Raw genomic sequence first — 55117 nt, 5'->3', positions numbered from 1 at the left:
TCGTCGATTACCCCGGCGAATGGCTGCTCGATCTCGGCCTGATGGGGCGCACCTACGCGCAGTTCTCCGCCGAAACCATCGCCATGAGCCGCAAGGCCGCGCGCGCCGCGCTGGCAGCGGATTGGCACGCCCATCTTAAGACATTGAATCCAGATCAGCCGGAAAACGAAGCCTGGGCAAAGACATCGGCCGAATTGTTCACGGCCTATCTGCGGGCCTCGCGCACGGCACGCCATGCGCTGTCGGCGCTGCCACCGGGGCGTTTCCTGCTGCCGGGCGATCTCGAAGGCTCGCCGGTTCTCACCTTCGCTCCGCTCGATGTCGCGGCTGATGCCGTGCCTACGTCCGGCACGCTGCACGCCATGATGGCGCGCCGTTATGATTCCTATGTCGCGCAGGTCGTGCGGCCATTCTTCCGCGAGCATTTTGCCCGGCTCGATCGCCAGATCGTATTGGTCGATGTGCTGGCCGCGCTCGACGCCGGCCCGGATGCGGTGGCCGATCTGGAATCCGCGCTGTCCGGCGTGCTCGACGCCTTCCGGCACGGCCGAAATTCCTGGCTCACCACCTGGTTCCGCCCGCGCGTCGACAAGATCCTGTTTGCCGCCACCAAGGCGGATCATCTTCATCACACCAGCCATGACCGGCTTGAGGCCATTCTCTCCCGCTTGGTCGATCGTGCCCGTCAGCGCGCCAGCTTCGGTGGCGCCGAGGTCGATGTGCTGGCCATTTCCGCCGTCCGCGCCACGCGGGAAGGAACGGCGCGGCAAAACGGACAGGAACTTCCGGTCATCGTCGGCACGCCGGAACCGAACGAACGTTCGGGCGACCGGATCTTCAGCGGCGAGGAGGAGATCGGTGTCTTCCCGGGAGATCTGCCGTCCGACCCGGAAGTGGCGCTGCGACCCGGCGGCTATCGCGGCCGCGCCGAAACCGGAGAGGGCGATGTCGGCATCATCCGCTTCCGCCCCCCCAGGGTGGAAGGCCCGCGTGAAGCTCCACGTCTGCCGCACATTCGCATGGACCGCGTGCTCAACTTCCTTCTGGGCGACAAGCTGGCGTGAAAGGGAGCCGGCGGGAACACTGCCGGCGATCCCCTCATTTCACGGCGACAGCCGCGACCACATCGGCCTCGAACATCATACCTGGCCGCGCGAGTTGCACCACGTTCAGCAGGGTGTGCGGCGGCAGGGGAATGCCCTCGAACGTCTGCGTTCGACATTTGAACATTTCGTCCCGGAAGCGAATATCGGTGACATAGGTCGTCACCTTGACGATGTCGCTCAGTGTTGCGCCATTTGCGGCCAGCGCGCTCTTGATCTTCTCCCATGCGAATGTGCATTGCGCCAGCAGGTCGCCGGGGTGCCGCGCCACGCCCGTCTCCGGATCTTCCGAGCCGATCCCCGCGAGATAGATCGTCTTCGCCGGGCCAGTGATCGTCACCGCCTCGGAGAACAAGCTATCGGCGAACTTCGAATAATTGAAGTTTTCCTTTTTGAATTCCTGCGCCTGTGCGCCGGCGAAACAGGAAGCGCTCATCATCGCTGCCGCCAGAATAGTCTTAAGCCCCCGCATCATGATCGTGCCCTTCCATGCCTTTGATAAGGCACACGTCCTACGCAATACCTGTGCCAGCGCAGCCATTGACACCCCACACTGCTGATGTACCGTTCGGTAAAGTATGGTTCGTTCGGTACACGAGAGGTATCCATGTCTGAAGCCCGTCCGCCATTTCCGCCCTTCACGCGTGAAACCGCCATTCAGAAAGTCCGCGCGGCGGAGGATGGCTGGAACTCCCGAGACCCGGAGAAGGTTGCGCTCGCCTACACGCCAGATAGCCGCTGGCGTAACCGCAACGAATTCCTCAACGGTCGCGCGGAGATCGTGGATTTTCTGACCCGCAAATGGCAGCGCGAGCAGGAATACCGCCTCATCAAGGAGCTGTGGGGCTTCACGCAGGACCGGATCGCGGTGCGCTTCGCCTACGAATGGCGTGACGCGGACGGAAACTGGTTCCGCTCCTACGGCAATGAGAACTGGGAATTCGCCGAGAACGGTCTGATGCGCGCGCGCTTTGCCAGCATCAACGACTTGGCCATCACGGAAGCTGAGCGGGCCTATCACTGGCCTCTCGGCACCCGCCGGCCCGACGATCATCCCGGCCTCAGCGAACTCGGCTTCTGACCTATGGCTCGTGTTATCGCGGAGCGTTCGGACGTCATTCCCAAGCTGGGGGAGGTGTTCCGCGAGCACGGGTTCGAGGGCGCGAGCCTGTCGGTCATCAGCGCGGCCACCGGCCTCGGCAAGGGCAGCCTCTACCATTTCTTTCCTGGCGGAAAACGGGAGATGGCGGAGGCTGTGCTCGATGATATCGACACATGGTTCGAGAACGAGGTTTTCCGGCCGCTGCGGGAAGATGCGGATCCCGCCGCCGCGGTCCGGCACATGATGGCGGCGGTCGAGGCCTATTTTCGCTCCGGCAATCGCGTGTGCCTCGTCGGCGCCTTCGCCCTGAACGATGTTCGCGACAGCTTTGCGCGCCGCATCCTCGATTATTTCGCCGCCTGGCAGCATGCGCTGGCAGACGCGCTGCGCCGGGTGGGCCATGCATCCGGTCCGGCCGGGGATCTCGCGGAAGACGTGATCGCCGCCATCCAGGGTGGCCTCGTCACCGCCCGTGCGCTGGGCGATCCGGCCGTCTTCGTGCGCACTCTGCGCCGCTGCGAAACCCGGATGGGCCTTTGAGGGGCTGGCATCGACGGGCCGGAGATGCGATTTTCGGGGCATGATCCAGCCACCGCGCAGACCCGCCACCTTTCAGCTCGACGATCCGGAACTCGTCATCGCCGATCCGCAGGCGGATGCGGCCGATCTCTTGCTCGAACCCCTGCCGGAGAGCGGCGAGATCGCGGCGACGTCCGCCGTCGCCACGGCCACCGCGCCCAAGCGTTCACCGCTGGCGGCCCTGTTCTGGGGCTCACTCGGCGGCCTCGTTTCGCTCGGCTTCGGCCTCGCGGTCACGGCTTTGGTCGAGGATCTGTTCGCCCGCAGCGATTGGCTGGGCTGGTTCGGCCTTGGCCTTGCCGCTCTGTTCGTGCTGGCCATCGTCCTCATCATCGGCCGCGAACTCCTGGCCCTCCGTCGCCTTGGCCGCATCGACGATCTGCGCGCCCGCGCCGAGCAGGCCGTCCTGCGCGACGACCGGCAGTCGGCGCTTTCCGTTGTGGACGAACTCGGGGCGCTTTACGCCAATTACCCGGCCACGGCGCGCGCCCGCGCCAATCTCGATCGCGAGCGCCGCGAGATCATCGATGGCGCCGACCTCGTCCATCTGGCCGAGCGCGAATTGATGACGTCGCTCGATCTCGAAGCGCGCCGTCTCATCGCCAATGCCGCCAAGCGCGTCTCGGTCATCACCGCTGTCGCGCCACGCGCAATCATCGACATCGCGGTTGTCGCGGCCACGGCGGCTTCCCTCATTCGGGGCATCGCACAGGTCTATGGTGGACGGCCCGGCACGCTCGGTTTCTTCCGTCTCATGCGGCATGTGCTGGCGCATCTCGCGGTCACGGGCGGCATGGCGGCGGGAGAGAGCGTCATCGATCAGCTGGTGGGCCATGGTCTCGCGGCCAAGCTGTCGGCGCGGCTGGGCGAGGGCGTCATCAACGGCATTCTCACGGCCCGCATCGGGCTCGCGGCCATCGCGGTCTGCCGCCCGCTGCCCTTCGCCGCCCGTGAGGCACCCACCTTGCGCGAGGTGGCCGGAGGCCTGTTCGAAACCCGCAAGACGGATGTGCGCAGCTGACCCCTAATCAGCGCGTCTGAACATCGCCGGGTTCACGCTCCACCTGGATCTGTTTCGCACCGGACGAGATCTGCTCCAGCAGGCTGCGCAATCCGGTTTCGGCCTCCCTGTGTGCCTCGGAATGGCTGAGCCGTGGCGTGAACGGATCGTCGTGTGTCTCGATCCAGTCCAGCGCGCAGCGGATCGAGGCCGCCCATTGCGCCGGGTCGCCGCCGGCCCAATCGCGGATCGGTTTCCCGATCGTCTCGCTCAAGGCGCCGAACGCGGCCGGTTCGCCGGCCGGGTCCAGTTCCGGTCGCGCCTTCAGGCGAACGCGGAAGCGGTATTGGCCCCGATAGAAGAGGCATGTCGCCATTTCCTTGTCGCCGCTTGCGAACAGATCACGCGCCCGCTGGTAATCTTCCACCGGGTGCCCCTTGGCGGGGATGAGCGCCAGCGACGACGCCATAGCGGGCGATGCCGCGAGCAGGACGGTGGTGAGAACAAGACATTGTCTCATCGTTTCCTCCCGTTTTCCGGGTGGCAGGTGAATCCTGCTTCTTCCCCGATCATCGGTCAGCGACAGGGCCGGGACCATTGGCCTTTAGGTGAGGCCATGCTCGGGAATCCGCGAAAGGGTCCGCATTCCGCGCTGTCCGTGCTTACATCACCCGGTCCGCACCTCGAGTTCCCGAAAGGATGCCCGGCATGGTCAATTCTGAAAAACCCGTCTGGTTCATCACCGGCTGTTCCACCGGCTTCGGCCGGGAGCTCGCCCGCCACACGCTCGCGCTCGGTTATCCCACGATCGTCACGGCCCGGCGGCCCGATCAGGTGGCCGATATCGTCTCCGGACATGACGACATCGCGTTGTCGCTGCCGCTCGATGTCACCAACCCGGACGATGTGAAAGCCGCGACGGAGGCTGCGCTCGAGCGGTTCGGCCGCATCGACGTGCTCGTGAACAATGCCGGCATCGGATATTTTGGTTCGTTCGAGGAAAGCGAGATCGACAAGGTCCGCCGCATGTTCGAGATCAATGTCTGGGGTCTCGTCGATATGACGCGCGCGGTGTTGCCCGCCATGCGGGCGCGCCGCTCCGGCACCATCGTCAACGTTTCCTCGATCGGCGGCATCCGGTCCTTTCCCGCCTTCAGTTTCTACCACGGCACCAAATACACGGTGGAAGGGCTGTCGGAATCCCTGGCGCAGGAGCTCGCGCCGCTCGGCATCAAGGTCCTGATCGTGGAGCCGGGTCCGTTCCGCACGGATTGGGCAGGGCGGTCGGCGGACGAGGCGCCCCAGACGATTGACGATTATCGGGAGACGGCGGGCGCCCGCACAGCCCTCGTGCGCGGCTATAGCGGCCGGCAGCCGGGAGATCCGGTGCGCGCCGCCCGTGCCATCGTCGCCGCGGTGGAGGCGGAGAACCCGCCTCTGCGTCTTCTCCTCGGCAAGGCGGCCCTCGCCAATGCGCGCGAGAAGATCGGCATGCTGGAGCGGGACTTCGACGCCTGGGCGGATGTTAGTGCGGGCGCGGATTTCCCGGACGCTCAATCCTGAAACAGGGGCGCTTGCCGGAACGTCAGTCCGGCGGCGCGTCGGGCGTCTCGCCGCTGCGCCGCTTTCCGAGGCCCGCGAAGAAGCGCGCCAGATAAGGCCCCGCGATCAGCACCACCGCAAAGCGCAATGTCTGCATCGCCATGACGAAGCCAATGTCCACATGGGTGGAGGCGGCGATGATGGCGATCGCGTCCGCTCCGCCGGGGCTGGTGGCGAGATAGGCCGTCAGCGGATCGATGCCGGCATAGCGCGTTAGCAGGAAGGCGAAGCCGGCGCAGATGACGATGAGGCCGAGGATCGAGCCGAACACTTGCGGCAAGGCGCGCGCGGCGTGCAGCAGAACGGGCCGGGTGAAACTCAGGCCCACCCGCCAGCCCACTAGGGCATAGGAAATGGCGAGCAGCCATGGCGGCAGTTCGATTTCGATCCAGCCCATGACGTGGAGGGCGATGCCCACACCCAGCGTCACCACGAAGCTGCCGCCGGGTATCTTCAGCCACAGGGCCGCTACCACGCCGGCCAGCGCCAGCCCCATTGTCTCGGCGAAGGCCAGCCAGTTGATCGGTGGGAACCAGATGATCGCCGCAGCCTCCGCCGCGCCCTGGCCGGTCCAGAACAAGGCCACGATGGACGCCACGACAGCCACCATCACCACGCGCAGATATTGCATGAACGCCACAAGGCGGGCGTCCGCCCCGTAATCCTCTGCCATCAGCACCATGGCGGAAGCAGCGCCCGGCCAGCATGCCCAGATCGCGGTGGTGCCCGGAAACACCTGCCACCGCATCAGCATCCAGCCGAAGAAGCCGCTCGCCGCCAGAATGGCCGCGATCAGGCCGATGAACAGCAGGCCGTCATGGATCAGGACGTCGAGGATGGAGGAGGGGATGCCGCGCACGATCAGGCAGCTGATGAGCGCTTGCGCCAGGAGATAAGGCACGCGCGGCGCGGCGATCGTGCCCGCATGGGTGCCGATGATCACGGCCCCGATCATGGGGCCGAGAAGAAGGGCGGCCGGCAACCCCAGCACTTCGAAGATGGCCGCGAACAGCGCGGACAGCCCGAACAGGAGCAGCCATTGCCGCCCCGGATTCCATTGGGCGAACGTCAGGTTCATCCCTCGATCAGATCCGTGCCCTCGATATCGATGCCGAAACCGGCAAGGCCGACATAGTGGCGTTCGCGCGAGGCGAGCAGCCGGATCGACGACACACCGAGATCCTTCAGGATCTGTGCGCCGACGCCGACCTCACGCCACAATTGATCGCGCACGGCCTCGCTCGACCCGCGCTCCGCCGGCGTGTGGATCGGTACGCCCACCGCGCCGTCGCGCAGATAGATCAGTACGCCGTGGCCGGTCTTCTGGAAATGATGCAGCGAGGCGCGCAGCGTCTTGCCACCGCCGAACACGTCGGTCAGCGCATCGGCACGGTGCAGCCGCGCAGGGATGTGCCGGCCTGCGCCGATATCGCCGTGGACCAGCGCGAGGTGATGCACCGCGTCGAACGGCGTCACATAGGCATAGCCCTTCAGCGGTCCGATCTCGCTAGGTACGGTGAATTCGGAGATCCGCGTCACCAGCTTCTCGCGCGCCTGGCGATAGGCGATCAGATCGGCCACCGAGATGCGCTTCAGCCCGTGCTGCTCCGCAAAGGCCGAGACCTGCGGCCCCCGCATCACGGTGCCGTCGTCGTTGACCAGTTCGGCAATGACGCCGACCGGCGGTAGCTCGGCCAGCTTGCAGAGGTCTACGGCAGCCTCCGTATGGCCCGAGCGGATCAGCACGCCGCCTTCGCGTGCGATCAGCGGGAAGACGTGACCCGGTCGCACGAAATCGGCGGGACCCATATTGCCGTTGGCCAGCGCGCGCACGGTCGCGGTGCGCTCCTCGGCCGAAATGCCCGTCGTCGTGCCGTGCCGCACATCGACCGACACGGTGAAGGCCGTCTGCATCGGCGCGTCATTGTCCGTCACCATCGGCGACAGGCGCAGCCGTCGTGCTTCCTCGGAAGTCAAAGGCGCACAGACGATGCCAGACGTGTTGCGAATGGTGAAGGCCAGCTTCTCCGGCGTCGCGTGGACGGCGGCGAAGATCAGATCGCCTTCGTTCTCGCGGTCGTCGTCATCGGTGACGACGACGATCTCGCCTCGTCCGAAAGCGTCGATCGCGGTGCGGACGTGGGCGAAAGGATCCTGAGACATGGAGATCATCCTGGAAAACGTTCGGCCGTGAAAGCGTCAGCCGTTCTGGCCGCGATGCCGGAGAAAATGGTCGGCCAGCACGCAGGCCATCATGGCTTCGCCGATCGGCACGGCGCGGATGCCCACGCACGGGTCGTGTCGGCCCTTGGTCATCACGTCGACGTCGTGGCCCTCGCGGTCGATCGAGCGGCGCGGCGTGAGGATGGAGGAGGTGGGTTTCACCGCGAACCGGGCAATCACCGGCTGGCCTGTCGAAATGCCGCCCAGCACGCCGCCGGCATGATTGGCCAGGAACACGGGCTTACCGTCATTGCCGATGCGCATCTCGTCGGCGTTCTGTTCGCCGGTCAGCCGCGCCACGGCCATGCCGTCGCCGATCTCGACACCCTTCACCGCGTTGATGCTCATGAAGGCCGCCGCGATATCGCCGTCGAGCTTGCCGTAGATCGGCGCGCCCCAGCCAACGGGAACGCCGTCCGCCACCACTTCGATCACCGCACCGATGGAGGAGCCGGATTTGCGGATCTCGTCGAGATAGGTCTCCATCTCCTTAGCCGCATCACGATCGGGGCAGAAGAACGGGTTCTCGTCCACCGCGTTCCAGTCCCAGCGGGCGCGGTCGATCGCGATCTCGCCCATCTGCACCAGCGCCGCGCGAATCGACACGCCGGGGATCACCTTGCGCGCCACGGCGCCGGCCGCCACCCGCGCCGCCGTCTCACGCGCCGAGGAGCGGCCGCCGCCGCGATAATCCCGCACGCCGTATTTGGCGTCGTAGGTGTAATCCGCATGCCCCGGCCGGTACTTGGCCGCGATGTCGGAATAATCCTTGGAGCGCTGGTCGGTGTTGCGGATCAGCATGGCGATAGGCGTACCCGTCGTCACCAATTCCTCGCCGTCGGGCAGAACGCCGGAGAGGATCTCCACCTCGTCGGCCTCGCGGCGCTGGGTGGTGAAGCGCGATTGTCCGGGCTTCCTCTTGTCGAGGAAGGACTGCACCTCGTCCAGGCGCAGGCGCAGGCCGGGCGGGCAGCCATCGACCACGCAGCCGAGTGCGGGCCCGTGGCTTTCGCCGAAGGTGGTGACGCGGAAGAGGTGGCCGAAGGAATTGTGCGACATGGGAAACCGCGCCTCTTCTAGGACTGCCGTGCGGAGCGGGCAAGCGCGTCGGTGCAAGGAACCTTCCCCAATCCCGCACGATTAAGCCTCACCGGCCCGTTGGGGCTCCTCACAAAGGGCATTCTCCCGCGATGACGTCCAGCCATGTCGAAGCCTCCAGCATGCCCGTGCCGCCCAAAGCGGAAGCGTTTTATGCCGAGAGCCTCGTCCATCTGAAGGAATCGGGCGTGCCGTTCATGGTGGCCGGCACCTATGCCGTGTCGAGCTACACCGGCATCCGCCGCCCCACCAAGGACCTCGACGTCTTCTGCCGCGCCGGAGATTACCCGCGCATCCTCAAGCATTTCCAGGAGCTCGGGCACAAGACGGTGGTGGAGGATGAGCGCTGGATCGCCAAGGTCAAGAAGGGCCGCTGGACGTTCGACGTCATCTTCAATTCCCGCACCGCCGCCACGCCCATCACCGACAGCTGGTTCTCGGAAAACCATTCCGCCAGGATCTACGGCACCGAGGTGCAGCTCGTCGCGCCCACCGAGCTCGTCTATTCCAAGGTCTTCGTCCAGAACCGCGAGCGCTATGACGGGGCCGACATCGCCCACGTCATCCTCAAGCAGCACGAGGCCATCGATTGGCGGCGGCTGCTCGGCTACATGGAGCAATATTGGGAGGTGCTGCTCATCCACCTCCTGAATTTCCGTTTCGTCTACCCCACCGAGCGCCATTGCGTGCCGGACTGGCTGTTCGACGAGCTGATGGAACGCCTCCAGAATCAGCGCGACATGCCGGAGGGCCGCACCCGCGTCTGCCGTGGCCGCCTGTTCTCGCCGCCGGATTACCTCATCGACATCGCCGAATGGGGCTTTGCCGATCTCGTCGGCTGATCACCCGCCGGCCGAGGCGCCCGCCACAGCCTCGCGCAGCCGTGCCGCATCCGCCGGTGTCAGGCCGGGTGGGGCATAGGTCACGGCCGCCGGTTTCGCGCCCGGCAAGGCGGCATAGATCGTCAGCGCGAACAGATAGCTTCCCGCGATGGAGGGGTGGTTCTTGTCGGCATAGAGCGTGATGCTCGAGGCCGTGCGCCGCGCTGCCTCCCACGCCCCGCCGATGTCGATCACGCGCGCGCCCGTTTCCCGCGCCAGTTCGTGCGTGGCCGAGGCGATGCGCTCCACATGCGCCGTCCGCGCATTTGCCGGGCGCTCGGTGTAATGGTCCGGCGCATAGGCCCAGTTCAGCACCAGCGCGAAGGGCGAGCCGCCGGCCTTGGCCTCGGCGATCAGCGTGCGCCCATCCGCCAGGAAATCGGCCACGTTCTTGTCGTTGCTGTGGGCCGCGCTGTGCGCCTGCAGCACCACGAGGCTCCAGCGCTGCGCCAGCAGATCGTGCACCTCCGGATTGTCGAGATGCGTGCGGAACCGGGCGCCGGACGTGGCCCGCACGGTCACGTCCAGCGCCGCGTTGTCGCCTGCCGAGCGGGCCATCTCGGCCAGCATTTTCGGCATGTCGTTGTAGAAGGTGCGGCTGTTGCCGATCAGCAGAACCCGCCGCCCGGCATCGTCGGCGAGGGCGGGCAGGGGCGTGGCCAGCCCGGCCATCATGGCCAGCCCCAGCAGCAGGAAGTGCTTCGTCATCGTCGCCATGATCTCCCGGCCCGCACGTCGGTTGGGCACAGGCTGCGCCGCCGCGCGGCCGGGCGCAATGGCCGGGCTCTCATCACATCGGCGGGAACCCCATTCCGCCTCCGCACATTCCCCCAGCGGGAAAGCACAGGAGAGGGATCGCTCGTCCATGCAGGAAGACGCCACCGTCATCGAACTGAACCCCACGGACCACAGCGAGCCGGCGCCCGTTCGCGAATCCGGTACAGTGCGCGTCGCCGCCATCGGCGATATCCACGTTCACGAGACGTCGCAGAACCCTTATCGCGATCTCTTCACCGAGGTGTCCGACAACGCCGACATCCTCGTTCTGGCCGGCGATCTCACCGATTTCGGCAAAACGAAGGAGGCCGAGATCCTGGCCGAGGATTTGCGCCATTGCAAAATCCCCATCGTCGCCGTGCTCGGCAATCACGATCATGAATGCGGCCAGCCGGAAGAGGTGGTGCGCATCCTGCGGCAGGCGAACGTCTGCTTCCTGGGCGAGAACGCCCACATCCACAAGGGCGTCGGCTTTGCGGGCGTGAAGGGGTTCGGCGGCGGCTTCGGGCGCTACATGCTGGGCGCGTTCGGCGAGGCGGCGACGAAAGCCTTCGTGCAGGAAACGCAGGAGGAATGCATGCGCCTCGAAATCGCGCTGCGCTCGCTCCGCACCGAGCGCAAGCTCGTGGTGCTGCATTACGCGCCCATCGAGGCCACCGTCATTGGCGAGCCGGAGCCCATCTTCCCCTATCTCGGCTCCTCACGCCTGGCCGAGGTCATCGACCGCTTCGACGTCACCGCCGTCGTCCACGGCCACGCCCACCGCGGCGCCCACAAGGGCGAAACCCCCAAGGGCATCCCAGTCTTCAACGTGGCGGCGGGCATCACGAAGGAGAGCGGGAAGCCTTATGCGGTGCTGGAGGTGTGAATATCATCTGTCGCGTCAATTTTCGCGTTGATTTTTGTATTGCGCTGGCTCATCCTCAAGAGTGCTTGAGCTGAGGGTGCGACAATGATCCCGTCGGAACGATTTGTACGGAGCATATTAGGGCGACATGAGCCGCAGCTTTGTGCGCTCTTCGGCAATGCATGGCAGAGCGTTAACAGCATGCCTGCGCGTGCTCGCATGGATTACAAGCGCACCGTTGCGACGTTGATGCATCAGTTCTTAATGAACGAAGTTCGGATCGCCTTCGGCGATAGTCGTGATGTCAGACTACTTCAGGACCATGAGACAATCCGGCTGCTCTTCGACCGTACGTTGAGAGTACGTTTGAAGAAAATGGATCGGCAAGGATACGCTCGCGCGATTCAGACGGGCCTAACGTTAGAACTTACGAATGCAGAGCCGTCATTACTCCCAATATCTGAGTTGCCGTCGATCCATAATGTAGATGTAGGTTACGTTCTAAACAGCATTGAAACTAGGATTGATCATATCCTTGTGGCAGCCCGCCTTGGAGAATCAGTAATTTGGACGTACGAGGCCGATCGAGGAGCCGCGTCTTCCGTGGAAAGAATACCGTCCACTCCCGCGGCACCAAGGCTTCCAACTGGCATCATTAAATTGCCTGAGGAGCGTAATCGTATCTCAGATGACGGGCAGGCTTAGAGGTGCCGGAATTCAACGGTTCCATGTTGCGATTGGCGCGCCAATTCAGAGGGCTCCAGCAGAAGGAGCTTGCAGCCGGTGCCCTCGTTGACGCAGCTATAGTCTCACGAGCGGAGAACGGCGTAATCGTTCCGAGTGAGACCGTTATTTTGCGGCTGTGCGAGGTCCTGCGGGTACCTCGGCCACTGCTGGGGTTCTCTTTTCAGCCAGTTGGTTTGCCTATCAGCTTCCATCCGATGTGGCGGAAGCGCCAGTCAGTCCTGCAGCGTGAAGTTGATAGGGTGTTGGCTGATGCAAACTTGCGAGCCTTACATCTTCGTCGTCTTTTGCCATCAGTGGGATTTGAACCTGAATTGCCCCTGCCCAGCTATGAGCCGGGGGAGTATGGAAATGATGCTCGACATATTGCAAGTTTGGTTCGTCGAGCCTGGGGATTGCCTGCTGGTCCTCTGGTCAATTTAACCGAATACATAGAGCGTGCCGGAGTTTTTGTTTTTCACGTCGACTTTGAGAAGGGGGTCGATGTTGATGGACTTAGCCTGCGTTTTGTAGGTCTCCCACCTATAATCGTGCTCAATTCAGCCATGCCTGCAGATCGAATGCGCTTTACGCTCGCACATGAGTTCGCGCATTTGGTTATGCACGTTGTGCCGTGTCCAGACATGGAAAAGCAAGCAAACGAATTCGCTAGTGCGCTGTTAATGCCAGCTGAGGATGTGCGTAAAGATTTAGTCGGGCGTCGAGTTGATCTCAGATTACTCGCCCAACTTAAGCCGGAGTGGCGGGTTTCTATGGCGGCTCTCCTTTATGCTGCTGGTGAATTAGGAGTTATTGGGCCAGGGCAAAGTCAGTTGCTCTGGCGTCAGTATAGCTCTTTGCGTTATAAGTCTGTTGGTGAGCCGCCTGAACTCAATTTTCCTGTTGAGAAGCCTTTTTTGGGTAAGTACTTAATCGAGGCACATCTGCGTGATCTTGGGTATTCTCCTCAACAGATCGGAGATATATTAGGGCTCCCGGAGGCGGATATTTGGGAAATGTATGGGTTAGAGAAGCCTCGACCGGCTTTGCGCGTGGTCAAATAGTGCGTTCGAGCTAAAGAGTTGTCAGGAATAAAAACCTTGACAGCCAAATCTCTACATGCCATTCTCCACCCACTCTTTCCTGAGGAGGGGCGGTCCGGACCGGCCTGATCGTGGGGAAGGGTGCGGTGGCCGGTCTGGCAGGGTGTAACGAACCCGGCCGGGGCGGAGGTCCAAGGTTCCGGGTCCCAAGTGTGCTTAGCGCAACGCTAGGGGTCCTTCTTGGAGGTCGGGATGCCTCGAGGTTCCAAACTCTGGGCTCTGCGATCGAGAGGACACCCGCAACGGATGGGACAAGCGGAGCCATCCGGGGGGTCGGAACAGCAAGCCTAAAACACCGCGCGCGGGATGCCGGAGCCTCGGCGTTTCTGCGGTTGAGTACCTTCGTGCTGGACATCCATCTCTGCCAGCACGGCCGTGGGAGCGGCTGATCTCCCGGCGTCCCGCGCGCCCTCCGATTTTTCGGAGGGGAGGCCGGAACGGAGCCGATGGGCCAGGGGCCCGGCTCGAGACCCCTGCCGAAAGGCGGGCTTTCGGTGCAGGCGCGGGCTGTGCCCATTGTGCACGCAAGTGTGACACGTTCGCCATTGCTGGACCTTTTCGGGCGTGGAACAGATGCCCCGAGAACGAATCGGGTCCGGCCAATCCATGCAGACACCTCCTTTGCCGCCTTCCGGCACCGTTGCTTGAGCGACGATATCAATCTGACGGCCTGCGACCGCGAGCCCATCCACATTCCCGGCGCCATCCAGCCCCACGGCGTGCTGCTGGTGGTGGACGCCGAGAGCCTCATCATCTCCCATGCCGCCGGCGACAGCGAAGGCCGGCTCGGCGTCGCGCCCGCAACGGACACGTCGCTCGAAGGCCTGCTCGATGCCGATGCGCTCGCGGGCCTGCGCCGCGTCGTCGCCGGCGAGATTTCCGGCTTCGTCGGCCAGTGCCGCAGCCGGGACGGCCAGCGGCTCGATATCCTCGCCCATCGCAGCGCCGCGCACCTCGTCGTCGAGTTCGAGCCCGCCGCCGAGATCCTGGTCGCGCCCGCCGCCGTGCTGGGCGATCTGGAGGCCTCGATCTCCGCCTTCGCCCGCACCCAGTCGCTGGAGCAGCTCTGCGCCGAAGCCGCGCGCGAGTTCCGCCGCCTCACGGGGTATGACCGCGTCATGGTCTACCGTTTCCTGGAAGACGGGGCGGGCGTCGTCGTGGCCGAGGACCTGCGGGCGGGGATGCACGCGTTCCTGCACCATCATTTCCCCGCATCCGACATCCCCAAACAGGCCCGCGCGCTCTACATCCGCAATCTCGTGCGCGTCATCCCCGATGTGGGCTACACGCCCGCGCCCCTGCGCCCCGCCTGGACGGAGGATGCGCCGCTGGATCTCAGCGACAGCGGCCTGCGCAGCGTCTCGCCCGTGCACCTGCTCTACATGAAGAATATGGGCGTGGGCGCCTCCGCTTCGGTCTCCATCGTCAAGGACGGGGAGCTCTGGGGCCTCATCGCCTGCCACAACGAGGCGCCGCGCGGCATCGGCTACGAGACCCGCGCCGCCTGCCGCACGCTGGCGGGCAACCTCGCGCGCCAGATCAAGGCCCGCGAGGAGACAGAGGTCTACCGCGCCCGCATTCGCCTGCGCAGCTACGAAGACGACATCGTGGCGCTGCTCTCGCGCGAGGGAACGCTGCAGCATTCCCTGTCGAACCACATCGACGAGGTGCGCCGCATGCTCGATGCCGACGGCGTGGCCATCCTGCGCGGGCACGATGTGATCACGTCCGGCCGCTGCCCGGACCGGTCCGATCTCGGCCCGCTGGCGGAATTCGTGCGCGGGCAGGGGGAGGGCGTGTTCTCCACCCATTACCTGCCGAAGGTGCACCCGCCCGCCGACAAGGTGCGCGCCGTCGCCAGCGGTCTCCTCGGCATGGTGCTGCCGGTGGACGAGCCCTGGATGGTGCTGTGGTTCCGCGCCGAGCGGGTGGAGGTCATCAACTGGGCCGGCAATCCCCACAAGGATGCCGATCTTGCGCCGGGTGACATGCTGAGCCCGCGCGCCTCTTTCGCCGCCTGGAGCGAAACGGTCCACGGACGCTCGCGCCCCTGGACGCTCGCCGAAACCGAGGCCGCAGGACGTCTGCGCGCGGCGGTCTCGTCCATCTGGCAGAGCCGTCAGATGCGCGCGCTGAACGAGCGCCTGCTCGGTACTATCCGCGAAAAGGATCTGCTGCTCCAGCAGAAGCAATTCCTCATCGGCGAGGTGAACCACCGGGTTCAGAACAGCCTGCAATTGGTCTCGAGCTTCCTCTCCATGCAGGCGCGGCAGTCCGAGGATCCGAAATTGCAGGCGGCCATCGAGGAAGCCCGCCGCCGTCTCAGCGCGGTCTCTCTCGTCCACCGCCGTCTCTACCGGGCCGATCAGTTCGAAACAGTGGACGCGGCCCGCTACGTGGAGGATCTGCTGGGAGAGCAGGTGGATTCGATGGGCGAGGATTGGCGAGGCTTCGTCACCTCCAATCTCGCCCCGGTGATCATGTCTCCCGATCGCGCGGTCAGCCTTGGTTTGATCCTGTCGGAACTCGTCACCAACGCGAACAAATATGCCTATGGAGGCGCGGCAGGCCCGCTCCATGTGGCCTTGTCCGAGGATCGCTCATCATTCCGCCTGACGGTCAGCGATCGTGGTGGTGGCCGTTCTTCGAGCCGGGTTGGTTTCGGCTCGCGGATGATCAGCGCGCTGGTGAATCAGCTCGCCGGTGAGCTTGCTTATGAAAACACCACGCCGGGTCTGGAAGTCACGCTGACTGTGCCGGCTAATCCCTATCCGTCAGGAACAGCCGGCACAGCCTAGCTTCAACCCAGTTCCGTGGCCTTCTTCAACTCCTCGCCTTTGGGCTGTTTGGGAGGAGCTTCTGACAGGGAAGACGGGATTTCCGCTCCCGTCGGGCCGTTCGCGTCGGGCTCGGGCGGGCTTTCCGATTCGATCTCGCGTCTCGCCTGCGCCCAGTGTTCGCTTTCCTGGCCTTCGGGCTGACCCTGGGCCACCCAGATTTCGTAAGCGCGCTGGCGGATCAGTTCGTCCTTATCCATATCGTTCCTCTCCCTAATCCTTGGTTTTATGCTCGGGCTTGCCCTTGCGCTTTGTCGAGGCCATGTCGTGGAGCTCCTTTTCTGTCATGGATTCCTCCATGCTCTTGGATGCTCCCTTCAATTTTGATTTGGGCGTATCGCCTCGCTTCGCTGCCAGCGCGGCTCCGGCCGCTTTCTGCTGGGCTCCTGATTTCGCGGGCATGGGTCGAACCTCTCAAAAAGGATGACGCTGGCGGGACAACCTTGCATTGATGCCTTTGTTCCAGACCGCTCCGGGCATTAGATTGAGACCCCCGCTGAACGGATCGCATCTCCTCATGATCGAAGATAATGACATCGTCACCGCAGGCATTCTCGTCATCGGCGACGAGATCCTGTCCGGTAGGACAAAGGACCAAAACATCGGATGGATCGCCGAGCGACTCACTTCGGTCGGTATCGACCTCAAGGAGGTGCGCGTGGTGGCCGATGATGAGGCGGACATCGTTGATGCGGTGAACGCGCTTCGAACGCGCTTTGATTACGTGTTTACCACCGGCGGGATCGGACCGACGCACGATGACATCACGGCCGACGCGATCGCGGCAGCGTTCAATGTGGGAATCGACCACGACCCTCGCGCCGTCGCAATTTTGGAAGAGATATTCCCGGCCGGGCGGATCAATGAGGCGCGGCTGCGGATGGCACGCATTCCTGATGGGGCCGATCTGATCGCAAATCCCTTATCGAAGGCGCCCGGTTTCCGGCTCGGGAACGTCCACGTGATGGCCGGCGTGCCAAAGATCATGCAGAGCATGCTGGAGGAGGTCCTTCCGACGCTGCGCACGGGGCAAAAGGTTCTCTCTGAGACGATCCTTGCCAATGCCAAAGAGGGGGACGTCGGAACGCCCCTTGCAGAAATTCAGCGGGCTCACCCCGAAGTCTCGATCGGCTCCTATCCGTTTCAGGACGAGCATGGCTACAATACCAACCTCGTCGTACGCGGGCGCGATGCGGAAGCGGTAGTCCGTGCAAAATCGGCGATCGAGGCGATGCTCATCTCGCTTAGCAAAATGGATTGAGCTAGTTGCCCGAAGCGAGCGGATCGGCTTTATCTTGCCGCGGCGCCCGCATGACGGAATGGTAGACGTAGCGGACTTAAAATCCGCAGCCAATGGCGTGCCGGTTCGAGTCCGGCTGCGGGCACCAGGCAAAATGGCCTGATCAAGACATCTCTCGGAACCAACCCCAAATGTGAACGTTCCAGCTTTGGGTACATCAAGAGGGTTGGTTTATGAACAGCATCATCTACATCATCGGTCTCGTCGTCGTGGTCATCGCCATCCTGAGCTTCCTCGGATTGCGCTGAGCGCGACTGTTGGATCGCAAAAGGGGCGCCCTAGGCGCCCCTTTTTCGTTGTATGTGCCGTTTCTCAGTCCGAGCGGCCCGGCCGTCGGTCCTGATGAGCCCGCCCACGGGATGGCTGCATCAGAGGCATGTTGGCCAACCCACTGTCGCCCGATCGGCTGGGTTGCGTCTGCTCCCGCCGGGGCGCGGCGGACCTCTGGTCCTTCGCGCCGCCGCCGCCAGAGGCAGGACGATGGTCCCGTCCCTGATTGCGGCCATTCCCCGGACCTTGCCGACCGCGCCGGTTCTGCTGCGAAGGATTTTGCGGCTGCCGAGGCCGAGCGGTGGCGTTGGCCATTTCGGCATGGGCCTGTTCGTGCCCTTCCAAAGGCGGCACTCGCTGCTGGATCAGCTTTTCGATATCGCGCAACAAAGAGCGTTCATCAGGTGCGCAGAACGAGATCGCGATGCCGGTGGCGCCAGCCCGCGCGGTGCGGCCAATGCGGTGCACGTAGCTTTCCGGGACATTCGGCAGATCGAAGTTTACCACGTGGGTGACGCCATCGACGTCGATGCCACGTGCCGCGATATCCGTCGCCACAAGGGCGCGCGTCTTGCCCGCCTTGAAGCTTGCAAGCGCCCGTTCGCGGGCACCCTGCGATTTGTTGCCGTGAATGGCAGCGGCATCGACACCGGCGTCGGTAAGGTGTCGCGCAATCTTGTCCGCGCCATGCTTCGTGCGCGAGAAGACGAGGACGCGGTCCATATCGCGGTTCTTGAGCAGATCCACGAGAAGTGGGCGCTTGGCCGCCGCGTCGACAAAAGCGATCCGCTGCTCCACCCGGTCCGCCGTCTTGGCGACGGGGGTAACAGCCACCTCTTGAGGATCGCGAAGAAGTTCGGATGCCAGTACGCCGATTTCCTTCGGCATGGTGGCCGAGAAGAAAAGGCTGTGGCGGGTCTTCGGCAGAGCGGCGACAACACGACGGATGTCCCGAATGAAGCCCATGTCGAGCATCTGATCGGCTTCATCGAGCACGAACACCTCAACGGGGTCGAGCTTCAGCATGCCACCGCGAAGATGGTCGAGCAGACGGCCAGGTGTGGCCACAAGCACGTCGATGCCGCCGGCGAGAGCGCGGGCCTGGGGCCCTGCGGAGACGCCACCGAAGATAACCTCAACGGAAAAACCGAGATGGCGGCCATAGGCCCGGAAGCTGGCGGCGATCTGGCTCGCGAGCTCACGCGTCGGGCTGAGGATCAGGGCGCGGCAGGAGCGGCGCTGGGGAGGGCGCTTGTCAGCGGCAAGCCGGTGCAGGATCGGCAAGGCGAAAGCTGCAGTCTTGCCCGTCCCGGTCTGTGCGATGCCAAGCAGATCGCGGCCCTTCAGCAGGGGCGGAATGGCATTAGCCTGAATTGGGGTCGGGGTTTCATATCCCTCGGAAGCAAGAGCTTTAAGGATAAGGGGATTCAAGCCGAGTTCGGCAAAAGTCGTCAATGTAGATCTTTCAAGATGCACGCCGTCGCAGCACGGTTGAGAACCGGCGCACGATGCGGGGGTCGTTGAGACGCCCCGCGTGATCTGGGCTGTCGGGAGAAACCGGTCGGCACGTCTGGCAGGGCGGATAAATTCCGTTCACGCGGCCAGAGGCTCGAAGATCGCCGGAGCGATGAGGCGTTATGTGGCCTCTGTAGCTGCAAATGTCAAACCGTGGTCCAGCCGTGCAAATCTGCAATCGAGGTTATGCGTTCGGCTGGATTGCGACAAACGCACGCTGATCTAGATTCGCCGCGACATTACGAATGGACAGGAGCGGCGTCATGACCAAGGTTCTCGTTCTCTATTATTCCGCCTATGGGCACATCGAGAAGATGGCGGACGCGGTCGCACAAGGTGTGCGATCGGCTGGCGCTGAGGCGGTGATCAAACGCGTTCCCGAACTCGTTCCGGAGGACGTTGCCCGTCAGGCTCATTACAAGCTGGATCAGGTCGCCCCGATTGCAACCGTCGATGAACTGCCGGACTATGACGCGATCATCTTCGGCGCCGGAACGCGCTTTGGTGTCGTGGCATCGCAGATGCGGAACTTCATTGATCAAACCGGGGGCCTCTGGGCAACAGGAGCTCTCGTCGGAAAGGTCGGATCGGTGTTCACCTCGTCCGCATCCCAACACGGCGGTCAGGAATCCACGCTGCTGACTTTCATTCCGACCTTGCTGCATCACGGCATGCTGGTGGCAGGTTTGCCCTATGCTTTTCAAGGCCAGCTGGGCGTGGATGAAATCAAGGGGGGCTCACCTTACGGGGCGTCTACGATCACCGACGGGGACGGCAGCAGGATGCCGTCCGACATCGAGATCGAGGCCGCCCGGTTCCAGGGGCGCTACGTCGCGGGAATTGCCGCAAAGCTCTCGGCTGATTGAGGATCAGGCGTCGCGGTGGCCGTAGAGCCAATCGAGACGCTTGATCAATCTCTCGGTCCCTAGGAAGCGCAAGGTGCTGTCGCGTGCGAAAGAGGCCGGTGCCGGCAGCCTGTAGATGCGGCCATTTCGCCGTGCCATGAGGGCAACGGCAGCCGTCCTCGGCTGTCGTACAGCCTCGTAGGAGCGAAAGGCTCGATCCGGATGATCGGGATTTTGGGCCAGGCGGGCTGCGAGCAATGAGGCATCCTCGATAGCCATGGCAGCGCCCTGTGCCAAATGCGGAAGCATCGGATGAGCGGCGTCGCCCAACAGGGTGGCTCGGCCCTTGCCCCAGACAAGTGAAGGGTCGCGATCGAACAAAGGCCATTTCATCCATTTTGCGGGAGCCGAAATCAGTTCCTGCACCACAGGCGACCATCGACGAAAGGCTTCCCTGATCTCACCGCTGGAGCCGGGATTGCTCCATCCGCGTCCCTCGGCTGCACCTCCCGTGACAGCAACGAGGTTCAGGTCACCTTCGCCATTGAGGCGATAAGTCACGAGATGGGCTCCGGGACCCAGCCAGAGGCCGGTCTCGTTGCGCGATTCGAGGCGGATCGTCGCGCGCCAAGCCACCTGCCCGGAGAAACGCGCATCATCCGCGACAAGGCGTGCCCTCAGCGTCGAATGCAGCCCATCCGCGCCGATCATGGCCGGCGCGGAGAATGTCTCATCTCCTTCCACGCCACGAATATGCGCCAAGATTCCCGACGCGGTATCCGCGTAATCGACCAGTTCAGTTCCGGTTTGGATCTGGATGCCTTCGGCAAGCGCAGCGCTGTAGAGGATGTGCTGCAATTGCGCACGATGAATGACCCGATAGGGAGCGCCCCAACGCTGTTCCGCGGCGAGGCCCAGCGGTATCGTCGCAACAGTCCGCCCGCTGCGTCCGTCAAGCATTTGCACCGCGTCCGGCCGTGTGCCGCGCGTATCGAGTTCGTCGCCCAGGCCCAGCCGGTCGAGAATCCAACTGGCATTTGGGGAGAGCTGAAGACCCGCTCCCACCTCTTCGAGCGCTGGGGCACGTTCGATGATGCACGCGCGGACGCCTTTGCGCGCCAATTCGAGCGCGAGCGTCAACCCTCCGATGCCGGCCCCGACAATCAGGATCGGCCTTCGGTCCATCATGGCATCATGTCCGTTTGATCGATCAGATCGCTAAAGCGGCGTCCGCCTGCCAGACGCAGTCTGCGGGCTCGGCTTTGCCGGACGGCAGTTCCGCCTTGTAGCGGTAGAGCGTCGAGCAATAAGGGCAGATAATTTCGCTGTCGTCGCCCATATCCAGGAATACATGAGGATGGTCGTAGGGCGGGGCCGCACCGATGCACATGAACTCACGCGCGCCGACGAGAATCAGCGGATGACCACCGCTGTTGTGAAAATGGGGCGTGCGAATCTCGGCCACTGGATTGTTCCCGATGAAATGAGACGCACCAAATTATCGACTTCACCTGGAAAATGCGAGGGGCTATTCGTCCCGCATTTCACGGCGGACTCTTCATGACTTCTTTCTTATCCGACGGGCTGACGCTGAATTATCGCGACGAGGGGGAGGGCGATCCCGTTCTCCTCATTCATGGCTTTGCGTCCAATCTCCAGACCAACTGGTCCGGTACCGGATGGATCAAGGCCCTTGTTGATGCCGGCTATCGGGTGGTCGCGTTCGATCATCGCGGCCACGGTGACAGCGCGAAGATTTACGATTCGTCCCGGTATTCGATCCGAGACATGGCGCTGGATGCGCTGACGCTCCTTGATCGCCTCAACATCAAGCGTGCCGACATCATTGGTTATTCCATGGGCGCGCGTGTGGGTGCTCTGATGGCCATCGAGCACGCCGATCGTGTCCGCAGTCTCGTGATCGGAGGCATGGGCGACCGGTTGTTTGAGGGCGCGCCCAAATCGGCGGAAATTGCTGAAGCGCTCGAAGCGGCCCATCGAGATGATGTCTCAGACCCTTATGCGCGGACTTTTCGGGTTTTTGCCGAAGCCACCAAGAGCGATCTGGCCGCATTGGCTGCGGTCATCCGATCGCCCCGGATGCCGTTGCTGCCGGAGCAACTGGCGCAAATAGGATGCCCTGTCCTGATCGCGGTGGGAACCGAAGATGATGTCGCCGGCTCCAGCGCCAAGCTGGCGTCATGCATTCCCGGTGCCCAAGTGCTCGATGTTCCCGGCCGTGATCACAACCGAACGGTGGGAGACAAGGTGTTCAAGAGCGGCGTTATCGATTTTCTTTCCAAACGGCCGTAAGGTGCCGCCGAGCGAAGGAACGACACCTTTCGCAAACACGTTTTCCATCCTACGTCATGAGTAGGAAGCTCGCTGGAAACAAGCGGGCTTGCAGGAATCTCCCACGGGAGCAGGCCCTTGACCCAGATCGCTCGTGAAATAGTCCCGTCTCAGCTGAAAAGCTTCGACCCCATCTGGACGCGGCTTCGGGAAGAAGCAGAACGTGTCGTGATGCAGGATCCGGCGCTGGCGAGCATGCTTCATGCGACTATCCTGCACCACAGCACGCTCGAAGCCGCTGTAGCGCATCGTATCGCAGCTCGCCTGGGCCATGAGGAGCTCGCCGAAGGAACGATCCGGCACGCATTCGAAGACGCTTTGGCAGCAGATCCGGACATCGGAGCGGCCATGCGTGCGGACATGGCGGCCGTGGTTGATCGCGATCCGGTCTGCGACCGTTTCCTTGAGCCCGTGATCTATTTCAAGGGCTTTCACGCGCTACAGGCTCATCGCTTCGCGCATCAGCTCTGGCTGGATGGCCGGCGGGATATGGCGCTTTACCTTCAAAGCCGCATATCCAGCGCCCTGCAGGTCGATATTCACCCCGCGGTCCCCTTCGGTCGCGGCGTGTTCATCGATCACGGCACCGGCATCGTGGTGGGCGAAACGGCGGTCGTCGAGGATGATGTTTCCATCCTTCAAAGCGTCACCCTGGGTGGTACCGGCAAGCAGCATGGAGATCGGCATCCCAAGATCCGTCGAGGGGTCTTGATCGGAGCCGGCGCGAAAATCCTGGGAAATATCGAAGTCGGCGCGGGCTCGCGTGTGGCGGCCGGTTCCGTGGTGCTCCACCCGGTTCCCCCATGCACCACCGTTGCAGGAGTACCCGCAAAGGTCGTCGGAACGGCGCCGTGCGCGGAACCATCGCGGGCTATGGATCATATGCTTTCAGCCGTGGAGACCTTCGATCCTGTGATCTAGGGTCCTTGCGGCATGGGGGAGGGCGTGGCACACCGCCGTCCCCGTACCTTTAGAACAAACCTTGGAGTTGGCGCTTGGATAAGCGAGAGCTTGAGCAGGTGCAGGCTTATCTGCGCCGGACATTCGGCAACCAGAATCTGCGTGTGGTCGCCCGTCCGAAGAAGATGGAATCCGCTGAGGTTTATCTCGGCGAGGAGTTCATCGGAGTCCTGTTTCGGGACGATGAGGATGGTGAGCTGTCCTTCAATTTTCAGATGGCTATTCTCGCGGAAGATCTGGCTGACTGATCATGGCAGGCCGGCCGTTCTGGCCGGCCTGTTCAATCGGCTGGTTCCGCAGAAGGGTCCGGAAGGGCTCGCCGGCGTTGGAGAAACAGCGCGAAGAGCCAGCACAGAATTGCCCAGCTGGCGCCTGCGCACCAACCGGCCAACACATCGCTCGGCCAATGAACGCCGAGATAGACTCGACTGACGCCGATCAGCAGCGTGATGAAGACGGCGACACCCACGATATAGATCCTGAATATGCTCCGACTTTGCACGCGCGCGATGAGCGCAGCGAGCGTGAGGTAAGTGGCCGCCGAGATCATCGCATGGCCGCTGGGAAAACTCGTCGTCTGCGTATCCACGATATGAGCGACGAGATCCGGACGTGGGCGCCCGAAAAAGTATTTCAGTACATTGTTGAGAATCGTCCCTCCGGACACGGCGGCAAGTACCAGAAGGGCCGTCCCCGTTTTCCGGGCCAGAAGCAGATATCCGAGAACGCACAGGGTCAGCAAAGTGAGGACGGCGCTGCTGCCGAGACTGGTGAGGTCGGTAAACATCACCTCCACCCAGGGGGGCCCTATCGGATCGTGTGCGTCTCCCGTGCGAAGCGCGAGCAGCAGTTTCTCATCGAACGAGATACGATTTTGGTCCGACACTTCATCCGCGAGGAGCAGGAAAACGAGAATCCCGCCGGTTGCTACGGCTAAAGCTGCAATTGCCGATATTTCGCGACGCGCGATTCCAAGCGGGGAGAGAACAGTCATAGGCTGCCGTCATAGCGCGGCATCGCCGTTGAACAAGGCGAATTGTTACCGTGTGCTCGTAATGGGCGCGTCACGAGCGTTGTCTCCCACGAAAACCCAGATCTTGGGATCGGTCTGGGATTGCCGCTTCACATATCGATATCCCGTCTGGTTCCATAGGCGGATGTCGTCACGCTGGTTGTCGAGGATGTAGTCGCCGGTGTCTGCCGCCACTGTCAGCACCGCATGGCCTTCGTTCTTCAAGTCGCGCACAACTGTGATCAGCAGCGCCGAAGATGGCCAGCCGCGCTCGATGAGAAGGCGACGTTTCAAAAGGACGTAATCTTCGCAATCGCCCTGATCCTTCGGGATCGCCCAATATTCGAGGCGCCCGTAGAGTTCGGCATCCGTGACCGGCTTTACCCGCTTGTTGATCTCGCGGTTCAGGCGGTCCATCTCGGCGAACCTCTGGCGGTTCAACGCCACGCGCCGGACATTGGGCGAGGCGACACAATCTGCAGGCTCACGCCGGCAAAAATCGATGAAGCCCGTCGGAGCCTTCGCGAAGCTGACCGTCTCCATTCGGGACGATGCCTGGGCGTTGGCGGTGAAAAGCGATCCCGCAAGGCAGATGCCCAAGGCTCCTGCGATCGTGGAGGCAATCACGCGTACCATAGGTTCCTCGTCGAAAATTACGGGACCTATCTTGCAGAGATCACTTTCCTTTTGAGCTAATCGCGTGCTGCATTTTGAAATGGTGAAATTAGAAATGGGCTAACCAATTGCGGCCGTCGGAAAGGAAGATTTCCCGAAAAGGAGCCTAGCCCAACTGAACGCGCAGAGCTTCACCGTCGCCAGGGCGAACGAACTCGATACCCACGCCCCCTTCGAAATGGCGGACAATCCGTGCCGAGGTGCGTCCCATCGTGACGATGGCATTGAGCGGCGGCTGGGTCTCGACCTGAACGGCGGCTCCGGACAGGGAAATATCGAGGACGCGACATTGAAATTCGCGCCCGTCCGGCAGCACCATCAGCGAACGCACGTTTCTGGGCGTGCTGCGCTCATGCCGCCGATCCTCGGGCATCCCGAGAGCCTGGCGATTTGCCAGCCAGGTCAATTGATCGGCCAGTTTTTCGCGCTTGCGCGGGGTTGCGGCGATCGACATCGCAAATCCATCAGGAATCGTGCGAACGATTGCACCCTCCAAACGGCCGATATGGTCGAAATACGCGACCACGCGCTCTCCAGGGCGCCCGATGACAGGGCCGATCAGGCAAAGTCCGCCAGGAGAGATGTCACAGCTTTGGCAGGGATATTCTCTTTGGTCCGCCAGCATATAGCGGCCCAGCAGGGCAAGTTTGACGCGTGAATGACGTCTGCGTTCCTGCGGTTTCTGTTGAGGCACCGGTTGCATGATGTTGAGGCACCGCAGGCGAGATCGTTGCTAGGCGTCTAGTTTAGCGACACATTTCTATCGTTTGCATCCTTAAATTCCTTAAATATGGGTTTTGTCTTATCTAGGTTATTGCTGCCACCACTCTGGAGGATCACAGGGGTGTGCCGAACGCTCGGAACGCAAAACCCGCTTGATCATTGGCTTCATAATCCTGCAGCGAAACGAGTCTCCTTGTGGAACGACCGTCAGAACCCATCCTGAATGCGCCGGCCGTCGTGGCGTGGACGATTGCCGCCCTGATTGCCATCCACGTGGCTCGTTCCTTTTTGAGCCCGGACGATGATCTTCAATTGCTGCTGTATTTTGCCTTCATCCCGGCGCGCTATGATCCCAGCTTTCAGCTCTCCCATGCTTTTCCTGGAGGCTTGGCCGGTGATGTCTGGACATTCGTGACCTATTCGGCACTGCATGGAGATTTCATGCATGTAACCGTCAACAGCCTGTGGCTGCTCGCTTTCGGCAGTGCGGTGGCGTGGCGGTTCGGCGGAACGCGGTTCCTGCTGTTCATGGCGGTGACCGGAGCGTGTGGTGCGGCCACTCACCTCTTGGCCCATTTCGGGGAGCCGATTCCGATGATCGGTGCTTCGGGCGCGATTTCCGGCATCACGGCTGCCGCCATTCGCTTCGTGTTCGAGGCGGGAGGTCCCATGGGCGTGTTTCGCCGAAAAGGGCAAGCGGCCTTCGCCGTCCCCGCTCTTCCTATGCGAGATCTGTTCCGGTCGCGCCAGGCGGTTACGTTTCTGATTATCTGGTTTGGGATCAACTCGCTTTATGCCATCAGCTCCTTCTCTGTGGGCGAAGCTAATTCGGTTGCGTGGGAAGCCCATATCGGCGGCTTTCTTGCCGGCCTCTTCCTGTTTCCGTTCTTCGATCCGAAGCCGGTCGTCGACCCGCGCGATTCCCAATTCGCGGCTTGATCGGCACCGGTAGCCGGGCAATCATCATAAAAACTGGTGCACCAAACGACACCTCGGGGAGAGAGCGCATGTTTGTTTCGACGATCCTGGAAGGGAAGGGCAATTCCGTCGTCACGGTCGATCCGGATTGCACGCTTGAAGAAGCGTCGCGCCTGTTGGCAAAGCATAGGATCGGCGCGGTGGTGGTGACTGACCCCGACGGTGGCATTCAGGGAATGCTGTCGGAAAGAGATATCGTGAGAAGTATCGCACAGGCCGGGGCCGCCGCGCTCGACAACGCCGTGTCCGACCACATGACGCGCGCGGTCCAGGTCACCAGTCCTGAAGAGCCGATCCACTCTATCATGGAGCAGATGACCGAAGGTCGCTTCCGTCATCTTCCCGTTGTCAGCAATGCCCGCATGATTGGAATCGTTTCGATCGGCGACGTGGTGAAGCAAAGGCTCGCGCATATCGAGGCCGAAGCCAGCGCAATGCGCGATTACATCGCGTCAGCCTGACGGCTTCTGATAAACCGTATCCGGATCGAAGCGCCGCTCGGCATCCGCGAATTCAAGCCGCAGCTCGGGCGAAGGTGTCTGCCCGAGCGGTACCGTCCGATAGAAGCAGGAGAGGCGGCCGGTGTGGCAGGAGGCGCCCGTGCCCGCCACCCGGACCTTGATCAGCACGGCGTCCTGATCGCAATCAACACGCATCTCCACCACGGTCTGGATGTGCCCGCTGTCCTCGCCCTTCTTCCAGAGCTTCCTGCGGGACCGCGACCAATAATGCGCTTGTTGGGTTTCGATGGTGCGAGCCAGCGCCTCATCGTTCATATGCGCCAGCATCAGCACCGTGCCCGTGTCCGCATCGGTTACGATACAGGTCAGAAGCCCGGAGGAATCGAAGCGGGGCGTCAGCCTCAGCCCTTCCTCCAGTTCCTGTGCATTGCCGGGTTGCGCAAACATGATGTCGCTCATCGCTGGCTGCCGCGTACGAGGCTGATGAAGCGAACCTGCTCGGCGGGATCCTTGAAAACACCCGTAAAGCGCGTCGTCGTCGTGGCGACGCCCGATTTGCGGACGCCGCGCATTGCCATGCACATGTGCTCGGCCTCGATCATGATCGCAAGGCCGCGCGGCTTCAGGACATTATCGATCGTGTCCGAGATCGAGGCCGTCAGATTCTCCTGAGTCTGCAGGCGGCGGGCAAACACATCCACCACGCGGGCGATCTTCGACAGGCCGACCACGCCACCGCGCGGATGATAGGCGCAGTGAACCTTGCCGTAGAACGGCACCATGTGATGCTCGCAATGCGAATAGAACGGGATGTCCTGAACGAGGACAATGTCCTCATATCCGCCGACTTCTTCAAAAACGCGCTCAAGGACCTCGCCGGCATTTTGCCGGTAGCCGCCGTACAATTCGGCGAAGGAGGCCACGACGCGTTTCGGGGTGTCGAGAAGGCCCTCGCGTTTCGGATCGTCGCCCAGATAGGCGATCAACGTGCGGACAGCCTGTTCCGCATCCTCGCGGGATGGGCGGCGCTCGTCGTCCAATGCCTTGAGCGCGGGATGATTTTTCACGATCGCGTCCATAAACCCTTCCAGCCGCTGCACCCGAGGTATGCTCATAGCGGAATCCGTCTGCCGAACCTATATAGGTGTCGGTCCCGAGAGCTGCAAAACGTGCGGCCGTATTGCCACTCTTTAGGTGAAGCTCGCGGATTTGGTGTTCTAATGCTCAACGATATCTATAATCGCCGCATCCTCGAACTGGCCGCCGATATTCCGCATCTGGGCAGGCTCGAGCGGCCTGATGCCTCCGCGACGGCCCATTCAAAACTCTGCGGATCAACGGTGACGGTCGATCTGGTCATGAATGGCGATCGTGTGGTCGATTTTGCGCATGATGTGAAAGCCTGTGCGCTTGGCCAGGCCTCTTCAGCCATCATGGGGGCCAATATCATCGGCGCGACCGCCGCCGAATTGCGGTCTGCCCGTGCGTCGGTTCAAGCCATGCTGAAAGAAGGCGGCCCCCCGCCCGAAGGGCGTTTCGCTGATGCTGCGGTGCTTGAGCCCGTGCGTGATTACAAGGCCCGTCACGCATCAACATTGCTGACATTCGACGCCGTGGTCGAAGCCATTGATCAGATCGAGGCTCGACAGGTGCTCGCACCTGCTGATGAGCCTGCCTCTATCGGCTGAACGCCACCAGCGAAACCCCGCCCACAATCAGGGTCAGGCCGAGGATCCGAGCCGCGGAAATCGGCTCTCCGAGGAAGGCGTGGCCGGCGGCAACCGTGAAAACGATGCCCAGCGCCACACAGGGATAGGCATAGGACAGGTCGACCCGCGACAGGACCATCATCCAGAACACGGCGCTTATCCCGAAGCAGAGCAGGCCGGTCAGAACGAGCGGCGAAAAAAGCACGGTCATCGCCGTTGCCGGAAAAGACAGCGGCCCCGCGAGCGCCTGCTGCACAGGCGCGCTCGACATACCGGCCTTCAGCACCAGCTGAGAAAAGGATGACAGGCTGACGCTGATGACGATGAGCAGGAGGGTAGCGGGCATCACGATGGTCTTCTCACAGATCATCCTGTTGTAGGCCGCAAATCCTTGCTTCTTTCCTCCGCGCTGATTTGCTTTGGCCGCGAACTGGTCGCTACGTTCGTACAGATCATCCAACTCGATATCCAGCACGTGGCTTCGGGGAGCGGCGTCGTCGCTATTGTCTTCACGATGCTTGGAGATGAGGCGTGCGGGTGCCGGGAATCAGCTCATCCCAATTTCCCGCTGGAAACCAGCGCCCTCCTAAGATCAGTCGTACGCAGATGATATTTTGAATGCCAATTGGAGGGTGCGACGCCCGGTCGCACGGTCTCTACGTCTGGAATTGGACGGATTAAAAGCTTTCATCCGCTTGCTTAGGTCCCTGCCCATGCGATAAGCCTGCGCAGCCGAGCCCGTTCTGCGGCGCCGTCATCTGCAGCCAGTCAGGGGCTCTTCCCCAAACCAGCGCAGGCGCCGAAGCGGGAGGGCGGCATATCGGAATCCTGGCGGGATTCTCCCTCATAAGGCGTCGCGATGAACGCGCTTCTTGCAGACTATCTTCCGCTTGCGATCTTTATCGGCGTATCGCTTTTCATCGGCGTTGCCCTTCTGGTCGCACCATTCCTGGTGGCCTATCGCAGCCCGGACGCGGAAAAACTGTCGGCCTATGAATGCGGCTTCAACGCGTTCGATGACGCCCGCATGAAATTCGACGTCCGGTTTTATCTGGTCGCCATCCTGTTCATCATCTTCGACCTCGAAGTGGCGTTCCTGTTCCCGTGGGCAGTCGCGTTTCGTGAGGTCGGATCATTGGGCTTCTGGTCCATGATCGTGTTCCTTGGAGTGCTCACCGTGGGCTTCGTCTACGAGTGGAAGAAGGGGGCTTTGGAATGGGATTGAGCCCTCAGACCAGCAAGCCCGGCGTTCCCGGCATCATCGATCCGGGCTCGGCGCGCGCGGGCAATCTTCCCGTGTCCGGAACTGCGGTCATTGATCCGGCAACGGGCAGGGCGCTCGGTCCGTCCGAGCCGCGCGGAAACGATCCTTTCTTTTCCGAGGTTAACCGCGAGCTGACCGACAAGGGCTTCGTCGTAACCTCCGTCGAGGATCTGGTGACGTGGGCACGCACCGGCTCTCTCATGTTCATGTCGTTCGGCCTGGCCTGCTGCGCGGTCGAGATGATCCACATGGCCATGCCGCGCTACGACGCTGAACGTTTCGGCTTCGCACCGCGCGGCAGCCCGCGTCAGTCCGATGTGATCATCGTTGCCGGCACTCTGTGCAACAAGATGGCGCCAGCGTTCCGCAAGGTCTACGACCAGATGCCGGAGCCGCGCTACGTCATCTCCATGGGATCGTGCGCCAATGGCGGCGGCTATTACCATTATTCCTATTCGGTGGTGCGCGGCTGCGATCGCGTGGTGCCGGTGGATGTCTATGTGCCGGGATGTCCGCCCACGGCCGAAGCGCTGCTTTACGGCGTGCTTCTGTTGCAGCGGAAAATCCGTCGTACCGGCACGATCGAACGCTGAGGGCGCAGGTCTGACATGGACGAGAGCCTGAACGAACTTGCGGAGCACCTGTCGGCCGAACTGGGCGGCGCCATCCTTAATTGGAGCGTGCGCCTGGGCCAGCTGACGGTCGAGGTCGAACGCGCGGAAATCCTGCGCGTCCTGCGGTTCCTGCGCGATGACGCTTCGTGCCAATTCTGGTCGCTGATCGATGTGTGCGGCGTTGATTATCCGCAGCGGGCGCTGCGGTTCGACGTTGTCTATCATCTGCTTTCGCCCACGCAGAACCAGCGCATCAGGCTCAAGGTGCAGACCGACGAGGACACGCCGGTAGACAGCTGTGTGCATCTCTTCCCGGGCGCGAACTGGTTCGAGCGGGAAGCCTACGACCTCTACGGAATCCTTTTTTCCGGACATCCGGACCTGCGACGAATCCTTACCGATTACGGGTTCGAGGGACATCCGCTGCGCAAGGATTTCCCGCTGACGGGCTTCGTCGAGGTGCGGTACGACGATACGCAGAAGCGGGTCGTTTACGAGCCGGTTCGGCTGACGCAGGAATTCCGCAACTTCGATTTTCTAAGCCCCTGGGAAGGCACCGAATATGCCCTCCCAGGAGACGAGAAAGCGAAGACGCCATGAACAGCTTCTCGCCGATTCACTGGCTGATCACGATTCTCACCCTCGTTGTGATGATCGTACCGTTCTGGAAGATCTTTCCTCGGGCGGGCCTGCCGGCTGTGTTGAGCCTGGTTATGGCTCTGCCGCTCGTGAACATCATCATGCTGTGGTTCGTCGCCTTCAAGCGGTGGCCGGGCGATCAAATTGGTTCCAGCCGATGAGTGAAGCCGAACTCCGCAATTTCACGATCAATTTCGGCCCACAGCATCCGGCCGCCCATGGCGTGCTGCGGATGATCCTCGAGCTCGACGGCGAAGTCGTGCGCCGTGTCGACCCGCATGTCGGGCTGCTGCATCGTGGTACCGAGAAGCTGCTCGAGTATAAGACGTATTTGCAGGGGCTGCCTTACTTCGATCGGCTCGATTATTGCTCACCGATGTCGATGGAGCATTCCTGGGTGCTGGCCATCGAGAAGCTGGTCGGTGTCGAGGTGCCTCGTCGCGGGCAGTTGATCCGCACGCTGATGGCGGAACTCACCCGCATCATGTCGCATCTGCTGAACATCACCACATTCGCGATGGACGTGGGCGCTTTGACGCCGCCGCTCTGGGGCTTCGACGAGCGTGAAAAGCTGCTCGATTTCTACGAGCGCGCCTCCGGCGCGCGCATGCACGCGGCGTATTTCCGTCCAGGCGGTGTTCATCAGGATCTGCCGCCGGAGCTGATCGACGATATCTACAATTGGTGCGATCCGTTCCTGAAGGTCGTGCAGGATCTCGACGATCTCCTCACGGAGAATCGCATCTTCAAGCAGCGTAACGCCGATATCGGCGTGGTGACGGCCGAGGATGCTTGGGCGCTCGGATTCTCGGGCGTGATGTTGCGCGGTTCCGGCATTGCGTGGGACCTGCGCCGCTCGCAGCCGTACGAACTCTACAACGAGATGGAGTTCGACATTCCGGTGGGCAAGCACGGCGATTGTTATGATCGCTATCTCGTCCGCATGGAGGAGATGATCCAGTCCACGCGCATCATGAAGCAGTGCTGCGACAAGCTGCGTGAGACCAATGGCGGCGGGCCGATATCGTCCGTCAACAACAAGGTCGTGCCGCCCAAGCGCAGTGAGATGAAGCGCTCCATGGAGGCGCTCATCCATCACTTCAAGCTGTACACCGAGGGCTTCAAGGTGCCCGAGGGCGAGGTCTACGTGGGTACCGAAGCGCCGAAGGGCGAGTTCGGCGTCTACCTCGTCTCGGACGGCACGAACCGGCCGTATCGCGCCAAGATCCGCTCGCCGGGCTTCGTGCATCTTTCCGGCATGGATCACCTCAATCGCGGCCACATGCTGGCCGACGTGACTGCGGTGCTCGGCTCAATCGACATCGTGTTCGGAGAGGTCGATCGATGATCTCCCCGAACCTCGGATCACCCGCCGCCTGTGCGGCCATCCTTGAGCGCGGACGCCTGGCGTCGCGTGGGATGAGGAAGTCGTAAATGTCCGTCCGTCGCCTTGCCGCCGAGCAGCCCGCAAGCTTTGCCTTCACGCCGGAAAACGTGGAATGGGCCAAAGGGCAGATCGCGAAATATCCCGAAGGCCGTCAGGCCTCCGCAGTCGTGCCGCTGTTGTGGAAAGCGCAGGAGCAGCATGGCGGCTGGCTACCGGAACCGGCGATCCGCGCGGTCGCCGATATGCTGGGCATGGCTTATATCCGCGTGCTGGAAGTCGCGACTTTCTACACGATGTTCGCGCTGGAGCCCGTCGGCAAGCATTTCGTCCAGGTCTGCGGCACCACGCCTTGTCTGCTGCGGGGCGCTGACAAGCTTATGCATGTCTGCGAGCGCGTGATCGGTCATCAGAACCATGTGAGCGAAGACGGCCAATTGTCGTGGCTTGAGGTCGAGTGCCTTGGTTCGTGCTCGAATGCGCCGATGGCGCAGATCAATTACGATTATTTCGAAGATCTCGACCCCGAAACCTTCGAGCAATTGCTGGACGATCTCCGCCATGGTCGTGCTGTGAAGCCTGGGCCCCAGATCGATCGACCGTTGTCCGGCCCGGTTGGGGGTCCGACCACGCTGAAGGACGAGAGCCTCTATGACGGGTCGATGATCGGCGCGTGGCAGAAGAGGTTCGAGCCCGCCCCTGCGGCCGAGCAGGAGCCTACGGAAGCTGCCAAGCCCGAGACCGGCGGCTCCGGGGAGAAGCAGGCTGCCGATAATCCCGGCAAACGCGCAGCCGAGGGCGAGCCCCCGGTCAAGCCGGCCGACAAGGCCGCTGCGGCACCGGAATCAGCTTCCTCCGCGCGGCCGGACAGCGCCGACAAAATTGCGACAACGCCCGGCGAGGGCTTGAAGACCGCTGACAAGTCGTCATCGACCATCGCCGGCAAGCAGGACGCGGAGTGATCCAATGTTGCATGATCGCGATCGCATCTTCACCAACCTCTACGGCCTGCATGATTCCGGCCTAGACGGCGCACGCCGCCGCGGCGGCTGGGACGGAACGAAATTCCTGATCGAACAGGGCCGCGACTGGATCATCAACGAGGTCAAGGCTTCTGGACTGCGTGGCCGTGGCGGCGCGGGCTTCCCGACCGGTTTGAAATGGTCGTTCATGCCGAAGACGTCCAATGGGCGTCCGAGCTATCTCGTGGTGAACGCTGACGAGTCCGAGCCGGGTACGGCCAAGGACCGCGAGATCATGCGCAACGATCCGCATACGCTGATTGAAGGCTGCCTGATCGCGTCCTTCGCAATGAATGCGAATGCGGCCTACATCTACATCCGCGGTGAATATGTCCGCGAGCGCGAACGCCTGCAGGCTGCGGTCGACGAGGCCTATGCCGCGAATCTGATCGGTCCGAACAACATTCACGGGTGGCCGTTCGATCTTTACGTCCATCACGGCGCCGGCGCCTATATTTGCGGTGAGGAAACCGCGCTCATCGAAAGCATGGAAGGCAAGAAGGGCATGCCGCGGCTGAAGCCGCCATTCCCGGCCAATATGGGCCTGTATGGTGCGCCGACGACGGTCAACAATGTCGAATCCATTGCCGTCGTGCCGACCATCCTGCGGCGTGGCGGCGCGTGGTTCGCGGCGCTTGGCAAGCCGAACAACACGGGCACCAAGCTCTTCACCATTTCCGGCCATGTCGAGCGGCCGTGTAATGTGGAAGAGGAGATGGGGATCGATTTCCGCGAGCTTGTGGAGCGCCATTGCGGCGGCATTCGCGGCGGGTGGGACAATCTCCTTGCAGTGATCCCGGGCGGTTCATCGGTGCCATTGCTGCCGGCAGAACAATGCCAGGAACTGTCGATGGATTTCGACACGCTCCGGAACCTGAAGTCCGGCCTTGGCACGGCCGCGGTCATTGTCATGGATCGGTCGACCGACGTCATTCAGGCGATCGCTCGTCTCGCCCATTTCTACAAGCACGAGAGCTGTGGCCAGTGCACGCCCTGCCGCGAAGGCACCGGATGGATGTGGCGCGTTCTGACGCGAATGGTCCGTGGCGAGGCGATGAAGAAGGAAATCGACCTCCTGCTGGAGGTGTCGCTCCAGATCGAGGGGCATACGATCTGTGCCTTGGGAGATGCGGCTGCTTGGCCGGTCCAGGGCCTGATCCGGCATTTCCGTCCGGAAATTGAAAAGCGCATCGACGATTTCACCGCGCGCAATCGCGGGGATTCTGTCATTCCGGTCGCGGCGGAGTAGGGGCTGCAGATGGCTAAGATCATCATCGACGGCACGGAAATCGACGTCGCTCCCGAAACGACCCTGTTGCAGGCGGCCGAGCAGGTCGGCGCCGAGATTCCGCGCTTCTGCTTCCACGAGCGCCTGTCGATCGCCGGCAATTGCCGCATGTGCCTTGTCGAGGTGAAGGGCTCTCCGAAGCCGGTCGCGTCCTGCGCGATGGCCGTCAAGGATCTGCGCCCGGGCCCGAACGGCGAACCTCCGGTGATGAACACGCGCTCGCCGCTGGTGAAGAAGGCGCGCGAGGGGGTGATGGAATTCCTCCTCATCAACCACCCGCTCGATTGCCCGATCTGCGATCAGGGCGGCGAATGCGATCTTCAGGACCAGGCCATGGCCTATGGCTCGGATTCGTCGCGCTTCGCCGAGAACAAGCGGGCGGTCGAGGACAAATATATCGGTCCCCTCGTCAAGACGACGATGACGCGTTGCATCCAGTGCACGCGTTGCGTCCGCTTCTCGACCGAGGTGGCTGGCGTGCCGGACCTCGGCTCCATCGGCCGCGGCGAGGACATGGAGATCACGACCTATCTCGAACAGGCCATGACCTCCGAATTGCAGGGCAACGTCATTGATCTCTGCCCGGTCGGCGCGCTGACCTCGAAGCCCTACGCCTTTACGGCTCGTCCGTGGGAATTGTCGAAGACCGAGACCATCGACGTGATGGACGCGCTCGGCTCGAACATTCGCGTCGATGCGCGCGGGCGTGAGGTGCTGCGCATCCTGCCGCGCCAGAACGACGATGTGAACGAGGAATGGATATCCGACAAGACGCGTTTTGTCTGGGACGGCCTCAAGACGCAGCGTCTCGATCGCCCTTACGTGCGTGTCGATGGCCGGCTCATCCCCGCGACTTGGGGTGAGGCCTTCGCCGCCATCGCCGAGAAGGTGCGTGGCGCCGCGCCCAGCCGTATCGGCGCCATTGCCGGCGATCTCGCCTCCGTCGAGGAAATGTTCGCGCTCAGGGATCTCATGGATCGTCTGGGCGTCACCAATCTCGATTGCCGCCAGGACGGCGCGGCGCTGGATGTCGGGCTGGGCCGCGCGGGCTATCTGTTCAATCCCACCGTCGCCGGCATCGAGCAGGCCGACGCCATCCTCATCGTGGGTTCCAATCCACGTTTCGAGGCCCCGGTGCTTAACGCCCGCATTCGCAAGGCGTGGCGTCTCAACGGCACGAGGATCGCGGTCATCGGCGAGAACGCCGACCTGACCTACACCTATGATTATCTCGGTGCGGGTCTCGATACGCTCCGCGGATTGGCCGATGGCTCCGTCGGATTCTCCGAAGTGCTCAACGGCGCAAAGAACCCCGTCGTCATCGTCGGACAGGATGCCTTGGCAGGTGACCAAGGGGTCGCGGTTCTGGCTCTTGCCGCCCGCATCGCGGCGGCCGCAGGTGCGTTGAGCGCGAACTGGAACGGTCTTGCCGTACTGCACAAGGCTGCGTCGCGCGTCGGCGGTCTCGATCTCGGTTTCGTGCCGGGGCAGGGCGGTCTCACGGCCTCGGAGATGGTCCAGGCCGGCACACTCGATGTCCTGTTCCTGCTTGGCGCTGACGAGATCGAGGTTCCGGCTGGAGCGTTTGTCATCTACCAAGGCACCCATGGCGACCGCGGCGCGCATCGGGCCGATGTTATCCTGCCGGGTGCGGCCTATACCGAGAAGAGCGGTACCTGGGTCAACACCGAAGGTCGTGTTCAGATGGGCACTCGCGCGGTATTCCCGCCCGGCGAAGCTCGTGAGGATTGGGCCATCCTGCGCGCGTTGTCCGAAGTGGTCGGCGCCAAGCTGCCCTATGACAATCTCGGTGCGCTGAGAGCCGCGCTTTATTCGGCGCATCCGCATTTTGCGGCGATCGATGCCATCGCGCCGGGCGACGTTGCCGGTCTGCAGGGCCTGCTCGATGGTCCGATTCCGGCAGCCATAGCCGGATCGCAGTTCGGATCCTCGAGCCAAAGCTTCTATTTCTCCAATCCGATCGCGCGGGCGTCCGCGCTGATGGCCGAATGCGCTGCCCTGGCCGGGCGTGGCGCGCTCGAAGCCGCTGAATGAGGCCCTGGCATGTTCGCTGACGCCTGGAATGGCTGGATTTGGCCGCTCGTGATCATGCTGGCGCAAAGCTTGCTCGTGATCGTCGTGCTGCTCGTCCTCATTGCCTATTATCTCTATGCCGACCGCAAGATCTGGGCGGCGGTTCAGCTGCGCCGTGGTCCGAACGTGGTTGGACCTTGGGGGCTGTTCCAGTCCTTCGCCGACCTTCTGAAGTTTGTCGTCAAGGAGCCGATCATCCCGTCAGGCGCGAACAAGGGCGTGTTCCTGCTGGCGCCGCTTATCACCACCGTTCTCGCGTTGTCGGCCTGGGCGGTCATTCCGTTCGCGGATGGCTGGGTCGTGTCCGACATCAATGTCGGCATTCTCTATATCTTCGCCATCTCCTCGCTCGGCGTGTACGGCATCATCATGGGCGGATGGGCGTCCAATTCGAAATATCCGTTTCTCGGCTCGCTTCGCTCCGCAGCCCAGATGGTGTCCTACGAGGTCTCGCTCGGTCTGGTCATCATCACGGTGCTGCTCATCGTGGGCTCGCTGAACCTCAGCGACATCGTCCGTGCGCAGGATACATCCCTCGGTCTGCTGGGCTGGTACTGGCTGCCGCTGTTCCCGATGTTCGTGATCTTCTTCATCTCGGCTCTTGCGGAGACGAACCGACCGCCGTTCGATCTGCCAGAGGCGGAATCCGAACTGGTGGCAGGCTTCGCGGTGGAATATTCGTCCACGCCGTATCTGCTGTTCATGCTCGGCGAATATGTGTCGATCATGCTGATGTGCTCGCTGACGGCGATCCTGTTCATGGGCGGTTGGTTGTCACCCATTCCGTTTGCGCCTTTCACCTGGGTGCCGGGCATCATCTGGTTCGTCCTGAAGGTGACGCTGGTCTTCTTCATGATCGCAATGGTGAAGGCGTTCGTGCCGCGCTATCGCTATGATCAGCTGATGCGCCTGGGTTGGAAGGTGTTCCTGCCGATCTCGCTGGCCATGGTCGTCATCGTGGCCTCGATCCTTCATTTCACGGGGTGGGGAGCATGAGCGCGATGAGACTCGATCAGGCGGCACGCTCGATCTTCCTGAAGGAATTCGTGTCGGGCTTCATTTTGGCGATGAAGTATTTCTTCAAGCCGAAATCGACCATCAATTACCCCTTCGAGAAAGGGCCGATCTCGCCACGTTTCCGGGGCGAGCACGCATTGCGCCGCTATCCGAACGGCGAGGAACGCTGCATCGCCTGCAAACTGTGCGAGGCCATCTGTCCGGCTCTTGCGATCACCATCGAGGCCGGCCCTCGGCGCAACGATGGTACGCGGCGCACCACGCGTTACGACATCGACATGGTGAAGTGCATCTATTGCGGTTTCTGCCAGGAAGCGTGCCCGGTCGATGCGATCGTCGAGGGACCGAATTTCGAGTTCGCCACGGAAACGCGTGAAGAGCTTCTCTACGACAAGGAACGCCTTCTCGCGAACGGCGACCGATGGGAGAGAGACATTGCGCGCCGCATCAAGCTTGACGCGCCGTATCGGTGATCGAGGAACGGTGATATGCGGCGCATTCTAGGAAGCGTTCCCGAGCGGGACGGGGGGATCGGATGAGCTTGGCCTCAGCCTTCTTTTATCTGTTTGCCGGTATAACGGTGGCGTCGGCCTTCATGGTCATTTCGGCGCGCAATCCCGTGCATTCGGTGCTGTATCTGATCCTCGCTTTCTGCAGCGCGGCCGGTCTTTTCATTCTGATGGGAGCCGAATTCCTGGCGATGATCCTGGTCGTCGTTTATGTGGGCGCCGTGGCGGTATTGTTCCTGTTCGTCGTCATGATGCTCGACGTGGACTTCGCCCAGCTGCGAGAAGGCTTTCTGCAATATCTGCCGTTCGGCGCGCTTGTCGGAATCATCGTTCTGATTGAACTGGTCCTCGTCGTGGGAGGGTGGGTGTCCTCGCCGGAGGCACCCCAGCTGGCGGCTGAGCGTTCGCCGACCGACATCACGAATGCCGAGGCGATCGGGCGCGTGCTCTACACAGATTACGTGCTGTTCTTCCAATTGTCGGGCCTGATCCTGCTGGTCGCCATGATCGGCGCGATCGTCCTGACACTTCGGCACAAAGTGGGCGTCAAACGCCAGGACATCGCTGCTCAGGTCGCGCGCTCCAAGGCCGCGGGCCTTCAGGTGCGCAACGTAAAGCCCGGGCAGGGCATCTAGGCAATCGCGGGGAACGAGACTATGGGCGTCGGCCTTGGACATTACCTCACGGTTGCTGCGATCCTGTTCACGCTGGGCGTGTTCGGCATCTTCCTGAACCGCAAGAACGTCATCGTCATTCTGATGTCGGTCGAGTTGATCCTTCTCGCCGTGAACATCAATTTCGTGGCGTTCTCGACCTTCTCCGGCGATCTCGTCGGTCAGATTTTTGCACTGCTCGTGCTCACCGTTGCCGCTGCCGAGGCGGCCATTGGTCTTGCAATTCTCGTCGTCTTCTTCCGCAACCGCGGCTCGATCGCGGTCGAAGACGTCAACATGATGAAGGGCTGAAGACAGCGCCATGTTTCAAGCGATCGTCTTTCTGCCCTTGATCGGCGCCATCATCGGCGGCGCCATCTCGCTGCTCGGCGCGTATCGAGTGCGTGCGGCTGAACTCGCCGAAATGGACCAGGGCTTCGGCCATGGGCACGCCCATGGACATGAGCACCATGTTCATGCGGTCGAGCAGCCTCAGGATCCGACTCTCGGTCATTCCGCGCATGGCGATGACGGGCACGGTCATCATGACAGTCATGGTCCCGTGCTGCCCGTGGCTCCGGGCGCACGCGTGACGGAGATCGTCACGACCGGTCTGGTTATGCTGTCGGCGTTGCTGTCGTGGGTGGCATTCTTCCAGTACGGCGTGGGAGAGGAAGCGGCGACGCGCATCCAGGTTCTGAGCTGGATCACCTCAGGGGCTCTCCAGATCGACTGGGCCCTGCGCATCGACACAATGACGGTGGTGATGCTGGTCGTCGTCAATACCGTGTCCGCGCTCGTGCATCTCTATTCTACGGGCTACATGCACGAAGATCCGCAAAGGCCGCGCTTCTTCACCTACCTGTCGCTCTTCACCTTCGCCATGCTCATGCTGGTGACGTCCGACAACCTCGTGCAGATGTTCTTTGGCTGGGAAGGCGTCGGCCTCGCCAGCTATCTGCTGATTGGCTTCTGGTACACAAAGCCGTCGGCCAGCGCGGCGGCGATCAAGGCATTCGTGGTCAACCGCGTCGGCGATTTCGGCTTCGCGCTCGGCATTTTTGCAATCTTCGTCATCTTCGGAAGCGTCTCGTTCGATACGATCTTCGCCGATGCGCCGGCGAAGGCCGAGGCAACCATCTCGTTCCTGGGCTGGGGCGAGGCCAACGCCATGACGGTGATCTGTCTGTTGCTCTTCATGGGCGCGATGGGCAAATCGGCTCAGTTCGGCCTGCACACATGGCTTCCCGATGCGATGGAAGGCCCGACTCCCGTCTCGGCGCTCATTCATGCCGCAACCATGGTCACGGCGGGCGTGTTCATGGTTGCGCGTATGTCGCCTCTGTTCGAGCTGTCAGAGTTTGCGCTTCAGGTCGTAATCTTCTTCGGCGCGACGACTGCGATTTTCGCGGCGACGGTGGGTCTCGTTCAAAACGACATCAAGCGCGTCATTGCTTATTCGACCTGCTCGCAACTCGGCTACATGTTTGTCGCGCTCGGCGTCGGTGCTTATTCGGCCGGCATGTTTCACCTGTTCACCCACGCATTCTTCAAGGCGCTGCTGTTCCTTGGGGCCGGGTCTGTCATCCACGCGATGCACCATGAACAGGACATGCGCCGCATGGGCGGCATCCGCCGGCTCATTCCGCTCACCTATTGGATGATGATCATCGGCACGCTCGCGCTCACCGGTTTCGGCATCCCGGGTTTCACCGGAACGGCAGGCTTCTATTCAAAGGACGCCATCATTGAGGCGGCCTATGCGAGCGAAGTTCCGATCGCGACCTATGCCTTCATCCTCACTGTGGTCGCGGCGCTGTTCACGAGCTTCTATTCCTGGCGTCTCATCTTCCTCACGTTCCACGGCGCGCCTCGTGCACCTTTCGAGACGATGAAGCACGTGCATGAATCTCCGCGTGTCATGACGGTTCCGCTGATCGTTCTCGGCGCCGGGGCGCTCTTCGCGGGCGTCGCCTTCTACGGAAATTTCCTGGGTCATCATTACGCGGAGTTCTGGAAAGGCACGCTTGCGGGCGGGGATCATCCGGAGATCATCGAGCACATGCATCATGTGCCGCTGTGGGTGAAGCTGTCACCGTTCGCGATGATGACGCTGGGCTTCCTGGGTGCCTATTATTGCTACATCGTCAACCCGCGCGTTCCGGTCGAACTGGCCCGCCGGCACGATGTGCTGTACCGGTTCCTGCTCAACAAATGGTACGTCGACGAGGTCTACGACGCGGTGTTCGTCCGGCCGGCGAAATGGCTTGGCCGTTTCCTCTGGAAAACCGGCGACGGGCGGATCATTGACGGCTTCGGTCCCAATGGCATCGCAGCTCGTGTGCTGGACGTGACGCGCGGCGTCGTCCAGATCCAGAGCGGTTACCTTTATCATTATGCCTTTGCGATGCTGATCGGTGTTGCCGGGCTCTTCACGTGGTTCATGTTCGGCGGAGCTGGCGGGCAATGAGCGATTGGCCGATTCTTTCCGTCGTAACCTTCCTTCCGCTGGTTGGAGCGCTCCTGCTCCTGCTCGTGCGAGGTGAGGACGCGGCGGCCGTTCGAAACGCCCGCCACATCGCCTTGTGGACAACGCTGGCGACTTTCGTGGTGTCGCTGCTGCTGATCTCCGGCTTCAATTACGACACGGCCGACTTCCAGTTCGTCGAACGTAGCGACTGGCTGGGAAGTGCGATTTCCTATCACATGGGCGTGGACGGCATTTCGCTGCCCTTCGTCCTGCTTACCACCTTCCTGATGCCGCTGTGCATTCTCGCCAGCTGGCAGTCGGTGGAGAAGCGTGTCCGGGAATACATGATCGCATTCCTTGTGCTGGAAACGCTGATGATCGGCGTGTTCTGCGCGCTCGATCTCGTGCTGTTCTATCTGTTCTTCGAGGCCGGCCTTATTCCGATGTTCCTCATCATCGGCATCTGGGGCGGCGCGCGGCGGGTCTACGCCAGCTTCAAGTTCTTCCTTTATACGCTGCTCGGCTCGGTGCTGATGCTGCTCGCCATCATGGCCATGTATTGGGACGCAGGAACCACCGACATCCCGACGCTGATGGCGCATGACTTCCCGGCGGGCATGCAGACCTGGCTTTGGCTGGCTTTCTTCGCCAGCTTCGCGGTCAAGATGCCCATGTGGCCGGTGCACACCTGGCTTCCGGATGCGCACGTCGAGGCGCCGACTGCCGGCTCGGTTATCCTGGCGGGCATTCTGCTGAAGATGGGCGGTTATGGCTTCATCCGCTTCTCGTTGCCGATGTTCCCGGAGGCGTCCGAGTTCTTCGCACCCTTCGTTCTCGTTCTGTCGGTCATCGCCATCATCTACACCTCGCTGGTGGCGCTGATGCAGGAGGACATCAAGAAGCTGATCGCCTATTCGTCGGTCGCCCATATGGGCTTCGTTACCATGGGCATTTTCTCTCTGAACCGCCAAGGCATCGATGGCGCAGTTTTTCAGATGATCTCGCACGGGATCGTCTCAGGGGCGCTCTTCCTCTGCGTCGGCGTCGTGTACGACCGTACCCACACGCGTGAGATCGCGGTCTATGGCGGCGTCGTGAACCGTATGCCGGCCTATGCTGCGGTGTTCATGCTCTTCACCATGGCGAATGTCGGTCTGCCTGGCACATCAGGTTTCGTCGGTGAATTTCTCAGCCTGATGGGTGCGTTCCAGGCCGATACCTGGATCGCGTTCTTCGCTACCACCGGCATCATTCTGTCGGCAGGCTACGCGCTTTGGCTGTACCGCAAGGTCATCTGGGGCGCGCTGGAAAAGCCGGGCCTGAAATTCCTGCCCGATCTCACGATACGCGAAGTCGTCATTCTGGCGCCGCTGGTCGTCCTTACCCTTCTCTTCGGCGTCTGGCCCCAGCCCGTGTTCCGCATGACCTCGGCCAGTATCCAGAACGTTGTCACCATCTATACGCCGACGGCTGAGGCTGCGTCCTCCGCCGCGGTCGCTGCCCCTTGATCCCGGAACAGAGACGATGAACGGCCTGACATTCGCCGATTTGGCGCCCGCTTTGCCGGAACTCGTTCTGGCGGGCGGAGCGTTGGTGCTGGTTCTGCTTGGAGCCATCCGGGGAGATCGATCGACACAGATGATCAACATCCTTGCGATGTTGCTTCTGGTTGTGGCCGGTGGTCTTTTGCTTCGTGCTCCTGCCGAGACTGTCACGGTCTTCAACGGCAGCTTTGTTTTCGATCGTTATGCGCAGTTCCTGAAGCTTCTCGTGCTGGTCGGCGCGCTTGGCTCGCTCCTGATGAGCTTCCACTTCCTGCGCAGCGAGGGCTTGAATCGGTTCGAGTTCGCGATCCTCGTCATTCTCTCGACGACCGGAATGATGATCATGGTTTCGGCCAATGATCTCATTGCGCTGTATCTCGGCTTCGAACTTCAGTCGCTGGCGCTTTACGTCATCGCGGCCTTCCACCGTGACAATCTCCGCTCCACTGAGGCCGGCCTGAAATATTTCGTTCTCGGCGCGTTGTCCTCGGGCATGCTTCTGTACGGCTGCTCGCTCGTCTATGGCTTCGCGGGCACGGTGTCTTTCGCCGGCATTGCCCAGTCCGTTACCGGCGGCGACGCGCCCATTGGGTTGATCTTCGGCCTTGTCTTCCTGTTCGCAGGCCTCGCGTTCAAGGTTTCGGCCGTCCCGTTCCACATGTGGACACCGGACGTGTACGAGGGCGCTCCGACCCCGGTCACAGCGTTCTTCGCGGCTGCTCCGAAGGTCGCGGCCATGGCGCTGTTCGTCCGTGTCGCCATCGATGCATTTCCGCAGATCGCCGATCAATGGCGCCAGATCGTCGTGTTCATCTCGATCGCATCTATGGGGCTTGGATCTTTCGCGGCGATTGGACAGCGCAACATCAAACGCCTCATGGCGTATTCGTCGATCGGCAATGTCGGATACATGCTGATTGGATTGGCTGCCGGTACAGCCGCGGGCGTCCAGGGTGTGCTCGTCTATCTTGTGGTCTATGTCGTGATGACGCTGGGCTGCTTCGCGATCATTATGTCCATGAGGCACAAGGAAGGCCCGGTGGAGACCGTTGAGTCCCTGGCAGGCCTCGGCCGCACAAGTCCCTTCCTGGCGTTTGTCATGGCCACCATGATGTTTTCGCTCGCGGGCATTCCGTGGATGGCGGGGTTCTTTGCCAAGTTCTATGTGTTTCTGGCCGCGATCAATGCGCAGCTCTACTGGCTTGCCGTCATCGGTGTCGTGACAAGCGTCGTGGGAGCGTTCTACTACCTCCGGGTGGTGAAGATCATGTACTTCGACGAGCCGGAGGTGCACTTTGAAAAACCGCCGGTGGAGCTGAAAGTGATCGTCGCACTGACGGGTGCTTTCGTGCTGCTTTATGCGCTTTATCCGGCGCCTGTCGTGAACGCGGCTGCGGCTGCTGCTGGCAGCCTGTTCTGATCTGATGGTCTTCGCTCTTGGTCCTTGTTCGGAGAAGGCCGGATATCAGCTCAGGGCGTATGACAGTATCGGCTCGACGAATGCCGAAGCGCTTGCGCTAGCGCGGGCTGGGGAAACCGGTCCGATCTGGCTGGTGAGCGCACAGCAGATCGCAGGGTACGGCCGTCGAAAGCGCGCCTGGCATGCGCCGCCCGGAAACCTCGCGGCCAGCCTCCTGATAAGCACGGATCTGTCACAACCTGTTCTCGCGAGCCTCGGCTTTGTTGCTGCTCTGGCATTGAACAAAGCGATTGCGGACATTGCGCCGGAGATTGTCGCGAAGACCGCGCTTGATGGCATCGACGGCCATGATCGCACGCGACTGATGCTGAAATGGCCGAATGACGTCCTGTTCGATGGTGCAAAGCTTGCCGGTATTCTGATCGAGATCGAACCCATCTCGGACGAACGACGGGTGGTCGTCATCGGAATTGGTGTCAACGTTGTGGCAGCGCCTGCGGATTTGCCCTACCCAGCCACATCGCTTGCCGCGCTCGGATCGTCCTGCGCTGCAGAAGACGTCTTTTTGGCTCTTGCCGAAGCCTGGGTGAGTTTCCATGAGCTTTGGGACGAGGGCAGGGGTCTTGATGATATACGTCGGTTGTGGCTCGAGCAGGCGGCGGGTCTCGGCGCGCCTGTCGCCATCCGGCTAGGCGACGACATAATTCGCGGTACATTCGAAACGCTTGATGAGGAAGGACGCCTGATTGTGCTGACCGAGGCCGGTGCACGCCGCGTGATCGCGGCGGGCGAGGTGCATTTCGGCACCGCGGCGACGATGCGATGAGTGCAAACGACGACAACGAACTGGTCTTTGTCCCCCTTGGAGGTGTCGGCGAGATCGGCATGAATATGGGTCTTTACGGTTATGGGCCCGGCCGCAACAAAAAATGGATCATGGTCGATTGCGGCGTGACATTCGGCCACCCGTCGGAGACACCTGGCGTCGATCTGATCCTGCCGGACATCTCGTTCGCGGAAGGTCTTCGGGATAATCTGCTGGCATTGCTCCTTACCCATGCGCACGAGGACCATTACGGCGCCGTTCTCGACCTTCTGCCGCGGCTAAAGATTCCGGTCGTGGCAACGCCATTCACGGCCAATCTCCTCAACGCCAAGGCAGCGGGCGAGCGATCCGCGCCGCAGGTGGCGGTGCAGGTCGTCAAGCCAGGCGGCAAGGTGGCCTTCGGGCCGTTCAATGTCGAGTTCGTGCCGGTTGCGCATTCGATTCCGGAAGCCAATTCGCTGGCCATTCGTACGCCGGCCGGTCTGGTCGTTCACACCGGAGACTGGAAGATCGACTCCCGGTCCACATCTGCGGGCGTGACGGAGGAGGGGCGTTTTCGCGCGCTCGGCGATGAAGGTGTCCTCGCCGTGATCGGGGATTCGACGAACGCCGTACGGGACGGGTTCTCTCCCTCGGAGCTTGAGGTCGGCGAAAACATCGCGGACTTGATCCGCACCGCACCCGCGCGGGTCGCCGTAACCACGTTTGCCTCTCACATTCCCCGACTGCGCACCGTGGCCGAGGCGGCTTTTGCAGCCGGGCGTGAAGTGGTGGTTGTCGGCCGTGCGATGGAACGCACCGTCACGGTCGCTCGCGAAACCGGATGGCTCGATGGCGTGGGTGAATTCCGCTCGCCTGACGTCTTCGGGTATCTTCCGCCCGACAAGGCACTTCTGCTGCTTACTGGCAGTCAGGGCGAATCCCGAGCCGCGCTGGCGCGCATCGCTTCCGGCGATCATCCGGAGATCTCGCTCTCGAAGGGTGACCGCGTAATCTTCTCGTCGCGCACCATCCCCGGCAATGAGCGGGAAGTGAACCGCATCATCAATGGCTTGATCGATCGCAACATCGAGGTCGTGACGGATCATGACCGGCTTGTCCATGTGTCGGGCCATCCGCGCCGTGGTGAGATGGAACTGCTTTATTCGTGGCTGCGCCCGCAGATCGTCGTGCCGGTACATGGCGAAGCCTTGCATCTGCACGAACACGAAAAGCTGGCCAGACGGATCGGCGTTCCTCACATCGGGCGCGTCCGTAATGGCGAAATTCTGCGACTTGCGCCCGAAGGCGCGGAAATCGTCGGGAAGGTTCGCTCAGGCCGCTCTTTCAAGGACGGCAATCTTCTGATTGCGAGCGAGGAACCGGTCCGGGAACGTCGACGGCTCGCTTTCGGGGGCATCGTGTCGGTCGCCCTGGCACTCGACAGCCGAGGTGAACTTTCAGGGGATCCTGAGGTTGAGCTCTCGGGTCTTCCCGACAAGGACCCCGAGGGCGAGCGCATGGCCGATGTCGTCTATGACGCCGTGCTCGATGTGGTGGAATCGCTACCCAAAGCCCGTCGGCGCGACCACGATTCCGTGGCCGATGCCGTGCGGCGTGCCGTGCGTGCTGAGATGAATGCGGCATGGGGCAAAAAACCCTTCTGCCATGTTCTGGTGATCGGATTATAAGCTCGCGAACAGGCGGAACGTGCCGGGGAGAGGTGTGCCATGACCATCACCAGCATGGTTGCGATCTATTTCGTGATCTGGTGGATCGGGCTATTCGCCGTTCTGCCTTGGGGTGTCCGCTCTCAGCACGAGACGGGTGAGGTGGTTCCGGGCACCGAGCCCGGAGCCCCGGCGACGCCCCGTCTGTGGCGGATCGCGATCTACAACACGATTTTCGCCACTCTGGTGTTCATCCTTTTTTACCTGAACTTCACGCGGCATTGGATCACGCTCGACGATATACCGTTCCTGCCGCGCTATTAGACAATCGGTTCAGGTTGAGAGGTGCGAGGGATATTCCGGATTGCCGTACTCCCCTGCGAACAATAAAAAAAGCAAGGCCGAAGCCTTGCTTTTTATAGTTCAGCATTGGGCTTCAAGGTCGCGTTGCGGGTCGACCAATGTAATGGCTGCCGGGTGCGGGGCAGCAGCCAAAAAGCCCTTCTCTCCTCCCAAGACCCGGACCCCTCGCGCTTCTGCGCGTCAGGCCTCTTTTTTTGATAGATCGATGCTATCCAACGATTTTGATGTTGTCACTAAGTAGTAGACGTGAAATGGCAAAATTTTTGACACATTGCCTTCACATCTCCGCCTGATGCCTAAACAAAGTGCGTTCCGGGCATGTGCTTTTTCCCCGAGCAGTGTCGTTTGAGCCTCTTGGAGGTGGACATGCGCTCCTATGGCCTTGTTTTTTGTGGGTTCCTGGGCTTTCGTCTGCGCCGATTGGCGCGGCACGTTGCGCGCATCTGAGGTTGCAATGCGTCTCTCGAATTATTTCCTGCCCATCCTTCGCGAGACGCCAAAAGAAGCCGAGATCGTCTCTCACCGCCTGATGTTGCGCGCCGGCATGATCCGGCAGGAATCGGCCGGCATCTATGCCTGGCTTCCTTTGGGGAAGCGGATTCTCGACCGGGTGTGCGCCATCGTGCGCGAGGAGCAGGACCGGGCGGGGGCAATCGAATTGCTGATGCCGACCATCCAATCGGCCGATCTCTGGCGGGAATCGGGGCGTTACGACGATTACGGCAAGGAAATGCTTCGCCTGCAGGATCGTCATGAGCGCGATATGCTGTTCGGGCCGACGAACGAGGAGATGATCACGGAAATATTCCGTGCCTATGTTCGCTCCTATCGCGATCTTCCGCTGAACCTCTACCATATCCAATGGAAGTTCCGGGACGAGGTGCGGCCCCGATTCGGCGTCATGCGCTCACGCGAGTTTCTGATGAAGGACGCCTATTCCTTCGATCTCGATGCAGATAGCGCGCGCACATCCTACAATCGGATGTTCGTCGCCTATCTCCGGACCTTCGCCCGGATGGGGCTTCGCGCGATCCCTATGGTGGCGGACACAGGCCCGATCGGCGGAAATCTGAGCCATGAATTCATCATCCTCGCTCCGACCGGCGAGAGCGAAGTGTTCTGCCACGAGGATTATCTGAACCTGCCCATCCCGGACGAGAATGTCGATTTCGGGGATGCGGACGGCCTCCAGAATCTCGTCGACCGTTGGACGGGGCTCTACGCCGCCACGTCCGAGATGCACGACGAAGGCGCATTTGCCGCGTTGCCGGAAAGTGCGCGTCTTTCAGCGCGAGGCATCGAAGTCGGCCACATCTTCTATTTCGGCACCAAATATTCGGCGGCCATGCGCGCGCAGGTCTCCGGTCCGGACGGGCAGGAGCAGCCGGTCCACATGGGATCTTATGGTATTGGGCCCTCACGCCTCATTGCGGCGATCATCGAGGCGAATCACGATTCCAATGGCATCATCTGGCCGGACAGTGTTGCGCCCTTCGATATTGGCCTTGCCAATCTGAAGGTCGGCGACGAGGCAACGGACGCTGTGTGCTCCGATCTCTATGATAAGCTGCGATCCGCGGGGAAGAGCGTGCTCTACGACGACAGGGATGAGCGGCCGGGATCCAAGTTCGCAACGCTCGATCTTATCGGGCTCCCCTGGCAATTGATCGTCGGGCCCAAGGGATTGGCCTCTGGGAATGTCGAGCTGAAACGCCGGGCGACCGGCGAGCGTGAGAACCTCTCCCTTGAATCCGCTCTGGCGCGGCTCCTCGGGTGAGCGCGACCGAGGCCGATGAAAACGCCGGTACGGGCGGCCGCACGGTGCGGCCTTTCGCGGCGTTTGAATGGCTCATCGCGTTCCGCTATTTGCGGGCCCGTCGCCGTGAAGGCTTCATTTCCGTCTCGGCGGCCTTCTCCTTCATCGGCGTGATGCTGGGCGTGGCGGTTCTCATCATCGTGATGGCGGTGATGAACGGCTTCCGCCAGGAATTGCTGACGAAAATTCTCGGCGTGAACGGTCATGTGGTTGTGCAGCCGGTCGGCTCCGAGCTGACCGATTATGAAGCTGTGGCGCAACGGATCGCGGCGGTGCCCGGCGTTCGCATGGCGATGCCTCTTGTCGAGGGGCAGGCGCTGGCATCGTCCGCCTCCAATGCCGGCGGTGTGTTGGTCCGCGGCGTCCTGGAGCGAGACCTCAAGAATACTGGTCTTATCGGCAACAGCATCAAGGACGGAACGCTCGAAGGCTTCGACGGCAATCTGGGCGTTGTGATCGGGCGCAAGCTGGCCGAGCAATTAGGGCTCCAGGTTGGCGATATCCTTACTCTGGTTTCGCCGCGCGGGGCTGTGACTCCGATGGGCACCACGCCGCGGATCAAGGGATATCCGGTTCGCGCGATCTATGAAGTCGGCATGTCGGAATACGACGCCGTCTTCGTGTTTCTGCCGCTCGTCGAGGCTCAGGCCTATTTCAACCGCAACGCCGACGTTTCGGCCATCGAGGTTTTCCTCAACGATCCCGACACCACGGATGTGATGCGAGGCCTCATTCAGGAGGCGGCACGGCGTCAGGTCCAGCTGACTGATTGGCGACAGCGCAACGTCACCTTCTTCTCGGCGCTGGAGGTGGAGCGCAACGTGATGTTCCTGATCCTGATGCTGATCGTCCTCGTGGCCGATCTCAACATCATCTCCAGCCTCACGATGCTCGTGAAGGAGAAGGGCCACAACATCGCCATTCTGCGTACGATGGGCGCGACGCGCGGCACGATCATGCGCATCTTCGTCATCACGGGTGCGGCCATCGGCTTCGTGGGCACCATCGTCGGCGTCATCCTCGGCCTGGTCGTCTGCGCCTATGTGGAGGAGATCCGGCAGGCGATTTCCTGGCTGACGGCGACGGAGCTGTTCACACCTGAACTCTATTTCCTGAGCAGGCTGCCGGCCGTGGTCGACGTCGGGGAAACGGTGTCGGTTGTGGCCATGGCGCTGGGATTGTCTCTCCTTGCGACGCTCTATCCCGCATGGCGCGCGTCGCGGCTCGATCCGGTCGAGGCATTGCGATACGAATGAACGAGTTCGGAGAGATCATTCGCCTGGAGGCGATCCATCGGCAGTACCAGCAGGGCGGGGCGACGCTCGATATCCTGCGTGGTCTGGATTTTTCCCTCTATCCGGGCGAGGCCGTGGCTCTGGTCGCGCCGTCCGGAACCGGTAAGTCGACCCTGCTGCACATCGCGGGACTTCTGGAAAAGCCCGACAGCGGCGAAGTCATTCTGGGTGGACGGCCGACATCGACCTTGTCGGACACCGAGCGCACCCGCATCCGGCGGGTGGAAATCGGGTTCGTGTACCAGTTTCACCATCTGCTTCCCGAATTCTCGGCGCTCGAAAATGTCATGTTGCCGCAATTGGTCAACGGGCTCGACCATCGTGAATCGCGCGTGCGGGCCGAAGAATTGCTGGGCTGGCTGGGTCTCGCGGGCCGTGTGCAGCACAGGCCCAATGAATTGTCCGGCGGCGAGCAGCAGCGCGTGGCGATTGCCAGGGCGGTTGCAAACGCGCCACGGGTTCTTCTCGCGGACGAGCCGACAGGTAATCTGGACGTTGTTACCGCGGATGCCGTGTTCGACAGCCTGTTCCGACTGATCAAGGCCACGGGGCTCGCGGCTCTGGTCGCCACTCACAATCTCGATCTGGCGGCGCGGATGGATCGCCGCATCACGTTGCGGGACGGCCTCGTCGTCGAACTCTGAAATTCCGCTGATCGCAAAAAACCGCCCAAAACGGCCAGCTTGACTCTTGGCCCAAGAAAGAACAAAACAGGAACACAGTGGAAAACGGGAGGCAGCTATGGCGTTCACCCATTTGAAGAGCGTTCTCTCCGGATTGGCCGAGTTCTCCTCGGTCGCTGTGTTTGTTGCGATGATCCTTGTCTGGGCAGACGCGTTGCCCATTTTCTAGCGACATCGAAGGGGTGATCCGTCGTGGCCGATCCGGGTTTCGTTCATCTGCACGTTCACTCCGCTTATTCGTTGCTCGAAGGCGCAATCAAGGTCGGACGGCTCGCGGATTTGGCGAAAGCCGACAAGATGCCGGCGCTTGCTCTGACAGACACGTCGAACCTGTTTGGAGCTCTTGAATTCTCCGAGAAGCTGGCCGGAAGTGGCATTCAGCCCATCACGGGCTGTTCCATCGCGGTGGAGTTCGGTGATCGGGAAGCTGCGCCGGGGGCGAGGGGACCTGCGTGTGAACGGCCGCGCATCGTGGTGCTTGCGCAGTCGGAGGCGGGCTATCGCAATCTTCTTGCTCTGACGAGCCAGGGATTCCTTGAGACCGATCCGAGTGAGGCGCCTCACGTTTCTTTCGGTCGCCTCGTCGAGCACGCGCAGGGGCTGATCGTTCTGACCGGGGGGGCGAGGGGTCCGGTTGATTGTGCGTTCGCGGAGGGCCGCGAGGATCTGGCCCGCAACCGCCTCAATCGGCTGGGCGAGGCTTTTGGCGATCGCCTCTACCTCGAACTGCAGCGCCATGGATTGGAAGGCGAGCGCGCGCTTGAGCCTCGCCTGATTTCCCTGGCCTATGATATCGGTGTGCCTTTGGTCGCCACCAACGAATGCTATTTCGCAACCGCTGCCGATTATGAGGCGCATGACGCGCTTTTGGCCATCGCCGCCAGTCGTTTTGTGGCCGATCCCGATCGACGGCAGCTGACGGCCGAGCACCGCTTCAAGACCCGGGCCGAGATGCTCGCCTTGTTCGCCGATCTTCCGGAGGCGACAGCGAACACCATCGAGATCGCTCGGCGATGCGCCTATCGCCCACGCTCCATCAAGCCCATCCTTCCCCGCTTCACACGGGACGGTGACGAGGCGGCCGAGCTGCGGCGGCAGGCGGAAGAAGGTCTGCGGCACCGTCTCGAGGTGCACGGCTGCGCGCCGGGTCTGGCTGTCGAGGATTATGAGAAACGTCTGGCGTTCGAACTCGACGTGATCGAGCGCATGAAATTTCCGGGCTATTTCCTCATCGTCTCGGACTTCATCAAATGGGCGAAGGCCCAGAACATTCCGGTCGGCCCAGGGCGCGGCTCGGGCGCGGGTTCGCTGGTCGCCTGGGTGCTGACTATCACCGATCTTGATCCGATCCGCTTCGGGCTGCTCTTCGAGCGCTTTCTCAATCCTGAACGCGTCTCGATGCCGGATTTCGATATCGATTTCTGTCAGGAGCGGCGCGAGGAGGTCATCCGCTACGTTCAGGACAAATATGGCCGCGATCGGGTGGCGCAGATCATTACGTTCGGTACGCTTCAGGCGCGCGGTGTGATGCGAGACGTAGGCCGTGTCCTTGAGATGAGCTACGGCCAGGTCGACAAGCTCTGCAAGCTGGTGCCGCAGAATCCAGCCAATCCCGTCACGCTCGCGCAAGCCATCAAGGACGAGCCGCGCTTCGAGGCGGCGAGGGAGGAGGAGCCTGTCGTTGGGCGCATGCTCGATATTGCGCTGAAGCTCGAAGGTCTGAACCGGCACGCCTCGACCCATGCAGCGGGTATCGTGATCGGTGATCGGCCGTTGATGGAACTGGCGCCGCTCTACCGAGACCCGCGTTCGGACATGCCCGTAACCCAGTTCAACATGAAATGGGTGGAGCAGGCCGGCCTGGTGAAGTTCGACTTCCTCGGACTGAAGACGTTGACCACGATCCGTAAGACCGTTGAGCACCTGGCCGCGCGGGACATCGAGCTCGATGTCTCGACATTGCCGATCGACGACAAGCTCGCCTACGAATTGATGGCCAGGGGTGAGACCGTCGGCGTGTTCCAGGTGGAAAGCGCGGGCATGCGGCGTGCGCTTCTCGAAATGCGGCCTGACCGGTTCGAGGATATCGTGGCGCTTGTGGCCCTGTACCGTCCGGGTCCGATGGCCAACATTCCCACCTATTGCGCGCGCAAGCATGGCCGCGAAAAACCGGAATATCCCCATCCCAAAATTGAAAGCAGCCTCGCGGAGACGTTCGGCGTCATCATCTATCAGGAACAGGTGATGCAGATCGCGCAGACCTTGGCCGGATATACGCTCGGTCAGGCCGATATGCTGCGCCGTGCTATGGGCAAGAAGATCCGCTCCGAGATGGACGCACAGCGCGAGATCTTCGTGTCAGGCGCGACCGAACGCGGCGTGGGAAAGGACGACGCGAACGCCATCTTCGATCTCCTGGCGAAGTTTGCCGATTACGGTTTCAACAAGAGCCATGCAGCAGCGTACGCGCTGGTCTCTTATCAAACGGCCTATCTCAAGGCGAATTACCCCGTCGAGTTCCTTGCGGCGTCCATGACGCTCGACATGGGATCGACGGACAAGCTCGCCGAGTTCCGCAGCGAAGCGGGACGTATGGGGATCAATGTGAACCCGCCTTCCGTGAACGAGTCGGAAGTCGAGTTCAGCGTGCACGAAGGGGCGATCCGTTATGCCCTGGCTGCCGTGAAGGGAGTGGGCACGCAGGCTGCCGCCGCCATCGTGGCCGCACGTGGTGATCGGCCCTTTGCCGATCTGTCGGATTTCGCGCGCCGCATAGATCCGCGCTCGGTGAACAAGCGCACCTTGGAAAGTCTGATCCAGGCCGGGGCGTTTGACGCTCTCGATGGTGATCGCGCCCGCGTGTTCGCGTCCCTTGATCAGGTCATGGCCATTGCAGGCCGTACCCAAAGTGATGCGGAGCTCGGGCAGGACAGCCTGTTTGGCGGGGTCGAGCCCGAACGTATTCGCGCGCCTCGTGTGGAGCAATGGCTCCCCGGCGAGCGGCTGACACGTGAATATGAGGCTGTGGGCTTCTTCCTGACGGGCCATCCGCTGGATGCCTATTCAAAGATACTCGGCAAGATGAAGGTCGCGCGCTGGTCGGAGTTCACCGCCTCGGTGCGCCAAGGCGCGACCGCAGGCCGTCTCGCTGCAACGGTTCTTTCCAGGCAGGAAAAGCGGACCAAGAGCGGCAACCGCATGGGCATCGTCAAATTGTCCGATCCCACGGGACATTATGAAGCCATCCTGTTCTCCGAGGGACTGAGCGAATATCGCGAGCTGCTGGAGCCAAACACATCGGTCGTGGTCAGCCTTCAGGCGTCGCTTGATGGAGACGAGGTGAGGGCGCGCATCCTCTCCGTCGTTCCTCTCGAGGAAGCAGCCTCGAAGTTCGGGCAGTCGCTTCAGGTGTTCGTGCGGGATCCGGAACCGATCGACCTCATTGCAAGCCGCTTGCAGAGGGGCGGCGAGAGCGAGATATCCATGGTGCTGCTGACCGATGGGGCGGAAATCGAGATCAAATTGCCCGGCCGTTATCGCGTCCCGCCTCCGGTCGCCGCAGCCATCAAGGCGGTGCCGGGCGTGCTGGATGTCGTTGCCGCCTGAGGCGGCCGAACAGGCGGCTTTCGCTTGCCTCCTTGGGGCGATTCCCTTATAAGCCCGCGCATCCCACACGCGGACATTCGCACTCGTGCGTTCCGGTGCCCTGTTTCCAGGAAGGAGACATGGTCACGTCTGCGGCGGTTCCAACCGGAGAACAAGATTATGGCTCTTCCTGAAGTAAATCTTCGCGCGCTCTTGGAAGCGGGCGTTCATTTCGGCCACCAGGCCCATCGCTGGAATCCGAAGATGGCTCCGTACATCTTCGGTACCCGCAACAACATCCACATCC

The 55117-nt window shown here is 61.9% G+C and carries 57 protein-coding genes, 1 tRNA gene and 1 pseudogene (2 of these 59 only partly in view); 42 read left to right on the top strand and 17 right to left on the bottom strand.

The window, feature by feature from the left end; genetic code table 11:
* Positions 1–1064, top strand: partial view of a YcjX family GTP-binding protein gene (locus ACQ6S1_RS03390; protein ID WP_445039736.1) — the 3' portion only. 403 nt of this gene lie to the left of the window's left edge; only the last 1064 of its 1467 coding nucleotides appear in the window; its start codon lies beyond the left edge, outside the window; it ends in the stop codon at positions 1062–1064.
* A 34-nt stretch (positions 1065–1098) separates the two neighbouring features.
* Here the strand turns inward: ACQ6S1_RS03390 and ACQ6S1_RS03385 are convergent, their stop codons facing one another.
* Positions 1099–1578, bottom strand: a complete 480-nt coding sequence (locus tag ACQ6S1_RS03385; RefSeq protein WP_445039735.1) for a RidA family protein — start codon at positions 1576–1578, stop codon at positions 1099–1101.
* A gap of 132 nt (positions 1579–1710) precedes the next feature.
* Between ACQ6S1_RS03385 and ACQ6S1_RS03380 the strand changes: the two genes are divergently transcribed.
* From ACQ6S1_RS03380 to ACQ6S1_RS03370, 3 genes are read left to right on the top strand one after another with little or no spacing between them, the layout of a single operon-like run.
* Positions 1711–2184, top strand: a complete 474-nt coding sequence (locus tag ACQ6S1_RS03380) for a nuclear transport factor 2 family protein (RefSeq protein ID WP_445039734.1) — start codon at positions 1711–1713, stop codon at positions 2182–2184.
* Between the two features lie 3 nt (positions 2185–2187).
* The gene (locus tag ACQ6S1_RS03375) at positions 2188–2745 is read left to right on the top strand and encodes a TetR/AcrR family transcriptional regulator (RefSeq protein ID WP_445039733.1); all 558 of its coding nucleotides are present in this window, start codon (positions 2188–2190) and stop codon (positions 2743–2745) included.
* Positions 2746–2785: 40 nt separating this feature from the next.
* On the top strand, positions 2786–3805 hold the full coding sequence (locus ACQ6S1_RS03370; RefSeq protein ID WP_445039732.1) for a YcjF family protein: 1020 nt from the start codon (positions 2786–2788) through the stop codon (positions 3803–3805).
* 7 nt (positions 3806–3812) lie between these two features.
* Here ACQ6S1_RS03370 and ACQ6S1_RS03365 read toward each other — a convergent pair whose 3' ends face one another.
* On the bottom strand, positions 3813–4304 hold the full coding sequence (locus ACQ6S1_RS03365) for a hypothetical protein (protein ID WP_445039731.1): 492 nt from the start codon (positions 4302–4304) through the stop codon (positions 3813–3815).
* A 188-nt stretch (positions 4305–4492) separates the two neighbouring features.
* On the opposite strand from ACQ6S1_RS03365, the gene ACQ6S1_RS03360 reads away from it, so the two are divergent.
* Entirely contained in the window at positions 4493–5347 is an 855-nt protein-coding gene (locus ACQ6S1_RS03360; protein WP_445039730.1) for an oxidoreductase, read from the top strand.
* 22 nt (positions 5348–5369) lie between these two features.
* Here the strand turns inward: ACQ6S1_RS03360 and ACQ6S1_RS03355 are convergent, their stop codons facing one another.
* The 3 genes from ACQ6S1_RS03355 to aroC are packed head-to-tail and all read right to left on the bottom strand — an operon-like array spanning position 5370 to position 8668.
* Positions 5370–6464 (bottom strand): AbrB family transcriptional regulator, encoded by a 1095-nt coding sequence (locus ACQ6S1_RS03355; RefSeq protein WP_445039729.1) that lies wholly within the window; start codon positions 6462–6464, stop codon positions 5370–5372.
* The gene (gene ribB, locus ACQ6S1_RS03350; protein WP_445039728.1) at positions 6461–7549 is read right to left on the bottom strand and encodes a 3,4-dihydroxy-2-butanone-4-phosphate synthase; all 1089 of its coding nucleotides are present in this window, start codon (positions 7547–7549) and stop codon (positions 6461–6463) included. The genes ACQ6S1_RS03355 and ribB overlap by 4 nt, the downstream gene beginning before the upstream one ends.
* A gap of 36 nt (positions 7550–7585) precedes the next feature.
* A complete protein-coding gene (gene aroC / locus ACQ6S1_RS03345) occupies positions 7586–8668 on the bottom strand; it encodes a chorismate synthase (protein ID WP_445039727.1) in 1083 nt (360 codons plus the stop codon).
* A 131-nt stretch (positions 8669–8799) separates the two neighbouring features.
* Between aroC and ACQ6S1_RS03340 the strand changes: the two genes are divergently transcribed.
* Positions 8800–9549, top strand: coding sequence for a nucleotidyltransferase (locus ACQ6S1_RS03340; RefSeq protein ID WP_445039726.1), 750 nt, complete (start codon positions 8800–8802; stop codon positions 9547–9549).
* Here ACQ6S1_RS03340 and ACQ6S1_RS03335 read toward each other — a convergent pair whose 3' ends face one another.
* A complete protein-coding gene (locus ACQ6S1_RS03335; protein ID WP_445039725.1) occupies positions 9550–10305 on the bottom strand; it encodes an SGNH/GDSL hydrolase family protein in 756 nt (251 codons plus the stop codon).
* Between the two features lie 148 nt (positions 10306–10453).
* Here ACQ6S1_RS03335 and ACQ6S1_RS03330 point away from each other — a divergent pair, with 148 nt between their 5' ends.
* The 4 genes and pseudogenes from ACQ6S1_RS03330 to ACQ6S1_RS03315 all read left to right on the top strand — a co-directional run bounded on the left by ACQ6S1_RS03330 (position 10454) and on the right by ACQ6S1_RS03315 (position 15836).
* Positions 10454–11233, top strand: a complete 780-nt coding sequence (locus ACQ6S1_RS03330) for a metallophosphoesterase family protein (RefSeq protein ID WP_445039724.1) — start codon at positions 10454–10456, stop codon at positions 11231–11233.
* Between the two features lie 707 nt (positions 11234–11940).
* A pseudogene (locus ACQ6S1_RS03325) lies at positions 11941–12093 on the top strand (helix-turn-helix domain-containing protein); the annotation flags it as partial.
* A gap of 108 nt (positions 12094–12201) precedes the next feature.
* Positions 12202–12999: an ImmA/IrrE family metallo-endopeptidase gene (locus ACQ6S1_RS03320; protein ID WP_445040255.1), complete on the top strand. Its 798-nt coding sequence runs from the start codon at positions 12202–12204 to the stop codon at positions 12997–12999.
* Positions 13000–13682: 683 nt separating this feature from the next.
* Positions 13683–15836 (top strand): histidine kinase dimerization/phosphoacceptor domain -containing protein, encoded by a 2154-nt coding sequence (locus ACQ6S1_RS03315; RefSeq protein WP_445039723.1) that lies wholly within the window; start codon positions 13683–13685, stop codon positions 15834–15836.
* Positions 15837–15838: 2 nt separating this feature from the next.
* Here ACQ6S1_RS03315 and ACQ6S1_RS03310 read toward each other — a convergent pair whose 3' ends face one another.
* Together ACQ6S1_RS03310 and ACQ6S1_RS03305 are read right to left on the bottom strand one after the other, a co-directional pair.
* On the bottom strand, positions 15839–16075 hold the full coding sequence (locus tag ACQ6S1_RS03310) for a DUF2934 domain-containing protein (protein WP_445039722.1): 237 nt from the start codon (positions 16073–16075) through the stop codon (positions 15839–15841).
* A gap of 13 nt (positions 16076–16088) precedes the next feature.
* Positions 16089–16277 (bottom strand): DUF3008 family protein, encoded by a 189-nt coding sequence (locus ACQ6S1_RS03305; protein WP_445039721.1) that lies wholly within the window; start codon positions 16275–16277, stop codon positions 16089–16091.
* 115 nt (positions 16278–16392) lie between these two features.
* Here ACQ6S1_RS03305 and ACQ6S1_RS03300 point away from each other — a divergent pair, with 115 nt between their 5' ends.
* On the top strand, positions 16393–17136 hold the full coding sequence (locus ACQ6S1_RS03300) for a competence/damage-inducible protein A (protein ID WP_445039720.1): 744 nt from the start codon (positions 16393–16395) through the stop codon (positions 17134–17136).
* Between the two features lie 44 nt (positions 17137–17180).
* A tRNA-Leu gene (locus ACQ6S1_RS03295) sits at positions 17181–17263 on the top strand.
* 224 nt (positions 17264–17487) lie between these two features.
* On the opposite strand, the gene ACQ6S1_RS03290 is transcribed toward ACQ6S1_RS03295, so the two are convergent.
* Entirely contained in the window at positions 17488–18900 is a 1413-nt protein-coding gene (locus ACQ6S1_RS03290; protein WP_445039719.1) for a DEAD/DEAH box helicase, read from the bottom strand.
* A gap of 323 nt (positions 18901–19223) precedes the next feature.
* On the opposite strand from ACQ6S1_RS03290, the gene wrbA reads away from it, so the two are divergent.
* Complete coding sequence (gene wrbA, locus ACQ6S1_RS03285) at positions 19224–19826, top strand: NAD(P)H:quinone oxidoreductase type IV (RefSeq protein ID WP_445039718.1); 603 nt, start codon at positions 19224–19226, stop codon at positions 19824–19826.
* A gap of 3 nt (positions 19827–19829) precedes the next feature.
* On the opposite strand, the gene ACQ6S1_RS03280 is transcribed toward wrbA, so the two are convergent.
* Both ACQ6S1_RS03280 and ACQ6S1_RS03275 read right to left on the bottom strand, forming a co-directional pair.
* A complete protein-coding gene (locus tag ACQ6S1_RS03280) occupies positions 19830–20993 on the bottom strand; it encodes an FAD-dependent monooxygenase (RefSeq protein ID WP_445039717.1) in 1164 nt (387 codons plus the stop codon).
* Between the two features lie 22 nt (positions 20994–21015).
* Positions 21016–21270 carry a zinc-finger domain-containing protein gene (locus ACQ6S1_RS03275; RefSeq protein WP_445039716.1) on the bottom strand — a complete coding sequence of 85 codons (255 nt, stop codon included), beginning with the start codon at positions 21268–21270 and terminating at the stop codon, positions 21016–21018.
* A gap of 95 nt (positions 21271–21365) precedes the next feature.
* Between ACQ6S1_RS03275 and ACQ6S1_RS03270 the strand changes: the two genes are divergently transcribed.
* The 3 genes from ACQ6S1_RS03270 to ACQ6S1_RS03260 all read left to right on the top strand — a co-directional run bounded on the left by ACQ6S1_RS03270 (position 21366) and on the right by ACQ6S1_RS03260 (position 23365).
* Positions 21366–22118: an alpha/beta fold hydrolase gene (locus ACQ6S1_RS03270; RefSeq protein WP_445039715.1), complete on the top strand. Its 753-nt coding sequence runs from the start codon at positions 21366–21368 to the stop codon at positions 22116–22118.
* A gap of 117 nt (positions 22119–22235) precedes the next feature.
* Entirely contained in the window at positions 22236–23078 is an 843-nt protein-coding gene (gene cysE / locus ACQ6S1_RS03265; RefSeq protein WP_445039714.1) for a serine O-acetyltransferase, read from the top strand.
* Positions 23079–23152: 74 nt separating this feature from the next.
* A complete protein-coding gene (locus ACQ6S1_RS03260) occupies positions 23153–23365 on the top strand; it encodes a DUF3126 family protein (RefSeq protein ID WP_445039713.1) in 213 nt (70 codons plus the stop codon).
* Between the two features lie 32 nt (positions 23366–23397).
* Here ACQ6S1_RS03260 and ACQ6S1_RS03255 read toward each other — a convergent pair whose 3' ends face one another.
* The 3 genes from ACQ6S1_RS03255 to ACQ6S1_RS03245 all read right to left on the bottom strand — a co-directional run bounded on the left by ACQ6S1_RS03255 (position 23398) and on the right by ACQ6S1_RS03245 (position 25507).
* Positions 23398–24111, bottom strand: a complete 714-nt coding sequence (locus tag ACQ6S1_RS03255; protein WP_445039712.1) for a phosphatase PAP2 family protein — start codon at positions 24109–24111, stop codon at positions 23398–23400.
* A 45-nt stretch (positions 24112–24156) separates the two neighbouring features.
* Positions 24157–24765: a transglutaminase-like cysteine peptidase gene (locus tag ACQ6S1_RS03250; protein WP_445039711.1), complete on the bottom strand. Its 609-nt coding sequence runs from the start codon at positions 24763–24765 to the stop codon at positions 24157–24159.
* Positions 24766–24910: 145 nt separating this feature from the next.
* A complete protein-coding gene (locus ACQ6S1_RS03245; RefSeq protein ID WP_445039710.1) occupies positions 24911–25507 on the bottom strand; it encodes a PilZ domain-containing protein in 597 nt (198 codons plus the stop codon).
* Between the two features lie 215 nt (positions 25508–25722).
* Here ACQ6S1_RS03245 and ACQ6S1_RS03240 point away from each other — a divergent pair, with 215 nt between their 5' ends.
* A complete protein-coding gene (locus ACQ6S1_RS03240) occupies positions 25723–26466 on the top strand; it encodes a rhomboid family intramembrane serine protease (protein WP_445039709.1) in 744 nt (247 codons plus the stop codon).
* Between the two features lie 68 nt (positions 26467–26534).
* A complete protein-coding gene (locus ACQ6S1_RS03235; protein ID WP_445040254.1) occupies positions 26535–26966 on the top strand; it encodes a CBS domain-containing protein in 432 nt (143 codons plus the stop codon).
* Here the strand turns inward: ACQ6S1_RS03235 and hisI are convergent.
* Positions 26958–27425 (bottom strand): phosphoribosyl-AMP cyclohydrolase, encoded by a 468-nt coding sequence (gene hisI, locus ACQ6S1_RS03230; protein WP_445039708.1) that lies wholly within the window; start codon positions 27423–27425, stop codon positions 26958–26960. The genes ACQ6S1_RS03235 and hisI overlap by 9 nt on opposite strands.
* On the bottom strand, positions 27422–28045 hold the full coding sequence (gene folE, locus ACQ6S1_RS03225) for a GTP cyclohydrolase I FolE (protein WP_445040253.1): 624 nt from the start codon (positions 28043–28045) through the stop codon (positions 27422–27424). Before folE ends, hisI begins: the two co-directional genes overlap by 4 nt.
* Before the next feature lie 141 nt (positions 28046–28186).
* On the opposite strand from folE, the gene ACQ6S1_RS03220 reads away from it, so the two are divergent.
* The gene (locus ACQ6S1_RS03220) at positions 28187–28654 is read left to right on the top strand and encodes an iron-sulfur cluster assembly scaffold protein (RefSeq protein ID WP_445039707.1); all 468 of its coding nucleotides are present in this window, start codon (positions 28187–28189) and stop codon (positions 28652–28654) included.
* On the opposite strand, the gene ACQ6S1_RS03215 is transcribed toward ACQ6S1_RS03220, so the two are convergent.
* On the bottom strand, positions 28644–29150 hold the full coding sequence (locus ACQ6S1_RS03215; RefSeq protein WP_445039706.1) for a DMT family transporter: 507 nt from the start codon (positions 29148–29150) through the stop codon (positions 28644–28646). The genes ACQ6S1_RS03220 and ACQ6S1_RS03215 overlap by 11 nt on opposite strands.
* Positions 29151–29534: 384 nt before the next feature.
* Here ACQ6S1_RS03215 and ACQ6S1_RS03210 point away from each other — a divergent pair, with 384 nt between their 5' ends.
* The 23 genes from ACQ6S1_RS03210 to ACQ6S1_RS03100 form a co-directional block, all read left to right on the top strand.
* The gene (locus ACQ6S1_RS03210) at positions 29535–29900 is read left to right on the top strand and encodes an NADH-quinone oxidoreductase subunit A (RefSeq protein WP_445039705.1); all 366 of its coding nucleotides are present in this window, start codon (positions 29535–29537) and stop codon (positions 29898–29900) included.
* Positions 29891–30532, top strand: a complete 642-nt coding sequence (locus tag ACQ6S1_RS03205; protein ID WP_445039704.1) for a NuoB/complex I 20 kDa subunit family protein — start codon at positions 29891–29893, stop codon at positions 30530–30532. The genes ACQ6S1_RS03210 and ACQ6S1_RS03205 overlap by 10 nt, the downstream gene beginning before the upstream one ends.
* Positions 30533–30547: 15 nt before the next feature.
* Complete coding sequence (locus ACQ6S1_RS03200; protein ID WP_445039703.1) at positions 30548–31153, top strand: NADH-quinone oxidoreductase subunit C; 606 nt, start codon at positions 30548–30550, stop codon at positions 31151–31153.
* A complete protein-coding gene (locus tag ACQ6S1_RS03195) occupies positions 31150–31353 on the top strand; it encodes a hypothetical protein (RefSeq protein WP_445039702.1) in 204 nt (67 codons plus the stop codon). Before ACQ6S1_RS03200 ends, ACQ6S1_RS03195 begins: the two co-directional genes overlap by 4 nt.
* Positions 31350–32540, top strand: a complete 1191-nt coding sequence (locus ACQ6S1_RS03190) for an NADH-quinone oxidoreductase subunit D (protein WP_445039701.1) — start codon at positions 31350–31352, stop codon at positions 32538–32540. Before ACQ6S1_RS03195 ends, ACQ6S1_RS03190 begins: the two co-directional genes overlap by 4 nt.
* Before the next feature lie 86 nt (positions 32541–32626).
* Entirely contained in the window at positions 32627–33538 is a 912-nt protein-coding gene (gene nuoE / locus ACQ6S1_RS03185; protein WP_445039700.1) for an NADH-quinone oxidoreductase subunit NuoE, read from the top strand.
* 4 nt (positions 33539–33542) lie between these two features.
* A complete protein-coding gene (gene nuoF, locus ACQ6S1_RS03180) occupies positions 33543–34847 on the top strand; it encodes an NADH-quinone oxidoreductase subunit NuoF (RefSeq protein ID WP_445039699.1) in 1305 nt (434 codons plus the stop codon).
* A 9-nt stretch (positions 34848–34856) separates the two neighbouring features.
* A complete protein-coding gene (nuoG, locus tag ACQ6S1_RS03175; RefSeq protein ID WP_445039698.1) occupies positions 34857–36941 on the top strand; it encodes an NADH-quinone oxidoreductase subunit NuoG in 2085 nt (694 codons plus the stop codon).
* A gap of 9 nt (positions 36942–36950) precedes the next feature.
* Positions 36951–37976 (top strand): NADH-quinone oxidoreductase subunit NuoH, encoded by a 1026-nt coding sequence (gene nuoH, locus ACQ6S1_RS03170; protein ID WP_445039697.1) that lies wholly within the window; start codon positions 36951–36953, stop codon positions 37974–37976.
* Between the two features lie 5 nt (positions 37977–37981).
* On the top strand, positions 37982–38470 hold the full coding sequence (nuoI, locus tag ACQ6S1_RS03165) for an NADH-quinone oxidoreductase subunit NuoI (RefSeq protein ID WP_445040252.1): 489 nt from the start codon (positions 37982–37984) through the stop codon (positions 38468–38470).
* A gap of 62 nt (positions 38471–38532) precedes the next feature.
* Positions 38533–39141, top strand: coding sequence for an NADH-quinone oxidoreductase subunit J (locus ACQ6S1_RS03160; RefSeq protein ID WP_445039696.1), 609 nt, complete (start codon positions 38533–38535; stop codon positions 39139–39141).
* 21 nt (positions 39142–39162) lie between these two features.
* Complete coding sequence (gene nuoK / locus ACQ6S1_RS03155; RefSeq protein ID WP_445039695.1) at positions 39163–39471, top strand: NADH-quinone oxidoreductase subunit NuoK; 309 nt, start codon at positions 39163–39165, stop codon at positions 39469–39471.
* 10 nt (positions 39472–39481) lie between these two features.
* Positions 39482–41629 carry an NADH-quinone oxidoreductase subunit L gene (gene nuoL, locus ACQ6S1_RS03150; protein ID WP_445039694.1) on the top strand — a complete coding sequence of 716 codons (2148 nt, stop codon included), beginning with the start codon at positions 39482–39484 and terminating at the stop codon, positions 41627–41629.
* Positions 41626–43137, top strand: a complete 1512-nt coding sequence (locus ACQ6S1_RS03145; RefSeq protein WP_445039693.1) for an NADH-quinone oxidoreductase subunit M — start codon at positions 41626–41628, stop codon at positions 43135–43137. Before nuoL ends, ACQ6S1_RS03145 begins: the two co-directional genes overlap by 4 nt.
* 16 nt (positions 43138–43153) lie before the next feature.
* On the top strand, positions 43154–44593 hold the full coding sequence (nuoN, locus tag ACQ6S1_RS03140) for an NADH-quinone oxidoreductase subunit NuoN (protein ID WP_445039692.1): 1440 nt from the start codon (positions 43154–43156) through the stop codon (positions 44591–44593).
* 4 nt (positions 44594–44597) lie between these two features.
* Positions 44598–45419 (top strand): biotin--[acetyl-CoA-carboxylase] ligase, encoded by an 822-nt coding sequence (locus ACQ6S1_RS03135; RefSeq protein ID WP_445039691.1) that lies wholly within the window; start codon positions 44598–44600, stop codon positions 45417–45419.
* Complete coding sequence (locus ACQ6S1_RS03130) at positions 45416–47089, top strand: ribonuclease J (protein ID WP_445039690.1); 1674 nt, start codon at positions 45416–45418, stop codon at positions 47087–47089. Before ACQ6S1_RS03135 ends, ACQ6S1_RS03130 begins: the two co-directional genes overlap by 4 nt.
* 39 nt (positions 47090–47128) lie before the next feature.
* Positions 47129–47392 (top strand): DUF1467 family protein, encoded by a 264-nt coding sequence (locus ACQ6S1_RS03125; RefSeq protein WP_445039689.1) that lies wholly within the window; start codon positions 47129–47131, stop codon positions 47390–47392.
* Positions 47393–47885: 493 nt separating this feature from the next.
* Entirely contained in the window at positions 47886–49208 is a 1323-nt protein-coding gene (gene proS / locus ACQ6S1_RS03120) for a proline--tRNA ligase (protein ID WP_445039688.1), read from the top strand.
* A complete protein-coding gene (locus tag ACQ6S1_RS03115) occupies positions 49205–50503 on the top strand; it encodes a lipoprotein-releasing ABC transporter permease subunit (RefSeq protein WP_445039687.1) in 1299 nt (432 codons plus the stop codon). The genes proS and ACQ6S1_RS03115 overlap by 4 nt, the downstream gene beginning before the upstream one ends.
* On the top strand, positions 50500–51186 hold the full coding sequence (locus tag ACQ6S1_RS03110) for an ABC transporter ATP-binding protein (protein WP_445039686.1): 687 nt from the start codon (positions 50500–50502) through the stop codon (positions 51184–51186). The genes ACQ6S1_RS03115 and ACQ6S1_RS03110 overlap by 4 nt, the downstream gene beginning before the upstream one ends.
* A 231-nt stretch (positions 51187–51417) precedes the next feature.
* Positions 51418–54831: a DNA polymerase III subunit alpha gene (dnaE, locus tag ACQ6S1_RS03105; protein WP_445039685.1), complete on the top strand. Its 3414-nt coding sequence runs from the start codon at positions 51418–51420 to the stop codon at positions 54829–54831.
* 159 nt (positions 54832–54990) lie between these two features.
* On the top strand, positions 54991–55117 hold the start of the coding sequence (locus tag ACQ6S1_RS03100; RefSeq protein ID WP_445039684.1) for a 30S ribosomal protein S2. The gene runs 908 nt beyond the window's last position; the window shows 127 of its 1035 coding nt (coding positions 1–127); the start codon lies at positions 54991–54993; its stop codon lies off the right edge, out of view.

This window comes from Terrihabitans aquatilis (genome assembly GCF_052542005.1).
This window is presented reverse-complemented; position numbering and strand designations above follow the sequence as displayed.

Coding starts and splice junctions, on each gene's coding strand:
- ACQ6S1_RS03375 (WP_445039733.1), top strand. CDS start 2,188: ATGGCTCGTGTTATCGCGGAGCGTTCGGACGTCATTCCCAAGCTGGGG.
- ribB (WP_445039728.1), bottom strand. CDS start 7,549: ATGTCTCAGGATCCTTTCGCCCACGTCCGCACCGCGATCGACGCTTTC.
- ACQ6S1_RS03110 (WP_445039686.1), top strand. CDS start 50,500: ATGAACGAGTTCGGAGAGATCATTCGCCTGGAGGCGATCCATCGGCAG.
- hisI (WP_445039708.1), bottom strand. CDS start 27,425: ATGAGCGACATCATGTTTGCGCAACCCGGCAATGCACAGGAACTGGAG.
- folE (WP_445040253.1), bottom strand. CDS start 28,045: ATGGACGCGATCGTGAAAAATCATCCCGCGCTCAAGGCATTGGACGAC.
- ACQ6S1_RS03130 (WP_445039690.1), top strand. CDS start 45,416: ATGAGTGCAAACGACGACAACGAACTGGTCTTTGTCCCCCTTGGAGGT.
- nuoF (WP_445039699.1), top strand. CDS start 33,543: ATGTTGCATGATCGCGATCGCATCTTCACCAACCTCTACGGCCTGCAT.
- ACQ6S1_RS03360 (WP_445039730.1), top strand. CDS start 4,493: ATGGTCAATTCTGAAAAACCCGTCTGGTTCATCACCGGCTGTTCCACC.
- wrbA (WP_445039718.1), top strand. CDS start 19,224: ATGACCAAGGTTCTCGTTCTCTATTATTCCGCCTATGGGCACATCGAG.
- nuoG (WP_445039698.1), top strand. CDS start 34,857: ATGGCTAAGATCATCATCGACGGCACGGAAATCGACGTCGCTCCCGAA.
- ACQ6S1_RS03200 (WP_445039703.1), top strand. CDS start 30,548: ATGGACGAGAGCCTGAACGAACTTGCGGAGCACCTGTCGGCCGAACTG.
- ACQ6S1_RS03145 (WP_445039693.1), top strand. CDS start 41,626: ATGAGCGATTGGCCGATTCTTTCCGTCGTAACCTTCCTTCCGCTGGTT.
- ACQ6S1_RS03245 (WP_445039710.1), bottom strand. CDS start 25,507: ATGCAACCGGTGCCTCAACAGAAACCGCAGGAACGCAGACGTCATTCA.
- ACQ6S1_RS03330 (WP_445039724.1), top strand. CDS start 10,454: ATGCAGGAAGACGCCACCGTCATCGAACTGAACCCCACGGACCACAGC.
- nuoN (WP_445039692.1), top strand. CDS start 43,154: ATGAACGGCCTGACATTCGCCGATTTGGCGCCCGCTTTGCCGGAACTC.
- nuoH (WP_445039697.1), top strand. CDS start 36,951: ATGTTCGCTGACGCCTGGAATGGCTGGATTTGGCCGCTCGTGATCATG.
- ACQ6S1_RS03370 (WP_445039732.1), top strand. CDS start 2,786: ATGATCCAGCCACCGCGCAGACCCGCCACCTTTCAGCTCGACGATCCG.
- ACQ6S1_RS03125 (WP_445039689.1), top strand. CDS start 47,129: ATGACCATCACCAGCATGGTTGCGATCTATTTCGTGATCTGGTGGATC.
- nuoL (WP_445039694.1), top strand. CDS start 39,482: ATGTTTCAAGCGATCGTCTTTCTGCCCTTGATCGGCGCCATCATCGGC.
- ACQ6S1_RS03380 (WP_445039734.1), top strand. CDS start 1,711: ATGTCTGAAGCCCGTCCGCCATTTCCGCCCTTCACGCGTGAAACCGCC.
- aroC (WP_445039727.1), bottom strand. CDS start 8,668: ATGTCGCACAATTCCTTCGGCCACCTCTTCCGCGTCACCACCTTCGGC.
- ACQ6S1_RS03235 (WP_445040254.1), top strand. CDS start 26,535: ATGTTTGTTTCGACGATCCTGGAAGGGAAGGGCAATTCCGTCGTCACG.
- ACQ6S1_RS03310 (WP_445039722.1), bottom strand. CDS start 16,075: ATGGATAAGGACGAACTGATCCGCCAGCGCGCTTACGAAATCTGGGTG.
- ACQ6S1_RS03365 (WP_445039731.1), bottom strand. CDS start 4,304: ATGAGACAATGTCTTGTTCTCACCACCGTCCTGCTCGCGGCATCGCCC.
- proS (WP_445039688.1), top strand. CDS start 47,886: ATGCGTCTCTCGAATTATTTCCTGCCCATCCTTCGCGAGACGCCAAAA.
- ACQ6S1_RS03190 (WP_445039701.1), top strand. CDS start 31,350: ATGAGTGAAGCCGAACTCCGCAATTTCACGATCAATTTCGGCCCACAG.
- ACQ6S1_RS03385 (WP_445039735.1), bottom strand. CDS start 1,578: ATGATGCGGGGGCTTAAGACTATTCTGGCGGCAGCGATGATGAGCGCT.
- ACQ6S1_RS03305 (WP_445039721.1), bottom strand. CDS start 16,277: ATGCCCGCGAAATCAGGAGCCCAGCAGAAAGCGGCCGGAGCCGCGCTG.
- nuoE (WP_445039700.1), top strand. CDS start 32,627: ATGTCCGTCCGTCGCCTTGCCGCCGAGCAGCCCGCAAGCTTTGCCTTC.
- ACQ6S1_RS03280 (WP_445039717.1), bottom strand. CDS start 20,993: ATGATGGACCGAAGGCCGATCCTGATTGTCGGGGCCGGCATCGGAGGG.
- ACQ6S1_RS03270 (WP_445039715.1), top strand. CDS start 21,366: ATGACTTCTTTCTTATCCGACGGGCTGACGCTGAATTATCGCGACGAG.
- nuoI (WP_445040252.1), top strand. CDS start 37,982: ATGAGACTCGATCAGGCGGCACGCTCGATCTTCCTGAAGGAATTCGTG.
- ACQ6S1_RS03220 (WP_445039707.1), top strand. CDS start 28,187: ATGCTCAACGATATCTATAATCGCCGCATCCTCGAACTGGCCGCCGAT.
- ACQ6S1_RS03195 (WP_445039702.1), top strand. CDS start 31,150: ATGAACAGCTTCTCGCCGATTCACTGGCTGATCACGATTCTCACCCTC.
- ACQ6S1_RS03210 (WP_445039705.1), top strand. CDS start 29,535: ATGAACGCGCTTCTTGCAGACTATCTTCCGCTTGCGATCTTTATCGGC.
- ACQ6S1_RS03160 (WP_445039696.1), top strand. CDS start 38,533: ATGAGCTTGGCCTCAGCCTTCTTTTATCTGTTTGCCGGTATAACGGTG.
- ACQ6S1_RS03255 (WP_445039712.1), bottom strand. CDS start 24,111: ATGACTGTTCTCTCCCCGCTTGGAATCGCGCGTCGCGAAATATCGGCA.
- ACQ6S1_RS03135 (WP_445039691.1), top strand. CDS start 44,598: ATGGTCTTCGCTCTTGGTCCTTGTTCGGAGAAGGCCGGATATCAGCTC.
- ACQ6S1_RS03340 (WP_445039726.1), top strand. CDS start 8,800: ATGACGTCCAGCCATGTCGAAGCCTCCAGCATGCCCGTGCCGCCCAAA.
- nuoK (WP_445039695.1), top strand. CDS start 39,163: ATGGGCGTCGGCCTTGGACATTACCTCACGGTTGCTGCGATCCTGTTC.
- ACQ6S1_RS03300 (WP_445039720.1), top strand. CDS start 16,393: ATGATCGAAGATAATGACATCGTCACCGCAGGCATTCTCGTCATCGGC.
- ACQ6S1_RS03355 (WP_445039729.1), bottom strand. CDS start 6,464: ATGAACCTGACGTTCGCCCAATGGAATCCGGGGCGGCAATGGCTGCTC.
- ACQ6S1_RS03250 (WP_445039711.1), bottom strand. CDS start 24,765: ATGGTACGCGTGATTGCCTCCACGATCGCAGGAGCCTTGGGCATCTGC.
- ACQ6S1_RS03205 (WP_445039704.1), top strand. CDS start 29,891: ATGGGATTGAGCCCTCAGACCAGCAAGCCCGGCGTTCCCGGCATCATC.
- ACQ6S1_RS03335 (WP_445039725.1), bottom strand. CDS start 10,305: ATGGCGACGATGACGAAGCACTTCCTGCTGCTGGGGCTGGCCATGATG.